Raw genomic sequence first — 43,283 nt, 5'->3', positions numbered from 1 at the left:
GATGCCGCCCTTGGTCTCGATACCGAGGGACAGCGGGGTCACGTCGAGGAGCAGGACGTCCTTGACCTCACCCTTGAGCACACCGGCCTGGAGGGTGGCGCCGATGGCGACGACCTCGTCCGGGTTGACGCCCTTGTTGGCGTCCTGACCGCCGGTGAGCTCCTTGACGAGCTCGGCGACGGCCGGCATGCGGGTGGAGCCGCCGACCAGGACCACGTGGTCGATCTCGGACAGCGCGATGCCGGCGTCCTTGATGACGTTGTGGAACGGGGTCTTGCAGCGGTCGAGCAGGTCCGCGGTCAGCTGCTGGAACTGGGCGCGCGTGAGCTTCTCGTCCAGGTGCAGCGGGCCCTCGGCGGAAGCCGTGATGTAGGGCAGGTTGATCGTGGTCTCCGTGGAGGAGGACAGCTCGATCTTCGCCTTCTCGGCGGCCTCGCGCAGACGCTGGAGCGCCATCTTGTCCTTGGACAGGTCGACGCCGTGGCCGTTGGCGAACTGCTTCACGAGGTAGTCGACGACGCGCTGGTCCCAGTCGTCGCCACCGAGGTGGTTGTCACCGTTGGTGGCCTTGACCTCGACGACGCCGTCACCGATCTCCAGGAGCGACACGTCGAAGGTGCCGCCACCGAGGTCGAAGACGAGAATGGTCTGGTCGTCCTTGTCGAGGCCGTAGGCCAGGGCGGCGGCGGTCGGCTCGTTGACGATGCGCAGGACGTTCAGGCCCGCGATCTCACCGGCCTCCTTCGTCGCCTGGCGCTCGGAGTCGTTGAAGTAGGCCGGGACGGTGATGACCGCGTCCGTGACCTTCTCGCCCAGGTACGCCTCGGCGTCGCGCTTCAGCTTCTGCAGGATGAAGGCGCTCATCTGCTGCGGGTTGAAGTCCTTGCCATCCAGGTTGATCTTCCAGTCAGTGCCCATGTGGCGCTTGACGGAGCGGATGGTCCGGTCCACGTTCGTGACCGCCTGGCGCTTGGCCACCTCGCCGACGAGGACCTCGCCGTTCTTGGCGAAGGCGACGACGGACGGCGTGGTCCTGGCGCCCTCGGCGTTGGTGATGACGGTGGGCTCGCCGCCTTCCAGAACGCTGACGACGGAGTTAGTGGTGCCCAGGTCGATGCCGACCGCACGTGCCATTTCAATTCCTCCAGCTGACTTGAGTGGAACAGGCTCAACCATGCCGCATCGCTGCGCCGGCGTCAACAGAGCTGAGTCGAGTCGACTCAACCTTTAGCTGCCGCTTACGCGCAACCCTGGGGGCGGCGGGGCCATTTCTCAGCCCCGCCGGGGTTTGAGGCGCAGGGGGTCGGGGCGCAGAACCCGGCAGCGAAGCGCGGCCGAACGGGTCACCGCGGCGCGCGCCACCGCAAGACCGCCGGAGGCATGCGGCAACGTGCTGGCATGCCGCTCACACTCACCGCCCCCCGGCCACGGGTCCGCGTACCCGCGGCCCCGCCGGCGAAAAGGGTGATCGACCTCGTCGGAGCGACGATCCTGCTGGCCCTGCTCGCGCCGGCCCTGGTCCCGGCAGTCGCACTGCTGTACGCGACCCAGGGCGGCCGCCCCTTCGTGCGGGAGCCCGCCGCCGGCCTGGCCGGGAGGCCGTTCCGCACGTGGCGGCTCCGCACCGCCGACACGGGCCGGCTCGGCGCGGCCCTGGACCGCTGCGCCCTCGACGGGCTCCCCCAGCTGATCAACGTGCTCCGCGGCGAGATGTCATTGGTCGGGCCGCGCCCGGAAGCCCGCACGGACCGCTCCGACCGGCTGCTCGTACGCCCCGGAATGACCGGATTGTGGCAGGTGAGCGCGCGCTCGGACCTCCCCTGGGAGGAGATGGCCCTGCTGGACCGGCATTATGTGGAGAACCACTGGCTCGGGATGGACCTCGCGATCCTTGCGCAGACCCCGCGGGCGGCCTACAGACAAAGGCTCGCCTGAGCGACACAGATCACCGCACGCTCGGCTACATTGCGGCGTCGGGAATGGGTAACCTCAAGCCTTGACTTCATAAGTTACCGCTTAGTAAGTGCCGCCCGAGGAGCCCTCCCATGCAACTCGCCGCGATCATCGTGTCGCTGGTCCTGACCGTGGTCGGCGTCGCGCTGCTCGCCCGAGCCGTGGCGCAGATCTACCGTTTCGTGAAGCTCGGCCAGCCCGTGCCGGCCGGCAGCCGCACGGACGCCCCGAAGGCCCGAACCCTCACCCTCGTCCGGGAGTTCCTCGGCCACAGCCGGATGAACCGCTGGGGCATCGTCGGCTTCGCGCACTGGTTCGTCGCGATCGGCTTCCTGACGCTGCCGCCCACCCTCGCGCAGGCGTACGGCCAGCTGTTCCAGGCCGACTGGACGCTGCCGATCGTCGGCGGCTTCCTGCCGTTCGAGCTCTACATCGAGTTCATCGGCCTGATGACGGTCCTCGGCATCGTCGTCCTGATGGCGATCCGCCTGCTCAGCCTGCCCTCGCGGGCCGGCCGCAAGTCGCGCTTCACCGGCTCCAAGGCCTGGCAGGCGTACTTCGTCGAGTACATCATCCTCACCATCGGCCTCGCGATCCTGTGCCTGCGCGGCCTCGAGGGCGCGATCCACCACGTGGACTCGTACGAGCCGGCGTACTTCGTCTCGTACCCGCTGGTCCTGGCCTTCAAGGGGCTCTCGGCGAGCGCGCTGCAGAACGCCATCTACTTCACCGCGATGATCAAGATCGGCACCTCGCTGATCTGGATGATCGTCGTCTCGCTCAACACCAACATGGGTGTCGCCTGGCACCGCTTCCTCGGCTTCCCGAACATCTGGTTCAAGCGGAACGCGGACGGCGCGGTCGCCCTCGGCGCACTCCAGCCGATGACCAGCGGTGGCAAGGTCATCGACTTCGAGGACCCGGGCGAGGACGACGTCTTCGGCGTCTCCCAGGTCGAGCAGTTCTCCTGGAAGGGCATCCTCGACTTCTCCACGTGTACGGAATGCGGTCGCTGCCAGTCGCAGTGCCCGGCCTGGAACACGGGCAAGCCGCTGTCCCCGAAGCTCCTCATCATGTCGCTGCGCGACCACGCGCACGCCAAGGCCCCGTACCTGCTCGCCGGCGGCGGCAAGGACATGGAGGGCAACGAGAAGGCCACGGCGGAGCAGCTGAAGGACGTCCCGGCCGCCGCCCTCGCGGAGGCCGAGCGCCCGCTGATCGGCACCGTCGAGGAGAACGGCGTCATCGACCCGGACGTGCTGTGGTCCTGCACGACCTGCGGTGCGTGCGTGGAGCAGTGCCCGGTCGACATCGAGCACATCGACCACATCGTCGACATGCGCCGCTACCAGGTGATGATCGAGAGCGCGTTCCCGTCGGAGGCGGGCACGATGCTCAAGAACCTGGAGAAGAAGGGCAACCCCTGGGGCCTGGCGAAGAAGCAGCGCGTCGAGTGGACCAAGGAGGTGGACTTCGAGGTCCCGATCATCGGCAAGGACGCGGAGGACCTCTCCGAGTTCGACTACCTCTACTGGGTCGGCTGCGCCGGCGCGCTGGAGGACCGGGCCAAGAAGACCACGAAGGCCTTCGCGGAGCTGCTGAACATCGCGGGCGTCAAGTTCGCGATCATGGGCGGCGACGAGAAGTGCACGGGTGACTCGCCGCGCCGCCTGGGCAACGAGCCGCTGTTCCAGCAGCTGGGCCAGGAGAACGTCGCCATGCTGAACATGGCGTTCGGTGAGGACGATGAAGATCCGTCGACCCGGAAGCCGAAGTCGGCGAAGCGGATCGTCTCGACCTGCCCGCACTGCTTCAACACCATCGCGAACGAGTACCCGCAGCTCGGCGGCGAGTACGAGGTCATCCACCACACGCAGCTGCTGCAGCACCTGATCGACGAGGGCCGGCTGACGCCGGTCACGCCGGTGGACGGCCTGATCACGTACCACGACCCGTGCTACCTGGGCCGGCACAACAAGGTCTACACGCCGCCGCGCGAGATCATGTCGGCCGTGCCGGGGCTGCGCCAGCAGGAGATGCACCGCCACAAGGAGCGGGGCTTCTGCTGTGGCGCCGGTGGCGCGCGCATGTGGATGGAGGAGCGGATCGGCAAGCGCATCAACAACGAGCGTGTCGACGAGGCCCTGTCCCTGAACCCCGACATCGTCTCCACCGCCTGCCCGTTCTGCCTGGTCATGCTGACCGACTCGGTCAACGGCAAGAAGAACGACGGCAAGGCGAAGGAGTCCGTGCAGGTCGTCGACGTGGCGCAGCTTCTGCTGGAGTCGGTCAAGGCTCCCGGCCCCACGGAGGCGGAGCTCGCGGCCGCGGCCGCGGAGGCCGAAGCCGAGGCTGCTGCCGCGGCGGAGGCCGAGGCCGCTGCCGCCGCCGCGAAGGCGGAGGCGGAGGCGAAGGCCAAGGCGGAGGCTGCTGCGAAGGCGGAGGCGGAAGCCGCGGCGAAGGCCAAGGCCGAGGCGGACGCGAAGGCTGAGGCGGACGCCAAGGCGAGGGCCGAGGCTGGGGCCGAGGCTGAGGCTGAGGCTGAGGCTGAGGCGGTCGCGGCCGGGGCCGAGGCGAAGGCTGAGGCGGACGCCGAGGCGGAGGCCGAGCCCGAGGGTGAGGCGGACGCCGAGGCCGAGCCGGAGGCCGACGCCAAGGCCGAGGCGGAGCCCGCTGCGGAGCCCGAGGCAGAGGCAGCCGCAGAGGCCAAGCCCGAGGACGCCAAGTAGCGCCGGCCCGCACCAGCGGAACGGAACGGCCGGTCCCCCACGCGGGGGGCCGGCCGTTCCGGCGTTCGGGGAAGCGGAGCGGTGGGGCTCAGCCCTCGCCCCCCGCACGGCGCCGCCGCAGCAGCGCGAAGCCGAGCCCGGCAGCGCCCGCCGAAGCCATGCTGCCGCCCGCGGCGGCCAGCACCGGCGCCCCGTCCTCCGCCGGGACGACCCCTTCCGCTCCGGCCTTCACGCCGCCCCTCGGAACGACCTTCACGTCCTTCTTCACCGGGTCGACCGTGTACTTCTCGATCAGCCGGCCGCTGAAGTCGTACACCCGGCTGTTCCCGCCGCCCTTGCCGTCGATGACGACGAACTTCACGCGCTCGCCGTCCTGGACGAGCTCGTACGTCCAGCCGTCGTTCTGCGTGCTCGGACGCTTCAGGTCGATCGTATGTGCGTATTCCGTCGGCAACGTAACGAAGAGCCGCAAACTGCGGCGCAGCCGGGTAAACCGTCCACTCGGTCAGGCCCTCGGGGTACCCCTAGGGGATGTCACAGGTCAGCCGCAAAGGGTGCCTTATCCGGGCGACCGTCCACCGGAGTCCGCGGGACCAGGTACGTTCGATCACGTGGCTGGATTCAGGATCGGACGCGGCCGGGACAACAACCGCACTCCGCAACAACCCCCGCAGCAGCAGCAGTCGTACGGCCGGCAGCAACCGCCGCCCTACGGCCAGCAGCCCTACCCTCCCGCCGGAGGCCCACCTCCGCAGCAGCAGTGGCCGCAGCCCGGCGGCGGGGGTCACGGCGAGCCGGAGTACTTCGACCCGTACGGACAGCAGCCGCCGCACCCGCAGCAGCAGCCCCCGTACGGCCACGGGGGCCCCGGCGGCGGTCAGGGTGGCGGCGGGGGCTACACGAACGACAACCCGGGTCACACCCAGGTCTTCGCGGTCGGCGAGGACCCGTACGGCCAGGGCGCGACCTACCAGGCGGGTGTGGGCGCGGCCGCGCCGGCCGGGCCGAGGCTGCCGTGGAAGGAGCTCCTGCGCGGCATCGTGACGCGGCCGGGCCAGACCTTCCTGCAGATGCGCGACTACTCCGTCTGGGGTCCCGCGCTGATCGTGACCTTCCTCTACGGTCTCCTCGCGGTCTTCGGCCTCGACGACGCCCGCGAGGACGTGATCAAGGCGACCCTGTCGAAGGCCGTCCCGATCGTCCTCTCCGCCGGCGTGGCCTTCGTCATCTGCGGTCTGATCCTGGGCGCGGTCACGCACACGCTGGCCCGCCAGCTGGGCGGCGACGGCACGTGGCAGCCGACGGTGGGCCTGTCCATGCTGATCATGTCCATCACGGACGCGCCGCGCCTGCTGTTCGCGGTGTTCCTCGGCGGCGACAACATGGTCGTGCAGGTCCTCGGCTGGGCCACCTGGGTGGCGGCAGGAGCGCTCTTCACCTCGCTGGTCAGCAAGTCGCACGACCTGCCGTGGCCGAAGGCGCTGGGCGCTTCCGCGATCCAGCTGATCGCACTCCTGTCGATCATCAAGCTGGGCACCATCTAGCCCGCGCACACGAAAAGGGCCCGCCGCGCAGCCTCTGCGCGGCGGGCCTTCGCGTACCCCGTACCCGGGACGACGTCTAGGCGTCGAGGACCTGACCCTCACGCTTCACGACGGGCGGTTCGACCGACCAGGGGAAATTGATCCACTCGTCGGTCTTCTTCCACACGTACTCGCACTTCACGAGCGAGTGGGACTTCTCGTAGATCACGGCGGAGCGCACCTCGGCGACGTGGCCCAGGCAGAAGTCGTGGACGAGCTTCAGCGTCTTGCCCGTGTCGGCCACGTCATCGGCGATGAGGACCTTCTTGTCGGTGAAGTCGATCGCCTCGGGCACGGGTGCCAGCATGACCGGCATCTCCAGGGTGGTGCCCACGCCCGTGTAGAACTCGACGTTCACCAGGTGGATGTTCTTGCAGTCGAGCGCGTAGGCCAGCCCACCGGCGACGAACACGCCGCCACGGGCGATGCTGAGAATGATGTCGGGCTCGTACCCGTCGTCGGCGATGGTCTGCGCGAGCTCCCGCACGGCCCGCCCGAAGCCCTCGTAGTCGAGGTTCTCGCGTACTGCGTCACTCATGCCTCGTGCCTCACCTGGGTGCGGTGGAAGTTCTGGAAGGAGCGCGAGGCGGTCGGACCGCGCTGCCCCTGGTACCTGGACCCGTACCGCTCGCTGCCGTACGGGAACTCCGCGGGCGAGCTGAGCCGGAACATGCACAGCTGCCCGATCTTCATGCCCGGCCAGAGCTTGATCGGCAGCGTGGCGAGGTTCGACAGCTCCAGGGTCACGTGGCCCGAGAACCCGGGGTCGATGAACCCGGCGGTCGAATGCGTCACCAGACCGAGGCGGCCCAGACTGGACTTCCCCTCCAGTCTGGAGGCGATGTCGTCGGGCAGCGAGACGACCTCGTAGGTGGAGGCGAGCACGAACTCACCGGGGTGGAGGATGAAGGCCTCGTCACCCTCCGGCTCGACCATCCGGGTCAGGTCCGCCTGCTCGATCGCCGGATCGATGTGGGCGTACCGGTGGTTCTCGAACACCCGGAAGAACCGGTCGAGACGTACATCGATGCTGGAGGGCTGCACCATCGATTCCTCGAACGGGTCGATGCGAACCCGTCCGCTGTCGATCTCGGCCCGGATGTCTTTGTCAGAGAGAAGCACGTCCCGAGGATACGCAGAGCGCGCGGGCCACCCCCAATCGAGAGCGGCACCCGCGCGCCCGTCCCCTACCGCTTGACCGCCCCGACGGGCACGGCGTGCCGCAACCGGGCGCACCGCGGACACCGCAGCAGCCGCCCGGGCCCGATCCGGCCGGCACCGAGGTGCTGCAGCGGGAAGGAGGCGGTACTGAAAACGTGCCCTTCGGCACAACGGACGACGGTGTGCTCCATCGAGTCCCTTTCCCCAACGAGCCGTACTGCGACGAATCGCCACATTAGGGGATGATCGGCACCCACTCCAGCCGCCGCTCCGCACCCACACCGTACGCCCCAACTCCCGCACGCACACGCCTCGGTGCACACCACACACGACAACGACCCCGCGGCAAATTCACCGGGGGTCGATCATGAGGTAGAGTGGGCGACGATGGAGCTCCAGGCAACTGGCCCACCGTGCGGATGTAGTTTAATGGTAGAACATGAGCTTCCCAAGCTTATAGCGCGGGTTCGATTCCCGTCATCCGCTCTTGAACGAAGGCCCAGGTCAGCGACCTGGGCCTTCGTCGTTGTCTAGGCCTCTCGGCCCTCACCGTGCCCTCCGCGTGCCCCAACTCGCAGGAACTCCCTGGCCGGAGGGCTCTTCGCGCACCACTTGCACCACACGGGCCCACGCCGGTCTCGCGTCGCGAGACGCGCTCTCGATGCCCTGCGTCACACCGCTACCTCCGTCGCGTGAATTCGCTTTCAAAAAGGGGCGGTTGGCCGGAGGGGTGGCTCAGGCCCTCGACGGGACCACCTGGTCCTTTTCCCCGCCCGCCAACACGCGATCGGCGACGTAGTGCGGGCAGGAAGGGAGGTGCCACGTCACCGTCACCCCGCGCCGGTCGGCGGCAATGGTACGGGCCTGCCCAGTGGCCGGACAGACGCTGCGGAACAGACGTGTAGCGAGTGCGGGGCTGGCCGCGCCGCCTTGCCGTGGACGCCCCCGAGACCGCCATGGAGCACCTGCGAGCTGCCGATCCCTTCGGGAGGGCGCTGCGGACCCACCCCGCAGGCTCACGTCCCGATGGACTGCACGTCGCAGCTGGCGGACGCCCTTGCTCACGAAACGCTGCACTCGGAGGGAATCAATATCTATCCCCGCGGTCAGAGAGTTCAATGGACCCCGCAGGGAGAGTTTTTCCGCACCGCACACGATGGAGATATTTAGCGCACACAAGCCACTGCAGCGTGCTACTGTCGATCTCGGTTGCAGTTTTGGTACCCAAAAACTTCAAGCGCTCCAGCCGGCCTCCGCGCCACATTCGAGTGCTTCATATTTCCGGGTCATTTTCCGGCGGGGCATCATCGCGGCGATACGGTGTCCGTACGGTGCGGATGCTGGTGTACTGCCCCAAGGAGATATGACATGGCATCTGGCGTCGTGAAGTGGTTCAACGCGGCTAAGGGTTTCGGCTTCATCGAGCAGGACGGTGGCGGCGACGACGTCTTCGCCCACTTCTCGAACATCGCCGCCCAGGGCTTCCGCGAGCTGCTGGAAGGCCAGAAGGTCACCTTCGACATCGCGCAGGGCCAGAAGGGCCCGACGGCCGAGAACATCCTTCCTGCCTGACGCTGACGCGCATTTCGTAGCTGGGGCCCGCATCCCTCGGGGTGCGGGCCCCAGCTGCACGCATTTCCCGCAGTGGTGTCACCTGCGTGACGAAGTATTCAGGGTTACAGCTTGCCTGGGGTTTCACCCCCTCGATTTTTCGTGGTTTCGCGTCCGCATGACGCCACCCCATCTCAGCGCATGCGCCCGTACAGAATTCCTGTAGGCCAGAGTCGCTTTCGCATTCCATTCGGCCCGTTCTTGTGATTCCCCGCGCTGCGTTTCTGCTGCGGGAATTCCTTGATATGTGCCGCATCAAGGAAGGTTCTGAATGAACCGCACACGTACGAACGACCGTTCCTCTCGCACCCGCAGCCGCACCGGCGGCCCCGCTTTCGGCGCTGCCGCCGGTTCGGAGCGGGGCAGCCGCTTCGGCTCGTCGGCCCCGAGCCGTTCCGGAGGTCCGAGCCGCTCCGGCGGCTACGGCCGCCGGCCCGCCGCAATCCAAGGCGAGTTCGCCCTGCCGAAGACGATCACTCCGGCGCTGCCCGCCGTCGAGGCCTTCGCCGACCTCGCCATGCCGGCCGAGCTGTTGGCCGCTCTCGGCGCGCAGGGCGTGACCGTGCCCTTCCCGATCCAGGGCGCCACCCTGCCCAACACCCTTGCGGGCCGTGACGTGCTCGGCCGCGGTCGCACCGGCTCCGGCAAGACGCTCGCCTTCGGCCTCGCCCTGCTGGCCCGCACCGCCGGACAGCGTGCCGAGCCCCGCCAGCCGCTGGCCCTCGTCCTCGTCCCCACCCGCGAGCTGGCCCAGCAGGTGACCGACGCCCTCGCCCCCTACGCCCGCGCCGTGAAGCTGCGCCTGACCACGGTCGTCGGCGGCATGTCGATCGGCAAGCAGGCCGGAGCGCTGCGCGGAGGCGCGGAGGTCGTCGTGGCCACGCCCGGCCGGTTGAAGGACCTGATCGACCGCGGCGACTGCCGACTGAACCAGGTTGCGATCACCGTCCTGGACGAGGCCGACCAGATGGCCGACATGGGCTTCATGCCGCAGGTCACCGCCCTCCTGGACCAGGTGCGTCCCGAGGGGCAGCGGATGCTGTTCTCCGCCACCCTGGACCGCAACGTCGACCTGCTGGTCCGCCGCTACCTCACCGACCCGGTCGTCCACTCGGTGGACCCCTCGGCCGGTGCGGTGACGACGATGGAGCACCACGTGTTGCACGTGCACGGCGCGGACAAGCACCGGACGACGACGGAGATCGCGGCGCGCGAGGGCCGGGTGATGATGTTCCTGGACACGAAGCACGCCGTCGACCGGCTGACCCAGGACCTGCTGAACAGCGGTGTCCGGGCCGCGGCCCTGCACGGCGGGAAGTCGCAGCCCCAGCGCACCCGCACCCTCGCCCAGTTCAAGAGCGGACACGTGACCGTGCTGGTCGCGACGAACGTGGCGGCGCGCGGCATCCACGTCGACAACCTCGACCTCGTCGTCAACGTCGACCCGCCCACCGACCCCAAGGACTACCTCCACCGCGGAGGCCGCACCGCGCGCGCCGGCGAGTCCGGCAGCGTCGTCACCCTCGTCACCCCCAACCAGCGCCGCGAGATGAGCCGCCTCATGCAGGCCGCCGGCATCGTCCCGCAGACCACCCAGGTCCGCTCCGGCGAAGAGGCCCTGAACCGCATCACCGGCTCCCAGGCCCCCTCCGGTATCCCCGTCGTCATCACCGCACCGGTCGTCGAACGCGCCAAGCGCAGCGCGGCCTCCCGGGGGAGGCGTCGGACCGCTTCGACCGTCCGGCGCGTGAGCGTGCGGCAGTCCGCCTTCGATGCGGCGGCCTGAGAAGCACGTGATCAGGAAACTGACCCATCTCTGCAGGAGGCACGTTTTGACGCTGGTCCAGATGGAGCCCCGCTCGGCGAACACCCACCCTGTGCACCGGACGGTGGACGACGCGATGGAGGCGGCCGGTCCACAGGTCTGTGACGACATGACGGTCGAGGTGGCCCTGGCCGTCATGGCCGGCGCCCGCGCGGGTCATCTGCTCGTCTGCGACGAGGACGGCCTGTGCACCGGGCTGGTCACCCAGGGCCGGCTCGCCACCGTCCGCGACAGCGCGGCTTACACCGACCGGGTCCGTCTCCGCGACCTGCTGGGGGACCGCGGGCCGGTCGCCTCACCCGTGACCTCGATGGCCGAAGCCGAACACGCGATGCCCTACCGCCGGCTCGATGCCCTGCCGGTCGTCAATGACCAGGGCAGTGCTCTGGGCGTCCTCGCCCTTGCCCGCTGAACCGCCTCACCACGGCACGACGGTCCCCCTTTCTTCTTCCTGTGAGGCAACATGCGCTGTGTCATCGCCCGTTTCCCGTTCGACCTGACCAAGAGCGGTGTCCTGGAGTCGATGAAGGGCATCAAGCCCGAGCAGGTCGTCGGCGAGTCAGTGATCATCGGGCGCCGTACCTACCCCGCCAAGCAGGTCGGCCAGGTCATCACTCGGCAGGACCGCCGTGACTTCAGCGCCGGTGAAGTCCTCCGGGCCATGAACCAGCTCGGGTTCACCTGCCGCGGCCTCCCCCGGGCCGCCGTGCCCACGCGCGTCCTCAGCCCGCTCCAGCAGGCTTCCGCGATGCTCGGCATCCCGGTGACCGTCTGACGGACAGGACCGGCGCAAGCCGACACCCGAACAACGAGGAGGGCCCGACCGGCACGTGCCGGTCGGGCCCTCCCGCATACCGGGGGTTACGCGAATCCGGGTCAGTGGTCGGAGTAGCTGAAGTCGCCCATGGTCCAGGCGCTGACGTCCGCGATCGAGACGCGGTACATCCCGCCCGTCTCCGGGATCCCCACCGTGCCCTGAAGGATGCGGGCCACATGGAAGTGCAGATGGGTGGGCGGCCCCTCTTGGGGTGTCGTGGTGGTGAAGATGGCGGCGAACTCGCCCAGGCGGGCGGAGTCCGTCAGGACCTCCGACACCCGCTGCCTCCACACGGCTTCGGGTGCCAGCCGACCGGTGATGACAGCGCCAGCGGTGACCACGGTCAGGGACATCTGATTGCTCTGCCCGGACTCCACCAGGGTGGCAACGTCAACGAGCAGCTCGTCAGGCTTCGACATGGGAGCCGATTTTATGCACCGGTCGTCCCGTTCTCTCGACCGGGAGGACGTACCGGTCGAGAAGAGCACTCACCGTCTTCCCGCCGGAGGCCCGACGGGTGACAGCGGTCGCTCGGGCAAGGCGGTTGACCATGGGCCAGCCGAATCCACCGGTACCGCCGTACAGGTCAGGGGTGCGCATACGCGGCGCGTGCGGGCTGGAGTCGTGGACGGCCCCCTCGAGGCTCTCCGCGTGGGCCGTCAGTCGACGAGACGTGGGGGACCCCACCCGCTCGGCTGCGACCCTCCCGAGCCCCTGACCTGCTGCGCATCCTGGACCGACCGTGAAGGTCTAGCTCCCCTCGGCGGGCACGAAAATCTATGACGGCCAGAGTAGACATTGCGCGGTGGCGTGGTTATGGTTTCTCTCGTAGCCCAGAGAGACCGCAGGGCCTGGCAGAGACGAACTGCCAGGCAGCAGTACCCGCAGTTCGCAGGACGGTGCGGTGGTGGAGTTCCGAAGCCAGGGTTGTTGCAGGACGGCGACGGGGCTGACGACCGGACCGGGTGGCCCGCAGTGATCAGGGGCCGCCGAGAGCAGTACCGCAGTTAACGCAGTGCAGTACCCGTAAGTGCAGTTCGCAGTACCCAGCAGTGAAGAGTGCAGTGCGCAGTACCCAGCAGTGAAGTCAGTGAGCAGCACCTCGGTGAAGGCGTCGGCTGCGGGCGCGCGCACCGGGAAGTTCGGCAGTGGGGTTCTAAGCCAGAGCAGACGCAGGACGGGCAACGGGGCTGGCTGCCGAAGAGTGGCGCTGGATCAGGCCACCAGCAGTACGCAGTATCAGCAGTACCGCAGTGAATGCAGTTCCCGCAGTACAGCAGTAAGCGCAGTAACCCGCAGTTCGCAGTCTCTCCCGTTTGGTAAGCAGTTGATCACCGAGGGAAGAACGGAGGAGTTGAGGCGCCATCAGGATCGTCCGGGCGGAAGTTTTGAGTCCGGGTACCGCAGGACATCGATAGTGAGGTGGTCTCCGGTCGAGCAACCGCGATCCCCGCACAGCCTGTCCCCGTTCGGACGGGTCCGCGGAAACAGTAGGCCGGCGCAGGACTAGGGCCGGCAGATGGTGTAGCAGTTCCTTCGGGGCCCTGGTGTCGTACGCACCAGGGCCCCTCCCCGCGTTCCGACCCCTTTCCCTACCTGTTTCGCAGTGAGGTGCGATGACAGCAGACGATTCGTTCGGCCGTCTCGACGACGACGGTTACCCCGCCTACACGATGGGCCGGGCCGCCGAGATGCTCGGCACCACCCAGAGCTTCCTCCGCGCCATCGGCGAAGCCCGCCTCATCACCCCACTCCGCTCCGAGGGCGGCCACCGCCGCTACTCCCGCTCCCAACTGCGGATCGCCGCCCGCGCCCGCGAACTCGTCGACCACGGCACCCCCATCGAGGCGGCCTGCCGGATCGTGATGCTCGAAGTCCGACTCGAAGAAGCGCAGCGCGTCAACGCCGAGTACCGTCGCGCAGCGGCCGAGGTGCATCCACGGACAGCGGCCTGAGGTGGGCGTGCCCGCCGGTCTCGGCGGGCACGCCCACCCGTGCATGTCGGGTCGCGACGCGTGCTCGTTTCCCTCTGGTGACAGCCCGTTGTCGGCGTGTAGCGTCTGCGTCAGCTGTCGTGGTTCGGAAGTTCCCCCCTGCCCACGCGTTCGGCGTGGGCGTTTTGCTGTGCTGTGCCGCAGGAACCAGGGCGATCACCTCCGCCTTCCGCATGAAGCGGGAGGCGTCCATCGACTGGAAGGCACGAGACATGGCTACGGGAACTGTGAAGTGGTTCAACGCGGAGAAGGGCTTCGGCTTCATCGCCCAGGACGGCGGCGGCCCGGACGTATTCGCCCACTACTCCGCGATCAACTCCTCGGGCTTCCGTGAGCTCCAGGAGGGCCAGGTCGTGACGTTCGACGTCACCCAGGGCCAGAAGGGCCCCCAGGCCGAGAACATCAACCCGGCCTGACCTTCACCACCCGCGGGGCACCGAGACGGGCACGTAAGGCTGCCCCTGCAGCCCGTACCACTCGACCCGAACAGCGGATGCCTGCGATATCGGCGGGATCCGACGCGTACCGGATCAGGGCCGCGCAGCTGTTGCTGCACGGCCCTGATCTGTGTCCATGCCGTGGCCCGACCAGGTGCCCCGCACGCGCGAACAACTGCGCGGCGTCGGCACGGTGCGTTTCGAATTCCGGGTCAGGTGCCGCGCCGGTCGTGGCTGTCCTGGCGGAGGTGGGCGGTGTGTCGGGTCATCGCGTCGAGGTGATCGACGAGAGCCGAGTCCTCGGGGCGCAGGTGAGGCCGGGTGTCGGTCAGGGGCCGGACGAGGCGGGCTGCGTCGTTGTCGGCCAGGGCCCGGTTCAGTTCGCCGACGGCCGCCGCGGCGGCGTCGGGGAGGTCGGTGAGGGCGGTTATCTGGCCGGCGAGCCGGCGCAGGTCGGCCGCGTTGTCACGGGCCCAGGCCGTGACGGCGCGGTCTGCGGCACGTGTGTCGCGGGTGGCCTGGACGCGTTCCTCGCCGGTGCTTCCGGCCCTGCCGGGGCGCAGGCGCAGGTAGCGGCGTTCGGCGGCCTGACGGCTCGCGACCCCGAGGGGTCCGGCGAGGTCGGCCCAGCTCGCGCCCTGGCCCCGGGCTGTTTCGATCAGGCCGCTCTCCCAGCCGGCGAGCTGTTCACGGACCTCCCGCAGCATCAGCAGCGCGGCCAGAGCCGGGTGCGGGCCCGCGCCTATCGGCTCGGTCGGGGGCGTTCCGGAAGAGGAACGCTGCGCGTGCCTCACGGCCTGGTCGATGGCCCGCAAAGCCGTCGCCGCAGCGGGAAAAGGGACCGGCGCGGCCGGCCGGCTGGCTTCATTCATGACACTCTCCGAGCTTGTCATCCTCCAGATGACCTCTTGCTTGTCATCGTTTCGATGACATGTTACAACGGATGCACGTTGAAGCGCATTGGCAGTTTCTGCCTGACCCAACTGGAGGTGTTTCGCGATGTTGATGCGCACCGACCCGTTCCGCGAGATGGACCGGATCGTCCAGCAGCTGTCGGGTGCGTCGGGGACGTGGTCGAAGCCGTCCGTGATGCCGATGGACGCCTACCGTCAGGGCGACGTGTACGTGATCGCCTTCGACCTCCCCGGCGTGAGCACCGAGGCGATCGACATCGACGTCGAGCGGAACATGCTGACGGTGAAGGCCGAGCGCCGGCCCACGGAGAAGTCCGACGGAGTGCAGATGGAGCTCTCCGAGCGGCCCCTGGGCGTCTTCTCCCGCCAGATCATGCTGGCCGACACCCTCGACACCGAGCACATCGAGGCCGACCACGACGCGGGTGTCCTGACCCTGCGCATCCCGATCGCCGAGCGCGCCAAGCCCCGCAAGATCGCCATCAGCGGCCAGCCCGGCCGCAAGCAGATCTCCGGCTGACCAGCCCCACCGCGGCGGAGGACGGGGAACCGATCCCCCTCCGACACTCCGCCCTCCGCACCCCTCGCTCCTTCACCCCTCCCCGGAGGTGACGTGATGTCGATACGCAGGGAGGCGTTCCTGGCCCACGTCCAGGAACGCGGCGAGTACACGACCCTGCCGGAAGCCGAACGGGCGGCCCGCGTCGTCCTGGCCCTACTGGGCGCGCACCTGGTCGGCACCGTGCGGGCCGAGCTCGCCGCCCGGCTCCCCGAGACGTACGCCCTGATCCTCCTCAATCCCCTGCAGGCTGCCGAACCGCTCTCACCCGAACGCTTCGTCCGCGCGACCGCGGCCTGGATCGAAGGCGCCACCGAGAAGACAGCCCTGTGGGACATCGGCGCGGTTTTGTCCACCGTGGCCGCCGCGGCGGGTGACGTCCTCATGCGCGAGGTCCTGCTCCAGCTCCCGCCCGGCTACGACCTCCTCTTCGGCCACCCCCAGCCCACCTGACCGGCGCCGACGGCCGGAACTCGAACCTTCGAAGAGAAAGGCAACCGCAGCACCATGTACGACCAGCCTCGACCGGACCGTCCCACCCCCGCCATGACGTTCGACCAGATGCTGGAACGCGTCCGCTACGAGGGCGCCTACCCCACCCGCGAACGCGCGGAAGAAGTCGTCCGCACCGTTCTTACCGCGCTCGGCCGGCAGGTCACCGGTGACGAGCGCGTCGACCTCGCCCAGTGCCTGCCCGTCGAAGCCGCCCTCACCCTGACCGCCCAGATCCCCGATACCGAGCAGCTCACCGGCTGGGGCTTCGTCAAGGACCTGGCCGAACGAACCGGCGTGAGCCCGGCCATCGCCCGCTGGGACACCGGCGCCGTACTCGCCGCCGTCACCGTGCTCGCCGGACCCGACCTCCTTGCCCGCGTCCTCCAGCGACTCCCCGACGACTACGCACTCCTCTTCGGACAGGCGCAACTGCGCCGGCCTCAGCACGCCGCCGCCTGACCGGAGCCGGCTGCGCGCGGACATGCAACGGGGCCGGGACCGCTCCTGCGGTCCCGGCCCCGTGCACCCGAGGGGTCAGTGCTTGAAGGTGTCCTTGATCTTTTCCTTGGCCTCGCGGGCATCGCCCTTGGCTTGCTCCGCGCGACCCTCGGCGGTCATCCGCTCATTGCCCGTCAGGCTGCCAGCGGTCTCCTTGAGCTTGCCCTTGGCCTGCTCGCCCTTCGCCTCGGCCTTCTGCTCACCAGACACAGCTGATCACTCCCTGTTCGATGGAAAAGTCTTACAGCACCCCGTATGACCGGTGGGATCCCTCCGAAACAGACGGGCTGGCAAGGGTGACGCTCGGGGCGAAGCATTCGGCCATGGGCCAGCCGGCCCGGATGCTGTAGCGGTCCGCGCGGCGCCTCATGGAGGTGACCGTGCCAGCGAGCCGGAGCGCGGTGGTGACGAGCCGGGATCGTGTCAGGCCGGCTCGGTCAGGACGCAGCCCATTCCTCGGCAAGCTGCGTGTACAGGGGTGTGCCCTGGTCCGGGGTTCCTCCGGGAATGCGGCCACGGGCGTGTGCCGGGCTACGGGAAGGCCTTCGGCGCGCTTGTTCCGGAAGACGGTCAACCGCTCTGCGCCTGCCGCTGCCGGCCTGTGCACCGCGGCTGGAGTCCGTCCAATGATCGTCCGTCACGTTCGTCAGAACGAATCTTCCATCCTCCAGGACACCGTTCCCGGTGCGCCGCGAGGGTCTCGACCATTGTCCTGGCCCTCGATGAGGCCCTCACAGTTGACCGCCCCAGCTGCTCCCTGTGCTGCGCTTCGACAGCTTCGGGGAGCCCGCGCGTTCGGGACCGATTACCTCCTCACCCGCCACGCGAAAATCTATGACGGCCGGAGTAGACATTGCGCGGTGGCGTGGTTATGGTTTCTCTCGTAGCCCAGAGAGACCGCAGGGCCTGGCAGAGACGAACTGCCGGGCAGCAGTACCCGTAGTTGCAGTGCGCAGGACGGTTCGGTGGTGGAGTTCCGAAGCCAGGGTTGTTGCAGGACGGCGACGGGGCTGACGACCGGACCGGGTGGCCCGCAGTGATCAGGGGCCGCCGAGAGCAGTACCGCAGTTAACGCAGTGGCAGTACCCAGCAGTGAAGTCAGTGAGCAGCACCTCGGTGAAGGCGTCGGCTGCGGGCGCGCGCACCGGGAAGTTCGGCAGTGGGGTTCTAAGCCAGAGCAGACGCAGGACGGGCAACGGGGCTGGCTGCCGAAGAGTGGCGCTGGATCAGGCCACCAGCAGTACGCAGTACCAGCAGTACCAGCAGTACCAGCAGTACCAGCAGTACCAGCAGTTGATCACCGAGGGACGAACGGAGGAGCCGAGCACCATCAGGATCGCCCGGGCGGAAGTCTGAGCCCGGGTACCGCAGGACATCGATAGTGAGGTGGTCTCCGGTCAAGCAACCGCGATCCCCGCACTCCCGGCAGCATCTCGGTCGGGACGGCGGAAACACAGGGTCGGCGCAGTATCAGGGCCGACAGATGGTGTAGTAGTTCCTTCGGGGCCCTGGTGCCGTACGGCACCAGGGCCCCTCCATGTGTTCCATGAGAGAGGTTCAATGACAGCAGACGACTCGTTCGGCCGTCTCGACGACGACGATTACCCCGCCTACACCATGGGCCGGGCGGCAGACATGCTCGGCACCACCCAGGGCTTCCTCCGCGCCCTCGGAGAGGCCCGCCTGATCACCCCGCTCCGCTCCGAGGGCGGCCACCGCCGCTACTCCCGCTACCAGCTGCGCATCGCAGCCCGCGCCCGGGAACTCGTCGACCAGGGCACCCCCATCGAGGCCGCTTGCCGCATCATCATCCTCGAGGACCAGCTCGAGGAAGCCCAGCGCATCAACGCCGAGTACCGCCGCGCCGCCGAATCATCCGCGCCGCCGCCCTCGGCGTGAACCGAGCGTGCCCGTCGGGATCAGCGGGCCTCGGTCGTCGAAAGAGTGCTATTCGGGCGCGGACGCCTCCGCCAGGTCCGCCCCGGCGTCAGCGCTGCGTGTGACCTGGTGGGTACCGTGCCAGTCCAGGCACATGACCGTCGCGTCGTCCTGGAGACGGCCGCCGTGGGCGTGAAGAATCTCCGCGACCAGAGCGCGGGAGGCCTCGCGGGGGTGGAGATCGCCCGTGCGCACGATCAGGGAGGGCAGGTCGACCTCCACGGCGCGGCGCTCAAGCATGCCGTCGGTGAGCATCACGAGGCGGTCACCCGCTTGCAAGTCCAGCCGCTGCACCCGGTAGGGGCTACGCAGCTGGATACCGAAGGGGAGATCCACCTCGGGAACCACCTCCTCAACCCTCTCCTGTCTCAGGAGCAGCGGCCAAGGATGCCCCGCGTTGACGAACTGAGTGGTCCCGTCGAGCAGGCTGACGCGCAGCAGCTGCCCGGTGACGAAGCCCCGCCTGCCGTGGTCGATGACGGCCCGGTTGGCCTCCAAGGCCTGTACTTCGAGCTCGGCGCCGGCACGCCTGGCCCTGCGAAGGGCGCCCACTGCGAGGGTGGCGAGCAGCGCGGCTTCCACGTCGTGGCCCATGGCATCGGTGACGGAGAGCTGCATGGTGTCGCGGTCTACGACGTAGTCGAAGGTGTCACCGCCGACGTGCGTCGCCGGTTCCAGCGCTCCGGCGACCGTGAACTGGGCCGCCTCACATGCCAGTGAGGCGGGAAGGAGCCGGTGCTGGATCTCGGCCGCCAGGTTCAGCGGGCGCGTACGACGGCCCCACTGGTAGACATCGGTGAAGGCCCGGTTCGCGATGACGATGTAGGCCAAGGCATGCGCGGTCGCACCGATCTGACTCATCGCGTCTTCGTCGGGGCGATCCGGTAGAAAGAGTTCGAGCAGGCCGATGGCGTCGCCGCGGTTGGTGACGGGCGCCACGACCCTGACCAAACTGTTGCCCTCTCGCTGGAGGGCCAGCCGCTGTGTGCGCAACACGTCCGCGTAGAGGGTGCCGGGCAGAGCGACGCGCTCAGGGGGCTCGTCGGACTCGACGTTCGCTGCCCCGAGCCGCACCACTGACGACCCGGTGAAGTCGACGATCAGGAACGAAACCGCAGCAGCGTTCAGGCGGTCCCTGAGCATCCGTGCGACGACGTCCAGTGACTGGACGGGGGAGGCGGATTCCGCTGCCGCGAGCACGCCCGCAAGGTCCATTCCCACCAACTCCTCGCCGCCGGCGCGCCGCTGCTGGGCGCCTGGATCTCGCTCCTCGGTTGGGGGCATGACCGCTCCTCTCCTCCTCCGACACCGTGGGACCGGCCCCTCCACGAGAACTGCTCCCCGACGCTCTGTCCGAGCGCCCGAGGCCTTACGGTCGGCCCCCACTGCCTCGTCGAAGCCATCCCATCTGCGGTCGCAGCCTGTGACCACGGCCGGCACAGATCCGAGAAACCCGCGGGGCCGACCGTCCTCAACCCTGCCCGAGGACCCGCACACCAGGTGGCCGCTGCTGCCCGTGCAGGCCGCGCTGCCTGACTGGTTCACCCGAACAGCAGACATCGGCCCCACTCGGGGACGCCGCCCGGCCACCGGCATAGCGCGCACGCCCGGAATCCTCTGAGGACCCGGTTGCGAGGCACGCACCGGGGCATGGGGATGGACGAGTCAAGCCGGCGGTGTGGCCGTGGCCGCCGCCTTAGAGCCGAGAATGAGGAGACGGGGTTGTGAGCGGTGTGTGGATGTACGCGCAGGACAGCGGCTACACCTCCCGGCAGTCACTGGTGGGGTTCACGGTTGAAGCGGCTGACGGAACCATCGGGCACGTGGACCGACAGCAGGACCATCCCGGCATGCAACACCTGGTCGTCGACACCGGCGTGTGGGTGTTCGGCAAGAGCATCCTGATCCCGGCCGGCGCCGTCGCCGGCATCGACACCGAAACACGGACGGTAAAGGTGTCAGGGACCCGGGAAGAGATCAAAGCCGCTCCCCAGTTCACCACCGACAGCGAAACGGATGACCCCCGCTATCTGTCCGCCGTCGGCAACTACTACCTCTCCCTCCGCCGTCCCCTCGCACCCTGACCCGAAGCCAGCCGGCCACGCACCCGCCCCAGGGCGACAGCAGCCCCCGGGCAGAACATCGCCGTGCTCAGTAGACGGTGAAGGAGATGGCGATGTAGTGCGCGGTGAAGGCTGCCACGGTCAGGGCGTGGAAGACCTCGTGGAAGCCGAACCAGCGGGGCGAGGGGTCGGGGCGCTGAAGGGCGTAGACAACCGCGCCCGCACTGTAGAGAAGCCCGCCGGTCACGATCAAGGCGAGTACGGACGCCCCACCCCTGTCCAGGAAGTCGGGCAGGTATCGCACCGGTGCCCAGCCCAGGGCCAGGTAGCAGGGGGTGTACAGCCAGCGGGGAGCTCTGACCCACAGGCCACGGAAGGCGATGCCGGCCAGAGCGCCCGTCCACACGATCCACAGCAGGACGGACCGCTGGTCAGGGGGGAGAAGGAGCACGGCAAGCGGGGTACAGGTGCCGGCGATGATCAGGAAGATGTTGGCGTGGTCGAGGCGACGCAGAACGGCCTCACCGAGTGGTCCCCATGTGCCGAGGTGGTAGACGGCGCTCGTCCCGAACAGCATCCACGCGGTGACGGAGTACACGGTGCAGGCCAGGGTGGCGTGCGGTGTCCCCGCCAGGCAGATGAGGACGATGCCCGCGGCCAGCGATGCGGGGACCATTCCGGCGTGAAGCCAGCCTCGTAGCTTCGGCTTGATCGGCTCCACCAGATCGGCCGCTCGCTCGACCAGGTCGGCAACCGGGTGGGAGTCCTCGGCGGCCTTGTCACGGTGCGATCCGGAGGGAGGACCACTTGCCTCGCATCCTCCGGCCGTCGGTGCGGAAGACGCACCGCCGGTTTCGACGTCGTCGCGGGACACTGCTTCCCTTCCTGCTTCGGGCTGCTGGGCGTCAGTGGCAACCACGTGCTCATGTTAGGAGCCTGCCCGCAGGAGCATTGCCCGAGGCCTGCCTCGGACCACCGGGCCGGCACCGTCGGACACGGTCTGTTCAGCCGTCCATGGTTCCGGTCCTGGAGGCCTGCCGCCAACTGGGGCCGTGGAAGTCGTGTAAGTCGGCGGGCCATGGGAACGATCAGGGCTTCCGAACGGGCCTCTCCGCTCTCCTACGTTCAAGGACCGCCGATGCTTCCCGAGTTCCGCTCCCACGCATCCGCCCCCCTTTCCCACCAGCTGGTACAGCGACTGGGACTGGACCCACGCCTCGAAGCGGGCCGAATCGACGTGGAGCGCGTCGCCGACATCGCCGTCGTCGCATCCGCCCACTCCGATGGGTACGCGGCCACCGCGCACCTCCTCGGACTGCTGGCCGCGCTCCCCGCTCCCACCGAGGCCGGAGAACGCTTCTGGTCGGACCTGTGGAGGACCTCAGGCTCCCTCTACCTGCTGCCCGCCAACATCAAAACGTTCGTGCTGAGTTCGCTGGCCGGAGAAGGCACCGGTCTGGCCGGTCAGATCCTCTCGGCTGTCGACGAGATGACCCCGCCCCAGCGCGTCGCAGCCGGAGAGGTAATCGGCCAGGCGCTCGCCGAATCCGACCACCTCCCCGACCTCAAGACGCAGGTCATCGGCGAGCTGTGGCTCCGCGACCTCGAACTCACCGCCTGGCGGGTCCTGCACGCGGACCACAAATCAGCTGATCCGGCTGAGCGGAAAGCCTTCCTCGACGCATGGAGGTGTGTCTGAGCGCCAGGTTCCTCTCGACACAGCACGGCGCCGCTTGACCTCCATGTAGAGGAAGGCCGGCAGGTGGATGGTGCGGACGCCCGCCGCCGACTTGGTGTCGCCCCCGACGCGGCGGCCGGTGTTCAGTTCCGGGGCGGCCTCGGTGATCCGTACGACGAGGGGATCGAGGGTGACCGAGGTCCGCCGCAGGGCCGCCTGCTCCTCCGGGCGCATCGGGCCGTGGGCGCACAAGTAGACCATCAGCCGCCAGCGCGGGCCCATGGCTTCGGCGAGGGCGCCGACCTGGGCGACGGTCGCGGTCGAGCGCTCCTTGGCCTGCTCGCTTCCCGCGCCCCTGATGCGGCACGGGTTGCGGCGGATCAGCTCGTCGTCGGTCGCCGTCTCCATGATGGCCTTCAGCAGCCGGTAGGACTTGGCGACCGTCGTGGCCCGAGGGGCGGCCAGGCGCTCGGCCCGCCAGGTCCGCACGATCGGCGGGGTGATCGCGTCAAGGTCGAGGTCACCGGAGCCGGGGAGGACGTGCAGGCGCAGGAGCCGGCGGTACAGCTCGTCCGTGGTGGCGGCGAGGCCCTGCTCGTCCACCCACTTGAGCGCGTAATCCTCGAAATTGACCTTGCCCACGTCGGGGTCGGTCCAGTGGTTGCGCTGGATGTCCGCCTTGGTGAGGGTGAGCCAATCCTGCGCGTCGTCTTTGTCGCGAAGGTCTCCGGGGCCGTTCGACGACTGCTGTCGGGCGCCCAGTAGCGCGCCTGCCAAGGGCCGGACGGGAGCTGGCTGGTGGTACCGAATTCGCGCCGCCGCCGCGGCTTGCGTGCCGCCATCAGGCCGCCTTCCCGAAGCGGGAACGCGCTTCACGGAGGGTGGGGACGGTGCTCGCGTCGATGTACGCGGCCAGCACGCTGTCAGCGATGCGGACGTGCTTGCCGAACTTGGCGTAGCCGATGCGGCGTTCCTGGATGAGCGCCGGATGAAGCGCACGCCGGTGCCTAAGCGTTCGACCGTCTGCTCCACGGTGAGGAACGTGTCGGGAAGGGTCACCTCCTTCTCGGTGCGCGGGCGCTGGGTGGAGGTGTGGGGCATCGCCTGGTGGCGCAAGCAGTGCTCCAGCTTCCGGCCGGGCTGGGCGGGGGCGGCAACCCCCAGAGCCGGGCCGGTGTGTCGTTCAGGGATGGGATGGGCGGCATGGTTGCGACCTGGGGGTTTGCGGGCCCAGGTCAGCGGCATCGGGGCTAAGGGCTGTGCCGGGGGCGGTCCTGAGGGCTCAGCCCGTCCTCCCGCACCCGCAGGGCCAGGTCGATCTTCGTGTACGTCGGGCGACCGGCCCGCTGGTACTTCTCCTTGACCCGGTCCAGGTAGTACTTGGCGGTGTTAGGACTGACGCCCGCCCGCCTCGCGGTGGCCTTCAGGGTGAGCCCGGAAGCGTAGTCGAGCAGGACCTGGAGCTCGCGCGGCGCCAGCTGCGGCCGGGCCGGGCCGGTGTCGTGCGCCCAGGCGAAGGCCAGCTCGACGGAGTGCGCCGTACCGCCCCCGGCCACCGCCTCCACGGCGCCCACCAGCGTCTCCAGGGAATGGTCCTTGGTGAGGTAGCCGTCCGCCCCGGCCGCCACCGTCCCGACGATCCGGGCGCGGTCCGCGACCGTACTGATCACCAGCACCCGGCTGCCCGCCGCACACAGCCGCCGAACGTTCTCCTCGGGGACGGAGCCGTCGCGCAGCACCAGGTCGAGCAGCACCACGTCGGCGGGCCGGCCGCCCACCGCGAGCAGCTCGTCCACCGTCTCCACCGCGGCCAGCAGCCGTAACCGCTCCACCCCGGCCAGCCAGGAGCGCAGGCCCTCGCGCAGCATCCGGTCGTCGTCCACCACGGCCACGGTGATCACGCGGGCCACCGCAGCTGCACGCTGGTGCCCTCGCCGGGGGCGCTGTCGACCTCTGACTGTCCGCCTATCTCGGCCAGCCGGGCGTGGATGGAGCGCCGCAGCCCGGTCCCGGACCCGGACCCGTCCGGCGTGCCGCCCCCCGGGGCTCTCGGGTCGAAGCCGGCGCCCCGGTCCACCACCGTGACGGACACGCCCTCGCCCACCCCGACGGCCGTCAGGAAGGCCTGTCCGGTCGCGGCGTGGCACCGTACGTTGTTCAGGGCCTCGGACACGGCGGCCGCGAGGGCGGTGGCCACGGGGCCGGGCACCGCCGGCAGTTCGTGGTACTGGGCGGTGACCTTCAGGCCCAGGCACTCGGCCGAGTGCACCGCCTCCTCCAGCGCGGTCCCGACGGCCACCTCGGCGGCCTCCGCACCGGCCGCCTCCGGGTCGTCCTCGCGCTGGATCAGCCGCCGCAGGTACGCGGCCTCGCGGGCGCACCGCTCGCGCACCAGGGGCGCGTTGGCGTCCAGCCGGCCGGCGGCGATGGTGGTCAGCGTGGCCAGCACGGTGTCGTGCAGGGCCCGGTGGTGCGCGATCCGCTCCGCCTGCCGGGCCCGCGCGGCCTCGGCGGTCAGTGCCCGCGCCTTGGCCTCGTCCAGCTGGGTGCCCTGGCGGCGCAGGTACCACCAGAAAACCCTGGCCATCACGGCCGAAGAGACCACCGAGTTGAGGTGCCCGACGAGCGCGGACCCCGGAGCCGCCTCCGGCCCGATCACCCACAGGTACGCGGCCAGCGTGGTGCCGAGCAGGAGCAGTACGGCCCCCACGGCCGGTCGCGGCGCCAGAGCGACGCCCGCCGCCGCGCTCACCGACCCGCCCAGCAGGAACAGCCATCCGTACAAGGCCACTTCGGCGCCCCCGGGCACCCAGCCGCCGCCCGACCGCGCACCGGTCGCCAGGCACACCAGCAGCGGCCCCGAGCACCCGGTCACCAGCACGTCGGCCCACACCCAGCGCCGGTCGAACCAGCCCCGTGCGTACGCGTTCCCGTACAGCCACGCACTGAACGCGAGGATTCCGCCCAACACCGCCCAGGGGAGGACCTCGCCCGGCGCCTTCCGCAGCACGGCCGCGAAGCCCGCCGTCAGGTGGCTGGCCCGGTACAGGACGGTCGCCAGCATCATGAACCGCTGGGCACGCTGCAGACCCGAGCCCACCCTCACCACAGCCTCCGCAGTGAACACACCCCCCTGAAAGGGTGGGTACCGGAGGCTCAGTGGATCTCGGTAGCTTCTCCGGCGTCAAGCTCGTCCCCGGTCACTTGTTTCCAGTCAGGAGGGAACGTGGCGCAAAAATTCCGCCGGTTCGGCAGCGGGGTCATAGCCGCTCTCACGGCGTTGTTCGTCATGCTGCTGCCCGCGTCCGCGCAGGCCGCGGAGAACCCGACCATCCGCTACAGCACCACCCCGTACAACGCGCCCATCTACGAAGTGCGGGCCGGGTACAGCTGGCAGTGCCTCGACATCCGGGGCGAGTCCACCAGCGCCGGTGCCATCATCCAGCGGTACGACTGCAAGGGCGCGCTGCACCAGCGCTTCACCTTCCACAGCGTGGGCAACGGCAACTTCATGATCGGCACCTGGGGCGGCGCGTACTGCCTCGGCGCACAGGGCGGATCGGTCTACAACGGCGCTTCCCTCATCCAGGCCAACGGCTGGGGCTGCGCCACCTTCACGTGGATCTTCCAGGGCGGTGAGAAGGGCGACCACTGGGAGATCAAGGAGGTGGGCACCGGGCTCTGCCTGAACGACACCGGCCGCCGCTCGCCCGTGGTGTTCGGCGCCTGCAACGTCTCCGGTGTGCCCTGGCCCACCATCTGGGTGCCGCGCTTCGACGGGTACCACAACTACGCCCAGATCGGCTAGCAGCTCCCCGCGAAGCCGCTACACCGCGGTGCGGAGGCCGTCGAAGGCAAGTCCTACGACGGCCTCCGCCAGCCGTTCGGCGTCCCCGCGGGACTCCGGGTGCGGGCTGTACCACTCCACCTTGACCTCACCCTCCAGGAGCCGGCCGACCACGGGCCAGGGAAGCGGGACCACACAGCGCTCGGCGAGGGTGAGGCGGGCGGCGCGCAGGTGCGTGGGTGGCTTCGACCCGGCTACGGGCACGGCCTCATCGTGTCGGGGTGAAGCCGCCCCAGACCGAGAGGGCGCCGCGGGGACCGTTGGCGTCGACGCGGTAGCCGTCGTGCCCGGCCTCGCGCTCGCCGGCGGCGTGGTTGTACTGGCCGGCGAAGACATGCTGTCCGGCCGGGACCGTGCGGCCCGGCTTGAGAGTCCAGCGGTAGACCACTGCTCCGCCCTCGTGCTGCACGGTGACGGTGAAGTCGTCGGCGGGCAGCGTCCGCCAGCTGCCGGTGCTCTGCACTCCGCCGGTCTGGGTGATGCGTAGTTCCATGGTGAGTGCGGTGAGCGGCTGGGTGGTCTTGAGGGTGATGTTGCTCTGCGCCCAGTAGGTGTTGCTGCCCGCGTCCAAGGAGCCGGCCGACCACAGGGGCCCGTCCTGGACGTGCGCGCTGCCGGGCCGGGCCGGGCCCGCGCTGCCTGACGTCGCAGGGCTGGGGCTCGTCGAGGACGGGCGCTCCCGCGCGGTCGGGCTACCGGTGGTGGGCGCCGACGGCGTCGGGTGGGGAGTCCCGGGCGCGGACGGCGCGGACGGCGCGGCGGGGGTGGCCGGGATGTCCGGCCGGGCCGGCGGGGACTGGACGATGGCTGCGACGGCGAAACCACCGACCGCCAGAATGCCGACCGCGGCGAGGGAGGCGAGCGCGACCCCGGGCCAGGGCCTCGTGCCTGATGACTCGCGGGGGCCGGCGGGGGCGCCGGACATGCCGCGTTCCACGCGTGCCAGGATCCGGGCGCGGTCGGGCCGGTGGGCCTCGGCGGCTGCGCGCAGCCGCCCGGTGAGCTCCTCGTTCAACGGCTCCTCCTCCCCGCCAACAGTTCCCCGGCTGCTCCTGTGCTGCCCAGCATCCGTTCCAGTTCGGCCATCCCCTTCGAGGTCTGGCTCTTCACCGTACCGACCGATATTCCGAGCGCCACAGCGGTGTCCTTCTCCGACAGGTCGAAGGCGTGCCGCAGGACCACGCATGCCCGCTTCCGGAACGGCAACCGGGCGAGAGCAGTGCGCACGTCCACCACGGCGGCCGCGTCCGGACCGTCCAACGGCTCCGCGCCGCGGGACCAGAACAGGGCGATCCGGCGGCGCTCGCGAACCGCGCTGCGGATCCGTGACCGTGCCAGGTTGGCGACCACTCCACGCGCGTAGGCGAGTGGGTACTCGGCCTGGCGCAGCCGGTCCCAGCGCTGCCACAGTGCGATCAGGGCGTCCGCGGCCAGATCGTCGGCACCGTCCGCCTCGCCCGTCAGGAGATGGGCGAACCGGGCGAGTTCGGCGTAGTGGCGTTCGAAGAAGTCGTGGAACTCCGCGGACGCGTCATCGAGGACCATGTCCCTCGGTCGCCCCCTCCGCAAATGTGTGCGTCAACATCCGGCGCGCAGCGTAACAGTGGCCGGTACACCCAGGGCGCTCCGATGCGGCGGTATCCCGGCCGCCACCCGGCCGCGGTGCGGTGTCAGTGCGGGGCGAACTGGACCCGGGTCGGTTGTGCGACGTTCGGCAGCAACGCGGTCCCGTCGACCGTCAGCTGCTCCCCGTAGATGTCGGTGATCCTCATCGCGCCGCCGCACCCGCTGCCGTCGGCGGAGAGGAAGTGGTTGTAGTCGGTACGAGGCAGTCTCCGCCAGCCCTTGGTGGTCCGTACCTCCAGCCCTGCGACCGGGTTCCGGTGGTCGATCACCTGGATGCCGCACCAGTGGGGACTGGATCCGGTCTTGTATCGGACGGAGATCGTGCCGGACGTCTGGGGGCTCAGCAGGCTCCAGGTGATCGGGATACGGCCGAGCTTGGGATCGGCCAGTTTCGCGAAGGCCTGTTCGCTGAGGTCCAGTTGCCCGGGTGCGCAGGGCAGCGGGCACTCGTTGGTGATCCGGACCGTGATCGAGGCGCCGCTCGCGGCGCGGACGCGCACGTAAGCTCCGCACGCCCTGGACGACTCGTAGTCGGTGGTGTTCATCGCCGCGATCATGAGGTCGTCGCTCGGGCCGAACAGGCAGGCGCCGTTGCCGTCGCCGGCGGCGTAGGCGGTGGCAACGCCCTTATAGGTGGTCCCGGGCTGGATGCGGCCTGCCGACGGTGCCGTGCTGGACGCCGCCTGCGGAGTCGCCTTCGCCGAAGGCGGTGGCGCCGCCGTGGTCGTACCGACGGCCGCGGTCGCCGTTGCCGCGGCATGCGAGCTGTCCGTCGGGGGCGCGGGGCTCGTCGAGGTGGAGGGGCTCGTCGGGGTCGAGGGCATGGTTCCCGCCTGGGTGGCGGCAGGGGCCGCCACGTCGGCCCCCGCCTCGGCCTTGGGGCCGGGGCCGGGAAGCATGGCCGTCACCAGGCAGACGAGGATGCCCGCGGCGGTCAGCGCCGTCGTTCCCACCATCAGCCTGTGTCTACGCCTGCGCTGCCGCGCGGCCTGCCGTGCAGTCTGCATGTCCGTCCGTTCGAAGATTCGAGTCGAGGTCCACTGCTTGGTTGCCGCAGGATGCGAAAAGGTTGCCGACGGTTCCCACCGGGGATGACGAGGAAGCGGGCGCGCGGCGGGTCCTCCGGGGCGGCCGGGCAGCTGCGTCCCGTACCGGCCCGCTCACTGGACGGGGATCGGGAACGGACTGCGCGTCGTGGGCGGAGAGCCGTTCCATTGCGCCGCGCGCCGCTGGACCGACCAACAGCTCGACGCCGCACGGTGGCGTCGTAGCGCTTCGGTCCGTACCCGCGATGAAAGTCCACAAGAGAGAGGAACCCCAGCCGACGCACGGCTGGGGTTCCTCGAGGCGGTGAGTATCGGTCAGCAGGTGGAGCTGCCCGTGCCCTAAACCGCTCGTCTCCGCGCTGGCAGGCCGCCCCGAATCGCGATCACAGGGGGCCGGGCAGGTCAGCGCTGCAGGGTGAGGACACCCGGCCGGTAGGGCAGTTGGTCGTAGGGGCCGCCCGCGGTGGGGGACTTGCCCTGGTAGAGGAACTGCAGGTTGCAGGGGTCGATGGTCATGGTCTGGTCGGGGTTGTTGCGGACCAGGTCACCGTGGCTGATGTCGTTGGTCCAGGTGGCACCGCTGTTGGCCTTGCCCGCGAAGGGGTTGCTTTCGCCGGCGGCCTGCGGGGTCCACGAACCGCTCAGGCTGGAGGCCGTGAACGAGCGGAAGTAGCGCCCCTTCGCGCCCATCGCCTCAACGATCATGAGGTACTGGTTCTGGCCCTGCACCTTGTAGACCTGCGGAGCCTCGAACAGGTTGTCCTTGGAGTCGCTCATGACCGTCGTGTACGACGAGCCGAAGTTGCCGGGGAAGTTCCCGATCGGCATGCTCGCCCGGTAGATGTTGCCGTTGTCACCGGCGAAGAACAGGTACATGTTCTGGCCGTCAGCGATCAGGGTCTGGTCGATCGGGCCGGTGCTGGAGTTGGGGATGCTGCCGGTGAACAGCGGCTGCGGCGAGGACCAGCCGTTGGGGTTGGTGGGGTCGCTCGACGTGCGGTAGATGAAGGGCCACGCACCCCACTGGTAGGCCAGCACCCAGATGTTCTTGGGCGCGAAGTAGAACAGCGTGGGCGCCACCGCGGCCTGGCTCATCCCGGTCTGGCCGGCCGACGCCATGTCCGGCCAGTTCGTGAAGGGGCTGAACATCATCGAGCCGTACGACGATCCCGCCCCGTTCGACCCGTAGACCAGGTGCTTGCCGTTGTGCACCACGTTGGTGAAGTCCTTCAGCGAGGCCCACCCGTTCGCCGGCTGCGCCAACGCCCCCGTGGACGTCCACCGGTACGTCGACGGAAGAGCGCACGTGCCGCCCGTCGGCGCGGGCGTTGTCGGGGTCGACGTCCCGGACAGGCCGGTCCACTGCTGGTTGCTGCCGGACCAGCAGGAGTACAGCTGGATCTTGGTGCCGTTGGCGGTGGCCGCGCCGACGGCGTCGAGGCACAGCCCGGACTGGACGCCGGCGATCGTGCCGTTGGTGTTGATGTCCCACTGCTGGTTGGCGCCGCCGTTGCAGTCCCAGATGACCACCGCGGTGCCGTTGCTGGTGCCCTTGGCCCTAGCGTCCAGGCACTTGTTGCCGTAGATCTTCAGCTGCTTGCTGGAGGTATAGGTCCAGCGCTGGTTGGTCTGTCCGTTGCAGTCCCACAGCTGCGCCTGGGTGCCGTTGACGGTGGTGGAGCCGTTGATGTCGATACAACGACCGGAGGTCGCGCCCTTGATCTCCCCGGTACGGGTCCCGCCGGTCGTCCCGCCCGTGGCCTTGAGGGCGTTCACGACGGCGGTGTAGGCGGCCTTGGGTTTGCCGTTGTTGTCGAACAGCAGGGGGCTGTCGCCGCTGCGCCAGGAGTCGCTGTCACGGATGCCCCATACCGTGATGCCGGTGCACCGGGCCACGGACAGGCAGGCTTTGACCGTGTTGGCGTAGTGGCTGGACGACGCCTGGGCGATGTCCAGCTCGGTGATCTGGACGTCGACGCCCAGGGCGGCGAAGTTGGACAAGGTGGTCTGGAAGCTGGACGGCGGGCCGCTGGTGCCGAAGTGGCTCTGGAAACCGACGCAGTCGATCGGCACGCCGCGGGACTTGAAGTCCTTGACCATGCTGTAGACGCCCTGGGTCTTGGCGTCCGACCAGTTCTCGATGTTGTAGTCGTTGTAGCAGAGCTTGGCCGAGGAGTCGGCCGCCCGGGCTGTGCGGAACGCTTCCTCGATGAAGCCGTTGCCCAGCACGTTCTGGAACACCGAGCTGCGGTGCTGGGTGGAGCCGTCGGCGAACGCCTCGTTGACCACGTCCCAGGCGTAGATCTTGCCCTTGTAGTGGGTCATCTGGGTGGTGATGTGGTTGTTCATCACGCTGCGCAGCGTGGCGGCGTCGGTGATGCCGCTGACCCAGGGGGGCAACTGGGAGTGCCACACCAGAGTGTGCCCGCGCATCCGCTGCCCGTGGGAGGTCGCGTGGCTGACGATCCGGTCGGCGGGGCCGAAGTCGAAATGGCCGCGGGACGGTTCGATGGCGTCCCACTTCATCTCGTTCTCCGGGGTGATCATGTTGAACTCCCGGTCCAGGATGTTGGCGTACGTCGAGTCGCCGAGCCTGCCGGCGGCCACAGCGGTGCCGAAGTACCTGCCCGAGGGGGCCGCCTGCGTACCCAGGTTCGCGGCTCCGGCGGAGCTGGGGAGGAGCGTCACGACACCGGCCACCATCGCCGCGGCCGACAGTCCTACCGTCAGTGTTCGGCGACGCCGGCGGAGCCGGTGCAGGCCCTTCATGATTCTCCTCGGGGGTCGCGGGTCGCCCTGGGTGCCGTGATCGTGCGCGCATCGGCCGGTACGGCCTGATCCGCCGCGGGGTGGGTGCGGTGCAGGACGTGGCGCCGTTCCTGCGTACCGGTCGCCCGGGGGTCGTGGGTGTGTCGCGTCATGGGAGGGGCTTTCTTCAGGGGATACGTCAACGGGGGAAGTCGGGGAACCTCCCACGCCGACACGTCATGGTGAGCGGCGGGAAGGCACCCCACGAAAGTGGAGGCCTCCGAACTCGCGGTCTCGTAACAGAAAAGTCGCGCCGTCCGGACGATTGCTCAGTGCTGCATCTCGCAGGCAAAAAGCGTTATGCCAAGCCCCGCGGTCTGGTCGTCGCTGGGGAAGGGGCGCGCCGCCCAGCGGTGATCAGCCTTCAGGCCGGTCACGGCGAGGCAGCCGTCGATGCATGCGGATCGAAGCTGGATTCGGCGCAGCACTCGGCTCACTGCCGGGTTGGGAACGGCGTGGTGCAGGATCGTGGTGCAGGATCACCAGCTGTCACTGCGCGACTCGGTCCAACATGCTCAGGGAGCGGTGGCCCAGGCCCTGCGCATGATGAAGGAAGCCTGGCCGGCGAAGGCCTGAGTGCCGTCGGAGCCATCGAGCCAGATGCCACCGTCGCGGTGGCGGAGGGCCGATCCGGGGTAGTTGTGCGCGTGCAGGGTTACCGACCCGGCGACCGACCCGGGGTGCGGACAGAAGGTGGCGTCTTCACGGAACAGTTCGCTGCCGTCGTTGGTGCTCAGCCGTAGCCGCAGGTCACGATGGCGCAGATAGCGGCCGTCGGCGGCGCGGAAGGTGACGCACCGTGTGTCGGCCAGCCCCCCGATGACCGTGAAGGTGACCCGCTGCCGTGTCTGCGCGCTGCTGGACGCGAAGACTCGGCCGAGCGTCGCGAAGTCGTCGGCATACGTGAGGTACAGGGCGGGCTCGTCCACGGACTCCAGCGACTGTGCGCCCAGCGGAACAGTGCCTGCGACGGGGGACGGACTCACCGGGGACGGTCCGGCCGACGTGGTGGTGCTCGACGGGATCGGCGTGGGGTTGCCGACCGTAGGAGCGGCGATGACGCCGGGCACCCGGTGCGCCGGTTCGGGCCAGGTCGCGTAGGTGGCGGTCCCGGCGATGAGCACAGCGCCGGTGGCGAGGCTCGCCACCGGATGAGCGGTGACCGCGAAGAGCTTGCCGATCAGCGAGCTGTGCAGACCGCCTCCCACCGTCGCCGTGCCGACGGCGACGGGTGCCGTGGCCAGCCCGGCGGCACTCGCGGCCGTACCCGACAACAGACCCTTGGCGGCCAGCGCGGCGACGAGGCCGGCCGGGACGGCCAGCGACGCGAGGCTGAGGAGCAGCAGTTCGGCCGGAACCCGTTCTGTCGTCGTCGCCATGCAGACCGGGCAGCCGCGGGTGTGCCGCGCGATCCGCTTGCGCCACACGGACGTACGCAGACCGTCCCAGCCGACGACGGTCTCGTCCAACTGCGGACAGCGCGGATCGGCCTCCAGCGCGGCGACGATCGTCCGGCTCAGTTCCAGCTGCTCGCGCATGCGTTGCAGGCGTACTCCGACGTGGGCGACAGTGAGCCCCGTCGCGGCGGCGATGTCGTCACGGCTCAGCGAGCCGGCGCGTTCCTGCCACCACAGCGACAGCAGCACCCGATGGTCCGGGTCGAGCCACCGGCCGGCTTCGACAACCTGACGGCGCTCGTCCGACACATGCAGACGCAGGATCGTCAGGTCCTCAGGTTCGGCGTCGGCGTCCGGTATCTGGAGTGCCTCGTCGATGACCGTGGTCCGGCCGGCGAAGGCGCGTTGCCGGTGCCAGTGGGTATTGATCTGGCGGAGCGTGATCGACACCAGCCAGGACCGGAAGCTCTCCGGGGCACGCAGGGCAGGCAGGTCGCGCACCACGCGCAGCAGGGTTTCCTGGACGACGTCGTCGACGTCGGCATGTCCGCTCAGCGCCCGCCCGACGATGTTGTAGAGCAACGGCAGGTACGCGGCGATCAGCTCCTCGCGCGCCCGCTCGTCACCGGCCTGCGCCGCGACAACCAGCCCCGCGTGGTCCGCATCCATGAGCCCCATTCCAACCTCCTCAGGGGAGCGATCCGCCGCGTACGGCGCCGCACCTTGGCGTCGGCAAGGGTATGCGGCCGAAGCCTGTGCCTTGGATCAATGGACCGGGGCCCGGGCCGACTTGTAGGGCCCGGTACCGCACGTTGTGGGCTTGTCGGTGGTGTTCCATGGCCGACTCCCACAGATCATCCGGGCGCGTTCGGGTAGCCGGCGGCGAACTCGCGGACGGCCCATAGGTGACTTGAAAGAAGTTCCCGGCTCAAGGCAACCCTTTGCGGGGCCTGTTACCACAAGGAGTCGGATCCGGCCGTTCCGGTAGCTGGATCCACTTCCTCTGGTGGCATGCAAGGAGAACACCCCCCATGAAGAACCCCACGAACGGCGGGCGCCGCGGGCGTCACCGTCGTCGCTGGACCGCGACCAGCCTGCTGCTCGGCGTCCCCGCCATCGTCGTGCCGTATCTCCTGTTCGTGCAGGAGGACTCACAAGCCGCGACGGTCGACGGCGATGCCTACTACCGGCTGGTTTCCGTGCGCAGCGGCAAGGTGCTGGACGTCAACGGCTTCTCCACCGCCGACGGCACCCGTGTCCAGCAGTGGACCGACCAGAACACCGCCAATCAGCAGTGGAAGCTGAGACCCACCGGGGACGGTTACTACGAGCTGGTGAACCGCAACAGCGGCAAAGTGCTGGGCATAGCGGGCGATTCGACCGCCCAGGCGACCGCCGCAGAGCAGCAGACCGACAGCTCTTCCACGTCCCAGGAGTGGCGGATCGACGATGTGAGCGGGTCCGACGCCGTCACCTTCACCTCCCGCAGGAGCGGCCGGGTCCTGGACGTCTTCGGAGAGTCCACGGCCGACGGCGCGGCGGTCATCCAGTACCACGGCAAGCGCAGCACCAACCAGCAGTGGAAGCTGGTGAAAACGGCCAAGACCCAGACGACCGCGACCGGACCGTATGTGTGGAACAACGCCCAGGTGGTGGGCGGCGGTTACGTCACCGGGCTGGTGTTCAACCCCCGCGAGAAGGGCCTGCTGTACGCGCGCACCGACATGGGCGGCGCCTACCGCTGGGACGCCGCGGCCGAGCAGTGGATCCCGCTCACCGACTGGGTCGGCGAGAAGGACTGGAACCTGCTGGGCATCGATTCGCTGGCCACCGACCCCGTCGACCCCGACCGGCTCTACCTCGGGGCGGGCACCTACACCAACAGCTGGGCGGGCAACGGCGCGATCCTGCGCTCCACCGACCGGGGCCGCACCTTCCAGCGCACCGATCTGCCCTTCAAGCTGGGCGCCAACGAGGACGGCCGCGGGGCGGGCGAACGCCTGGTGATCGACCCCGCGAACAACGGCACCCTGCTCCTCGGCACCCGCAAGAACGGCCTGTGGCGGAGCAGCGACCACGGCGCGACATGGAGTCAGGTCTCCTCGTTCCCCGTCAAGGACGGGGCGGGGAGCGGCGCGGGCATCTCCTTCGTGACGTACGGCCCGGCCGGAAGCAAGACGATCTACGTCGGCGTCGCTGACAGGTCCACCTCCCTCTACCGCTCCACCGACGGCGGCAGCACCTGGCAGGCCGTCGCCGGGCAGCCCACCGGCCAGATGCCGCAGCACGGCGTGCTCTCCGGTGACGGCTCGCTGTACCTGACGTACACCAACAACCTCGGGCCCAACGGCGTGACGGGGGGTTCGGTGTGGAAGTACACGCCGGCCGGCGGGGCGTGGAAGAACATCTCCCCGTCCCAGGGCTCTTACGGGTTCTCCGGTCTGGCCGTCGACCCGCAGAAGCCGTCCACGGTGATGGTCACCACCCTCGACCGCTGGTGGCCCGAGGACGAGATCTACCGCACCACCGACGGCGGTACCACCTGGAAGGCACTGGCCGACAAGTCGGCACGGGACGCCTCCACCGCTCCGTACATCGGCACCCACACCGGGCACTGGATGACCGCCCTGGCCATCGACCCCTTCAACTCCGGGCACGTGCTGTACGGCACCGGCAACGGCATCTGGCGCAGCAAGGACGCCACCGCCACCGACAACGGCGGCACCAGCCACTGGACCGTGGGTGCACGCGGACTGGAGGAGACCGCGCTGATGGACGCGATCGCCCCTCCCGGCGGCGCCACCGTCATCTCCGCCATGGGTGACCAAGGCGGTTTCCGCCACGACGACCTGACCAAGGTGCCCGCCGGGCGGGTGAGCAACCCGATGATGACCAACAGCACCGACATCGATTTCGCCCAGTCCAACCCCTCGGTGATGGTGCGTGTCGGCCGTGGCGGCGCGCAGGACGGTGCCTACTCCACCGACGGCGGCATCAGCTGGAACGGCTTCAAGGCGGAGCCGGTGGCCGGCGCCCAGGACGGTCGCGCCGCGCTCGCGGCGGACGGCTCGACCATCGTCTGGACCCAGGCCGGCCAGGTCCCGTACCGCTCGACCGACAAGGGAGCGAGCTGGTCGAAGGTCAGCGGCCTGGGCACCGACGCCGTGGTCGTCGCCGACCGGTCCTCGGGCAGGACCTTCTACTCACTGTCCGGCGGCACGCTCCACGCCAGCACCGACGGCGGCGCGACCTTCACCGCCCGCGCCACCAACCTGCCCGCCGGCCGGCTCACTGCCGTCCCCGGCATCGCCGGGGACCTGTGGATCGCCGGCCATGACAAGGGGCTGCTGCACTCCACCGACGGCGGCCGCACCTTCACCACGCTCAGCACGTTGAAGTCCGCCTCCGCCCTCGGCTTCGGCAAGGCCGCGCCGGGCGCCGACTACCAGGCCCTGTACCTGATCGGTACCGTCAAGGACGTCCCCGGAGTCTTCCGCTCCACCGACAAGGGCGCCACCTGGCTCCGCGTCAACGACGACGCCCACCAGTGGGGCAACATCAGCGGCGGCGTCGTCACCGGCGACCCCGACACCTTCGGGCGCGTCTACATCGGCACCAACGGACGCGGCCTCCAGTACGGCGACCCGTCCTGACCCCGACGCCCGAGCGGTGCCGCAGGCACAACGGCCTGCGGCACCGCCATGGCTGAGGGACCTCGTCTCGTCCTGCACGAGCTCCTGGGGCTGTCCGGACGATGCGCGACGAGCCGACCCCGCATCGTCAAGGCGTGGAGCAGCAGAACCAAGACGACTAGTCACCGAAGTCGGTCATGGCGGAGCCTTCCTCGCTTCGATGGACTGTCAGGTCGTTGGGGAGTGCGCCACCACGCGAGCGCCCGGCCGGCCCGGATCGGCCGCCACGGCGTCCCGGGAACGGCCGGCGGGCCGGTCCGGGGACGCCTCGAAGCGCTGCTCGGCTACCGGTTGTCGTAGTAGCCGAATACGTCGACGATCAGGTCGGCGCGGTCCCAGCCCTGGTTCCAGAAGTCGACGATGCCGTTGTCACCGCCGCTCGCCTGAACCAGGTTGGCGACGGTCTTGCCCGCCGTCCAGTTCAGGGTGGAGGACACCGGACGCTCCGGGGTGACGGCGGTCCTGTCGGCGTAGTTGCCGGTGGAGTTGGGGTCCGGTGCGACCGAGAGGAAGCCCGCGCCGCGCGTGTGGGTGACCGTGGTGTTCAGCACCCAGGCCTGCTCCCGCGAGAAGGCCTGCCAGAGGTACCCGCGCGTGGGCCACGGCCCCTTGGACCAGCTCTCGCGGGTGTCGATCTGCCGGACGGGCGCGACCGGCACATAGGCACTGGCGCTCGCGGTGCTGTACGTGCCGACCAGATCGACGATGACGTCGGACGGGGCCCAGGCGCCGTTGCGGACGGTGATCTCGCCGTCCTTGCCGACCGGCACGATCACCGAGTTGGCGACCGTCTGCCCGGCGGTGAAGTTCACGTTCGACGTGCTCGGCGCCGCCTGCCCGGCCGGGTGGACGGTCAGGTGACCGGCCTCCTGCGGGTTGGTGACCGTCACGTTCAGCGCGACGGCGGTGGCACCCGGTTGGGCCACCTTGACGGTGAAGGACCCCTGGCCGGCGACCGGACCTCGCTGCGTGCCGGTCCCGTCGCGGGTGTCGACGACCCGGGCCGGCGCCTGCGGGGCGTACCCGCTGGCTTCCTGCCGGCCGAAGTGGCCCGTGACGTCCGCGATCAGATCGACCGGTTCCCAGCCGCCGTTGTACAGCTCGACGTAGCCGTCCGCGCCGACCTGCGCGATCACCAGGTTCGGGACGGTCTGGACGGCCTCGAAGTTGATGTTCGATGCGGTCGGCCGCGTGGCACCGGAGGCGAAGACGCTGACGTGCCCGCCACTGGTGGTGTTGGTGGCGGTCACGTTGAGCGCGACGGCGGTGAACCCGGCGGGGATGCCGCCGTTCCCCGCGACCTTGAGGCGGGTCGAGGAGTACCCCGGGACCTTGCCCTTGACGGCGCCCGTGCCGCTGCGGGTGTCCAGCAGGCGGGTGGGACCGTACGGGGTGAACTCCGAGCCCAGGGTCTTGACCCGGACCTCCTCGGTGTCGCTCGTCCCGAGTGCCGGATCGACGACGGTGGCCTTGATCGTGTACTCGCCGAGCTCCTTGTAGGTGTGCATGGTCCGCGTCTCCCAGGCACCGGCGGCCGTCACCGTCTCCGTGGTGCCGTCACCCCAGTCGATGGTGGTGTCCAGCGGCGGGGCAGCCCTGTTGAGCGAGGTCGTCAGCTCGAAGCCGTGCGCGGACGACGTCCGGGCGCTCAGAAAGAGACTCAGCTGCGCGCTGCCGGTGGCGGCGCTGGTGAAGGTCGCGAGCCCTGCCGCCACCCCCTGTGCGGGGTCGACGGCAGGTGCTCCCGCCGCCTGCGCGGCGGGCTTGATCGGATCAGCGGCCTGAGCCGTGCCGGGTAGGAAACCGATGCCGGCCGCCACGATGGCGGCAGCGGACCTTACGAGTCGGCGATTGCGCACCGAACCCCCCGTTTTTCTAGCTTTTGAACGCGCTCAGCGTGAGCTCGCGCATAGCCTACAGAGCAGCGCGCGGGCGATCGCCGGGGGATCGGGCCGGGCACCGGGGAAGGGAATTGGCCCGGCTCCGCGTGACCCAAATCGCGGGAATTCCATGCCCGGACGATTTGGCGCACCACTTGCACCACCTGGGCGCAGGTCGCCCCACGCCACGAGACGCATTCCCTGCGACGCGCACGAAAGGTCTGCGCCGTCTGGTGAATTCGCGCTCACAAAGGGGGTTTTGACCCGTGAATCGCGCACAGAAAGCACCGGGCGCCAGCGCTATGCCTCTACCGGAAGGCGCGCGCCGATGAAGATGATGCCTACGCCGATCGGACCGGCGAGCACGTGGGCGACGTTCGTAAGCACGGGGTGCTTCCCCTCCCGGTGGCGTCCCGGCGGCGGCTGCCCATCCCCCACGCGAGACGGCGTCGTCCTCGTCGGCCTCGGGGGCGTGCGCCTGACCGACGGCCTCCTCAACGCAACCTCCTCAGGCATCGCCTTCTGGCCGTCCTTTCACGGTACTCGCGCCGCCCCGTTCCACCATGCCCCGGAAAATACCTGGTCAGACCGGCCGTGGCCCGCCGAACAGGCGTACAGTTGAGGCACCGGGAGTACTTCGCACACCGGCTTTCAGGCGGGTGTCGTTTCCGGCGATCGCCTAAGAACCGGGCCGCCGACGGGCAGCCCGGGGGCAGGTCCGAACCATGACCACGACCCTCGACCGGACCGCGCCCCGCGACCTCCCCGTAGAGCTCCCGGCACGCTTGTCCCTCACCCCGAAGACCACCTTCGCAGGTCAGCTGGACGGTGCCTGGTGGCCCCGCTCCCGTGACCTCGAATCCGAGCTCCCGGCATTGGCCGCCGCTCTGGACGAACCCTGGGGACGCGTCACCCGCGTGAGCGTGAACCCCACCCGCTGGTCGGCCGTACCGCGCACGGTGCCCGTGGGCGGGCGCGTACTGCACGTGGGCTGGTTCACCGAACAGGATCCCGACAAGCTGATCCTGCTCTCCTACACCGTCGGCCGCTGGGACCTCCTGGTGATCCCGCCCGAGACCGAGCCCGCAGCCGCGGCCCGGCTGATGGCCGCCGCAGCGATCCCGGGCAGCGTCCTCACGGCAGGCGTACTCATGGCCAACGAGACCGTCATCGGGCGCGGCATCGGCGACGCCCGCCGCAGGGAAGCCACCTGGGAGGGCGAAGGCGGGGCCTGCTCGTCCCCCTTCGGGGACCCGACGGGCCGAACCGCCCTGCCGCTGCCCGGAAACGGCTGGAGGTGAGCTCCGTGGAGACCGTCGTCCTCATCGCGGTGATCATCCTCATGATCGGCATCGGAATGCGCTGGATCCACCTGCTGAACGCCCAGCACGAGGCGCGGATCGAGGCCTACCACTTCAGCGACCCCCTGCCGAGGCCTCCCGGCCTGCCGGACGACGCCGGTCGTCGAGCCCACCACACGGATGCCGTCCGGTGAGGAACAGACCTTCCTCCGACCGGGGGCAGGGGTCGGGGCGCCACGGCGCCCCGACCCGCCGGCCTCTCGCCCACCCCGAAGGGAACCACGCCCACGTGCAGAAGGCCCGCCTCCACCTCACCGTGGACACGGCAACACCCGCCGGCCCCGTCCGCTCCTGGCCGGCAGCCAGCAGGACCCCCGCCGGCAACGGCCCGCACTCCGACGAGACCTGAGAGACCCCGACCGGCCCCGGAGCCCGCCCCACACGTGAAAGGACGCGGTCATGGCCACACTGCGCGAACGCAAGACGTACCGCGATCAGGTGCTCCGGGTCCTGTACGAAGCCGTCGAGGGCAACCGCCTCCTCGGCATCACCGGAGCACAGCTGCGGCGCGACCTCCACGTGCCGGAACAGGACCTGGCCGCCGCCTGCACCTACCTGGCGGGCGAGGGACTGATCACCGTCGACTGGGAACCCGGCAACACCCCCGCGATGGTGACCCTCACCCACGAGGGAATCCGGCGCATGGAGGCGGAGGAGGAAGGGACGGCCACGGGCCCGGCCTGATCCGGGGGAGCGGCCTAGATGCGGGCGAACTTCTCGGTCTGGTGGGCGAACTCCTGGGCCATGGCCGCGCTGACCGTGGGCCTGGTGTCGCCGATGGTGCCCAGGTAGTCCTCGGTGGTGGGGCGGGCCCGGGTTCCCGTGTCGAAGGTGCGCTCGAACTGGACCTGGGAGACGGTACGGGCCACATGGGCGATGTCGGCAGGGGTGAAGCCCTCGCTGGCGGTCGCCAGCACCGCGCTGTCGGCCTCCGCGCCGGCCCGGGCCAGGTAGCTCTCCCACAGCGCGGTCCTCGCGCAGTCGTCGGGCGGGCCGATCGGCAGGACGTAGTCGAAGCGGCCGTGCCGCAGGAACGCGGAATCGAGCGTGGTCACGTCGTTCGTGGCGCAGACGAGCAGCCGCCCGTCCTGGCCCCGGAACCGGACGATCGCCTTGAGCAGTTCGTTGACGACGCCGACCGCCGTCGCGTCCGCGCCGCTGCGGGTCCCCGCGATCTCCTCGACCTCGTCGATAAAAACCAGGACGTGGTCGAGCCGGGCGATCTCGTCGAAGCGCCGGTTCAGCCCGTTCGCCAGCCCGTACTCGGCGGCCAGCCGGGCGGGGAACAGTTCGAGGAACGGCCATCCAAGACGGCTGGCCACCGCGTGCGCGAACGTGCTCTTGCCGGTCCCGGGCGGACCGAACAGCATCACCGCCCGCGGCAGCTCCACTCCGTGCTGGGTGGCCAGTCCGGGATGGGCCAGGGGCAGGACCAGGCGCCGCTCGATGAGCTGCTTCTCCCTCTGCATGCCCACGACCTTCTGCCACAGTCCCCCGGGCGGCAGCTCCGCTCCGAGCGACGAGAGCATGCTGACCGCCTGGGGGGTCACTCGCCCGCGCTTCTCGAAGAAGACCAGGCCCGGACGGGCGCCGAAGCCGCAGTTGTGCAGGGCGGTGGCACCCGTCCCACCGTCGGGCAGGACCGCGTGCACCGTTCGGACGCCACCGGCGAACAGCCGGTGCTCCAGGGCCGTGATCAGGTCGCTGCCCAGCCCCTGGTGCCGCCAGGCGGGCGCCATGCCGATGCGCAGGATCCACGCCCGGTCCCCCTCCACCCTGCTCACCGCGGCGCCGATCACCACCTCGTCCGCGGTGGCCACCACCGCCGGGTGGAGAGCCTGGAGGGCCGCCACGGCATCGGAGAGCGGGAAGAGAGGTGGCTCTTCGGCCCTGCTGCTCTCCGCATCGACGCGGATCACCGCTTCGAGATCGTCCTGGGTGTAGTCCCTGACACGCCAACCCGCCATGATCAGCTCCGCGTGTTCGGCTGTACTCCCATCATCGGCCGATTGTGCGCGGGGAGCGCGCGGCGGAGGCCGCGTGCCCCAGCCGTACGCCCGGGGCCCGGCGCAGCATGACCCCGCGCAAGCCCTGTCGCACGAGCGAATGACCCGCCTGGGCTCCCGGGTTCAGCATCGTCTTCTGCCCGCCTCGGCGACTGCGGTGGGCCCCTCGGTGCGCTCAGTCCAGGCCGAGGGTCTCGAGGTGGGCGAGGAAGGCCGCGACGAGACGGGGACGCGTGACCTCGGGGTCCGGGGCGTCCGGGATCTGCCCTTCGATCCCCCACTCCGTAGTGAAGGTGATGGTCTTGCCCTGCGGCACCACGGCGTCCCGGTGCCAGACGACGAAATCGGCCGCCGCGTGGGCAGTGCAGTCCCTGATGGCCATCCCGTCGACATGCGGCTGTCGTTCCACGCCGAGCTGATGAAGATGAACGGCATCACCATGCAGGCCGCCATGGCCGTGTCGACGCTGAGCTCCCTCACCCTCGCGGCGCTGACACGCGGCCGCGCCCGGCTGATCGCGGGTACGGCAGCGCTGCTGACCCTCGCGTCCTTCCTGACCACCCGGCTCGGCAACGTGCCGATCAACGGCCGGATCAAGGAGTGGGCGCTCACTTCGGCCCCGGCAGATCACGCGGAGATCCTGCGGCGCTGGGAACTCTTCAACAACCTGCGCACGCTCACCGCCGTCACCGCGTTCGCCCTGCTGATCATCCTCGCCCTGCGGCAGCCGCCGGCCGGCCGGAAGCAGCCGCAGACCACCCCGGCCTGAAGACGGTCATGGCGCACCGGGTCTCACTCGGTGATGGTGAACGGCGTGTCCGCGGTCCGCTTGCTGTCCAGCCCCTTGGCCTCGACTGACCTCTGCTGGTTGTCGGCGCCCTCCGCGGGAACCTTGATCTCCGCGACGAAGCCGCCCTCGGCCGAGGCCGTGACGTCCCGGAGCTGCCACTCCTTGCCGTAGCTGCCGTTGAAGACGAGGCGTACCCGCTCGCCCGCCGCGAAGCCCGAGCCGGTGAGGGTGACCACCATGCCGTGGGAACCGCTGTCCGGGCTCGCCTCGATACGGGCGTTCTTCGTCGCCTTGGGTGCCGGGCTCTGGGCCGGCAGGGACTGGACCGTCCTCGAGGTCGCCGTGGAGGGGGTGGGTGCGGCGGTGGGCGGCTGGGCGGTAGTGACGGCCGCGGGGCCCGGCTGCACGCCGGGCTTGCCGTCGTTGCTGCCCATCGCGACGGCGGCGATGACCGCGGCGGCGATGGTGGCCGCGGCCGTGATCAGCGCGGCGATCACGGGACCCCGGTTCGGCCCGGGGCTCGGCGCCTGGGCCGGCGGCGGTGGAAACGCGGGGCGGGGCGCGTGGGCCGGGGG

At 69.6% G+C, this 43,283-nt stretch carries 42 protein-coding genes, 1 tRNA gene and 4 pseudogenes; 24 read left to right on the top strand and 23 right to left on the bottom strand.

The window, feature by feature from the left end; genetic code table 11:
- Positions 1-1,134, bottom strand: a 1,134-nt coding sequence (gene dnaK / locus PV721_RS10845; RefSeq protein ID WP_319722757.1) for a molecular chaperone DnaK, incomplete at its 3' end; no start/stop codon positions are given.
- A gap of 264 nt (positions 1,135-1,398) precedes the next feature.
- On the opposite strand from dnaK, the gene PV721_RS10840 reads away from it, so the two are divergent.
- Together PV721_RS10840 and PV721_RS10835 are read left to right on the top strand one after the other, a co-directional pair.
- Complete coding sequence (locus tag PV721_RS10840; protein ID WP_319722755.1) at positions 1,399-1,935, top strand: sugar transferase; 537 nt, start codon at positions 1,399-1,401, stop codon at positions 1,933-1,935.
- Positions 1,936-2,045: 110 nt separating this feature from the next.
- A pseudogene (locus PV721_RS10835) lies at positions 2,046-4,253 on the top strand ((Fe-S)-binding protein); the annotation flags it as partial.
- Between the two features lie 517 nt (positions 4,254-4,770).
- Here PV721_RS10835 and PV721_RS10830 read toward each other — a convergent pair.
- Positions 4,771-5,136, bottom strand: coding sequence for a hypothetical protein (locus PV721_RS10830; protein WP_319722753.1), 366 nt, complete (start codon positions 5,134-5,136; stop codon positions 4,771-4,773).
- Positions 5,137-5,293: 157 nt separating this feature from the next.
- Between PV721_RS10830 and PV721_RS10825 the strand changes: the two genes are divergently transcribed.
- Positions 5,294-6,226, top strand: a complete 933-nt coding sequence (locus tag PV721_RS10825; RefSeq protein ID WP_319722752.1) for a Yip1 family protein — start codon at positions 5,294-5,296, stop codon at positions 6,224-6,226.
- 76 nt (positions 6,227-6,302) lie between these two features.
- Here PV721_RS10825 and PV721_RS10820 read toward each other — a convergent pair whose 3' ends face one another.
- Together PV721_RS10820 and dcd are read right to left on the bottom strand one after the other, a co-directional pair.
- Positions 6,303-6,803, bottom strand: coding sequence for a phosphoribosyltransferase (locus PV721_RS10820; RefSeq protein ID WP_280916638.1), 501 nt, complete (start codon positions 6,801-6,803; stop codon positions 6,303-6,305).
- Positions 6,800-7,387 (bottom strand): dCTP deaminase, encoded by a 588-nt coding sequence (dcd, locus tag PV721_RS10815; RefSeq protein WP_319722747.1) that lies wholly within the window; start codon positions 7,385-7,387, stop codon positions 6,800-6,802. The genes PV721_RS10820 and dcd overlap by 4 nt, the downstream gene beginning before the upstream one ends.
- A gap of 454 nt (positions 7,388-7,841) precedes the next feature.
- On the opposite strand from dcd, the gene PV721_RS10810 reads away from it, so the two are divergent.
- The 5 genes from PV721_RS10810 to PV721_RS10790 all read left to right on the top strand — a co-directional run bounded on the left by PV721_RS10810 (position 7,842) and on the right by PV721_RS10790 (position 11,637).
- Positions 7,842-7,912: transfer RNA gene (locus tag PV721_RS10810), tRNA-Gly, on the top strand.
- Between the two features lie 882 nt (positions 7,913-8,794).
- Entirely contained in the window at positions 8,795-8,998 is a 204-nt protein-coding gene (locus tag PV721_RS10805) for a cold-shock protein (protein WP_319722745.1), read from the top strand.
- Positions 8,999-9,308: 310 nt separating this feature from the next.
- Positions 9,309-10,823, top strand: coding sequence for a DEAD/DEAH box helicase (locus PV721_RS10800; protein WP_319722743.1), 1,515 nt, complete (start codon positions 9,309-9,311; stop codon positions 10,821-10,823).
- 46 nt (positions 10,824-10,869) lie between these two features.
- Entirely contained in the window at positions 10,870-11,274 is a 405-nt protein-coding gene (locus PV721_RS10795) for a CBS domain-containing protein (protein ID WP_319722741.1), read from the top strand.
- 51 nt (positions 11,275-11,325) lie between these two features.
- Complete coding sequence (locus PV721_RS10790) at positions 11,326-11,637, top strand: SCO5918 family protein (protein WP_319722739.1); 312 nt, start codon at positions 11,326-11,328, stop codon at positions 11,635-11,637.
- Between the two features lie 101 nt (positions 11,638-11,738).
- On the opposite strand, the gene PV721_RS10785 is transcribed toward PV721_RS10790, so the two are convergent.
- The gene (locus tag PV721_RS10785; protein WP_319722737.1) at positions 11,739-12,098 is read right to left on the bottom strand and encodes a hypothetical protein; all 360 of its coding nucleotides are present in this window, start codon (positions 12,096-12,098) and stop codon (positions 11,739-11,741) included.
- 52 nt (positions 12,099-12,150) lie between these two features.
- Positions 12,151-12,345 (bottom strand): annotated as a pseudogene (locus PV721_RS10780) (ATP-binding protein); the annotation flags it as partial.
- A 950-nt stretch (positions 12,346-13,295) separates the two neighbouring features.
- Here PV721_RS10780 and PV721_RS10775 point away from each other — a divergent pair.
- Both PV721_RS10775 and PV721_RS10770 read left to right on the top strand, forming a co-directional pair.
- Positions 13,296-13,634 carry a MerR family transcriptional regulator gene (locus PV721_RS10775; RefSeq protein ID WP_319722735.1) on the top strand — a complete coding sequence of 113 codons (339 nt, stop codon included), beginning with the start codon at positions 13,296-13,298 and terminating at the stop codon, positions 13,632-13,634.
- Positions 13,635-13,885: 251 nt separating this feature from the next.
- Entirely contained in the window at positions 13,886-14,089 is a 204-nt protein-coding gene (locus PV721_RS10770; protein ID WP_008735947.1) for a cold-shock protein, read from the top strand.
- Between the two features lie 233 nt (positions 14,090-14,322).
- Here PV721_RS10770 and PV721_RS10765 read toward each other — a convergent pair whose 3' ends face one another.
- Positions 14,323-14,982 carry an HSP18 transcriptional regulator gene (locus tag PV721_RS10765; RefSeq protein WP_319722729.1) on the bottom strand — a complete coding sequence of 220 codons (660 nt, stop codon included), beginning with the start codon at positions 14,980-14,982 and terminating at the stop codon, positions 14,323-14,325.
- 127 nt (positions 14,983-15,109) lie between these two features.
- Between PV721_RS10765 and PV721_RS10760 the strand changes: the two genes are divergently transcribed.
- From PV721_RS10760 to PV721_RS10750, 3 genes are all read left to right on the top strand, one after another.
- Positions 15,110-15,544, top strand: coding sequence for an Hsp20/alpha crystallin family protein (locus PV721_RS10760; RefSeq protein WP_319722727.1), 435 nt, complete (start codon positions 15,110-15,112; stop codon positions 15,542-15,544).
- 96 nt (positions 15,545-15,640) lie between these two features.
- Positions 15,641-16,036, top strand: coding sequence for a DUF2267 domain-containing protein (locus PV721_RS10755; RefSeq protein WP_319722726.1), 396 nt, complete (start codon positions 15,641-15,643; stop codon positions 16,034-16,036).
- 54 nt (positions 16,037-16,090) lie between these two features.
- Positions 16,091-16,537, top strand: a complete 447-nt coding sequence (locus PV721_RS10750; protein ID WP_319722724.1) for a DUF2267 domain-containing protein — start codon at positions 16,091-16,093, stop codon at positions 16,535-16,537.
- A 75-nt stretch (positions 16,538-16,612) separates the two neighbouring features.
- On the opposite strand, the gene PV721_RS10745 is transcribed toward PV721_RS10750, so the two are convergent.
- Positions 16,613-16,786, bottom strand: coding sequence for a CsbD family protein (locus PV721_RS10745; RefSeq protein WP_319722722.1), 174 nt, complete (start codon positions 16,784-16,786; stop codon positions 16,613-16,615).
- Positions 16,787-17,791: 1,005 nt separating this feature from the next.
- Between PV721_RS10745 and PV721_RS10740 the strand changes: the two genes are divergently transcribed.
- Entirely contained in the window at positions 17,792-17,932 is a 141-nt protein-coding gene (locus PV721_RS10740; protein WP_319722720.1) for a hypothetical protein, read from the top strand.
- A 204-nt stretch (positions 17,933-18,136) separates the two neighbouring features.
- Positions 18,137-18,475 (top strand): MerR family transcriptional regulator, encoded by a 339-nt coding sequence (locus PV721_RS10735; protein WP_319722718.1) that lies wholly within the window; start codon positions 18,137-18,139, stop codon positions 18,473-18,475.
- Between the two features lie 48 nt (positions 18,476-18,523).
- Here the strand turns inward: PV721_RS10735 and PV721_RS10730 are convergent, their stop codons facing one another.
- Positions 18,524-19,729 (bottom strand): PP2C family protein-serine/threonine phosphatase, encoded by a 1,206-nt coding sequence (locus tag PV721_RS10730; RefSeq protein WP_319722758.1) that lies wholly within the window; start codon positions 19,727-19,729, stop codon positions 18,524-18,526.
- Positions 19,730-20,253: 524 nt separating this feature from the next.
- Between PV721_RS10730 and PV721_RS10725 the strand changes: the two genes are divergently transcribed.
- Positions 20,254-20,598, top strand: coding sequence for a PRC-barrel domain containing protein (locus PV721_RS10725; protein ID WP_319722716.1), 345 nt, complete (start codon positions 20,254-20,256; stop codon positions 20,596-20,598).
- Between the two features lie 67 nt (positions 20,599-20,665).
- Here the strand turns inward: PV721_RS10725 and trhA are convergent, their stop codons facing one another.
- The gene (gene trhA, locus PV721_RS10720; protein WP_319722714.1) at positions 20,666-21,496 is read right to left on the bottom strand and encodes a PAQR family membrane homeostasis protein TrhA; all 831 of its coding nucleotides are present in this window, start codon (positions 21,494-21,496) and stop codon (positions 20,666-20,668) included.
- A gap of 219 nt (positions 21,497-21,715) precedes the next feature.
- On the opposite strand from trhA, the gene PV721_RS10715 reads away from it, so the two are divergent.
- On the top strand, positions 21,716-22,276 hold the full coding sequence (locus PV721_RS10715) for a hypothetical protein (protein ID WP_319722712.1): 561 nt from the start codon (positions 21,716-21,718) through the stop codon (positions 22,274-22,276).
- 30 nt (positions 22,277-22,306) lie between these two features.
- Here the strand turns inward: PV721_RS10715 and PV721_RS10710 are convergent.
- The 3 genes and pseudogenes from PV721_RS10710 to PV721_RS10700 form a co-directional block, all read right to left on the bottom strand.
- Positions 22,307-23,097: pseudogene (locus tag PV721_RS10710) on the bottom strand (site-specific integrase); the annotation flags it as partial.
- Positions 23,098-23,505: 408 nt separating this feature from the next.
- Positions 23,506-24,156, bottom strand: a complete 651-nt coding sequence (locus tag PV721_RS10705; protein WP_319722710.1) for a response regulator transcription factor — start codon at positions 24,154-24,156, stop codon at positions 23,506-23,508.
- Positions 24,153-25,361, bottom strand: coding sequence for a sensor histidine kinase (locus PV721_RS10700; protein ID WP_319722708.1), 1,209 nt, complete (start codon positions 25,359-25,361; stop codon positions 24,153-24,155). Before PV721_RS10700 ends, PV721_RS10705 begins: the two co-directional genes overlap by 4 nt.
- A 120-nt stretch (positions 25,362-25,481) precedes the next feature.
- Here PV721_RS10700 and PV721_RS10695 point away from each other — a divergent pair, with 120 nt between their 5' ends.
- Entirely contained in the window at positions 25,482-26,063 is a 582-nt protein-coding gene (locus PV721_RS10695) for an RICIN domain-containing protein (RefSeq protein ID WP_319722707.1), read from the top strand.
- 18 nt (positions 26,064-26,081) lie between these two features.
- Here the strand turns inward: PV721_RS10695 and PV721_RS10690 are convergent, their stop codons facing one another.
- The 6 genes from PV721_RS10690 to PV721_RS10665 all read right to left on the bottom strand — a co-directional run bounded on the left by PV721_RS10690 (position 26,082) and on the right by PV721_RS10665 (position 33,657).
- Positions 26,082-26,306 (bottom strand): hypothetical protein, encoded by a 225-nt coding sequence (locus PV721_RS10690; protein ID WP_319722706.1) that lies wholly within the window; start codon positions 26,304-26,306, stop codon positions 26,082-26,084.
- Between the two features lie 4 nt (positions 26,307-26,310).
- The gene (locus tag PV721_RS10685) at positions 26,311-27,117 is read right to left on the bottom strand and encodes a hypothetical protein (protein ID WP_319722704.1); all 807 of its coding nucleotides are present in this window, start codon (positions 27,115-27,117) and stop codon (positions 26,311-26,313) included.
- Positions 27,114-27,647, bottom strand: a complete 534-nt coding sequence (locus PV721_RS10680; protein WP_319722702.1) for a SigE family RNA polymerase sigma factor — start codon at positions 27,645-27,647, stop codon at positions 27,114-27,116. The genes PV721_RS10685 and PV721_RS10680 overlap by 4 nt, the downstream gene beginning before the upstream one ends.
- 125 nt (positions 27,648-27,772) lie before the next feature.
- Positions 27,773-28,684, bottom strand: a complete 912-nt coding sequence (locus tag PV721_RS10675) for an expansin EXLX1 family cellulose-binding protein (RefSeq protein ID WP_319722699.1) — start codon at positions 28,682-28,684, stop codon at positions 27,773-27,775.
- Between the two features lie 492 nt (positions 28,685-29,176).
- A complete protein-coding gene (locus PV721_RS10670; protein WP_319722698.1) occupies positions 29,177-31,543 on the bottom strand; it encodes a non-reducing end alpha-L-arabinofuranosidase family hydrolase in 2,367 nt (788 codons plus the stop codon).
- Between the two features lie 554 nt (positions 31,544-32,097).
- Positions 32,098-33,657 (bottom strand): sigma-70 family RNA polymerase sigma factor, encoded by a 1,560-nt coding sequence (locus tag PV721_RS10665; RefSeq protein WP_319722696.1) that lies wholly within the window; start codon positions 33,655-33,657, stop codon positions 32,098-32,100.
- A 353-nt stretch (positions 33,658-34,010) separates the two neighbouring features.
- Here PV721_RS10665 and PV721_RS10660 point away from each other — a divergent pair, with 353 nt between their 5' ends.
- Complete coding sequence (locus tag PV721_RS10660; protein WP_319722695.1) at positions 34,011-36,632, top strand: RICIN domain-containing protein; 2,622 nt, start codon at positions 34,011-34,013, stop codon at positions 36,630-36,632.
- Between the two features lie 323 nt (positions 36,633-36,955).
- Here PV721_RS10660 and PV721_RS10655 read toward each other — a convergent pair whose 3' ends face one another.
- The gene (locus PV721_RS10655; RefSeq protein WP_319722693.1) at positions 36,956-38,530 is read right to left on the bottom strand and encodes a hypothetical protein; all 1,575 of its coding nucleotides are present in this window, start codon (positions 38,528-38,530) and stop codon (positions 36,956-36,958) included.
- Between the two features lie 746 nt (positions 38,531-39,276).
- On the opposite strand from PV721_RS10655, the gene PV721_RS10650 reads away from it, so the two are divergent.
- Genes PV721_RS10650 through PV721_RS10635 form a run of 4 tightly spaced genes read left to right on the top strand, consistent with a single transcriptional unit; the run spans position 39,277 to position 40,596 of the window.
- Positions 39,277-39,852, top strand: coding sequence for a DUF5994 family protein (locus PV721_RS10650; RefSeq protein WP_319722690.1), 576 nt, complete (start codon positions 39,277-39,279; stop codon positions 39,850-39,852).
- Positions 39,853-39,857: 5 nt separating this feature from the next.
- Positions 39,858-40,046 carry a hypothetical protein gene (locus PV721_RS10645; RefSeq protein ID WP_319722688.1) on the top strand — a complete coding sequence of 63 codons (189 nt, stop codon included), beginning with the start codon at positions 39,858-39,860 and terminating at the stop codon, positions 40,044-40,046.
- The gene (locus PV721_RS10640; protein ID WP_319722686.1) at positions 40,043-40,261 is read left to right on the top strand and encodes a hypothetical protein; all 219 of its coding nucleotides are present in this window, start codon (positions 40,043-40,045) and stop codon (positions 40,259-40,261) included. The genes PV721_RS10645 and PV721_RS10640 overlap by 4 nt, the downstream gene beginning before the upstream one ends.
- Before the next feature lie 50 nt (positions 40,262-40,311).
- Positions 40,312-40,596, top strand: coding sequence for a hypothetical protein (locus PV721_RS10635; RefSeq protein WP_319722684.1), 285 nt, complete (start codon positions 40,312-40,314; stop codon positions 40,594-40,596).
- Positions 40,597-40,610: 14 nt separating this feature from the next.
- Here PV721_RS10635 and PV721_RS10630 read toward each other — a convergent pair whose 3' ends face one another.
- Together PV721_RS10630 and PV721_RS10625 are read right to left on the bottom strand one after the other, a co-directional pair.
- Positions 40,611-41,879: a bifunctional GNAT family N-acetyltransferase/ATP-binding protein gene (locus PV721_RS10630; protein ID WP_319722682.1), complete on the bottom strand. Its 1,269-nt coding sequence runs from the start codon at positions 41,877-41,879 to the stop codon at positions 40,611-40,613.
- A 214-nt stretch (positions 41,880-42,093) separates the two neighbouring features.
- Positions 42,094-42,300 (bottom strand): hypothetical protein, encoded by a 207-nt coding sequence (locus PV721_RS10625; RefSeq protein ID WP_319722680.1) that lies wholly within the window; start codon positions 42,298-42,300, stop codon positions 42,094-42,096.
- 9 nt (positions 42,301-42,309) lie between these two features.
- Between PV721_RS10625 and PV721_RS10620 the strand changes: the two genes are divergently transcribed.
- Complete coding sequence (locus tag PV721_RS10620) at positions 42,310-42,687, top strand: DUF1772 domain-containing protein (RefSeq protein ID WP_319722678.1); 378 nt, start codon at positions 42,310-42,312, stop codon at positions 42,685-42,687.
- 23 nt (positions 42,688-42,710) lie between these two features.
- On the opposite strand, the pseudogene PV721_RS10615 reads toward PV721_RS10620, so the two are convergent.
- Positions 42,711-43,283: pseudogene (locus tag PV721_RS10615) on the bottom strand (hypothetical protein); the annotation flags it as partial.

Origin of the sequence: Streptomyces sp. MB09-01, from assembly GCF_033794505.1 — a bacterium.
In the GTDB taxonomy this organism is placed as follows: Bacteria; Actinomycetota; Actinomycetes; order Streptomycetales; family Streptomycetaceae; genus Streptomyces.
The sequence above is the reverse complement of the archived record's forward strand: the minus strand, read 5'-3'. Positions and strand labels throughout refer to the sequence as shown.

What these genes read in the sequence shown, in the direction of transcription:
- PV721_RS10755 (WP_319722726.1), top strand. Translation starts at nt 15,641, where the DNA reads ATGTCGATACGCAGGGAGGCGTTCCTGGCCCACGTCCAGGAACGCGGC.
- PV721_RS10670 (WP_319722698.1), bottom strand. Translation starts at nt 31,543, where the DNA reads ATGAAGGGCCTGCACCGGCTCCGCCGGCGTCGCCGAACACTGACGGTA.
- PV721_RS10630 (WP_319722682.1), bottom strand. Translation starts at nt 41,879, where the DNA reads ATGGCGGGTTGGCGTGTCAGGGACTACACCCAGGACGATCTCGAAGCG.
- PV721_RS10820 (WP_280916638.1), bottom strand. Translation starts at nt 6,803, where the DNA reads ATGAGTGACGCAGTACGCGAGAACCTCGACTACGAGGGCTTCGGGCGG.
- PV721_RS10660 (WP_319722695.1), top strand. Translation starts at nt 34,011, where the DNA reads ATGAAGAACCCCACGAACGGCGGGCGCCGCGGGCGTCACCGTCGTCGC.
- PV721_RS10840 (WP_319722755.1), top strand. Translation starts at nt 1,399, where the DNA reads ATGCCGCTCACACTCACCGCCCCCCGGCCACGGGTCCGCGTACCCGCG.
- PV721_RS10625 (WP_319722680.1), bottom strand. Translation starts at nt 42,300, where the DNA reads ATGGCCATCAGGGACTGCACTGCCCACGCGGCGGCCGATTTCGTCGTC.
- PV721_RS10635 (WP_319722684.1), top strand. Translation starts at nt 40,312, where the DNA reads ATGGCCACACTGCGCGAACGCAAGACGTACCGCGATCAGGTGCTCCGG.
- PV721_RS10750 (WP_319722724.1), top strand. Translation starts at nt 16,091, where the DNA reads ATGTACGACCAGCCTCGACCGGACCGTCCCACCCCCGCCATGACGTTC.
- PV721_RS10785 (WP_319722737.1), bottom strand. Translation starts at nt 12,098, where the DNA reads ATGTCGAAGCCTGACGAGCTGCTCGTTGACGTTGCCACCCTGGTGGAG.
- PV721_RS10765 (WP_319722729.1), bottom strand. Translation starts at nt 14,982, where the DNA reads ATGAATGAAGCCAGCCGGCCGGCCGCGCCGGTCCCTTTTCCCGCTGCG.
- PV721_RS10730 (WP_319722758.1), bottom strand. Translation starts at nt 19,729, where the DNA reads ATGGACCTTGCGGGCGTGCTCGCGGCAGCGGAATCCGCCTCCCCCGTC.
- PV721_RS10735 (WP_319722718.1), top strand. Translation starts at nt 18,137, where the DNA reads ATGACAGCAGACGACTCGTTCGGCCGTCTCGACGACGACGATTACCCC.
- PV721_RS10790 (WP_319722739.1), top strand. Translation starts at nt 11,326, where the DNA reads ATGCGCTGTGTCATCGCCCGTTTCCCGTTCGACCTGACCAAGAGCGGT.
- PV721_RS10770 (WP_008735947.1), top strand. Translation starts at nt 13,886, where the DNA reads ATGGCTACGGGAACTGTGAAGTGGTTCAACGCGGAGAAGGGCTTCGGC.
- PV721_RS10650 (WP_319722690.1), top strand. Translation starts at nt 39,277, where the DNA reads ATGACCACGACCCTCGACCGGACCGCGCCCCGCGACCTCCCCGTAGAG.
- PV721_RS10760 (WP_319722727.1), top strand. Translation starts at nt 15,110, where the DNA reads ATGTTGATGCGCACCGACCCGTTCCGCGAGATGGACCGGATCGTCCAG.
- PV721_RS10675 (WP_319722699.1), bottom strand. Translation starts at nt 28,684, where the DNA reads ATGGTGGGAACGACGGCGCTGACCGCCGCGGGCATCCTCGTCTGCCTG.
- PV721_RS10805 (WP_319722745.1), top strand. Translation starts at nt 8,795, where the DNA reads ATGGCATCTGGCGTCGTGAAGTGGTTCAACGCGGCTAAGGGTTTCGGC.
- PV721_RS10680 (WP_319722702.1), bottom strand. Translation starts at nt 27,647, where the DNA reads ATGGTCCTCGATGACGCGTCCGCGGAGTTCCACGACTTCTTCGAACGC.
- PV721_RS10620 (WP_319722678.1), top strand. Translation starts at nt 42,310, where the DNA reads ATGCGGCTGTCGTTCCACGCCGAGCTGATGAAGATGAACGGCATCACC.
- PV721_RS10665 (WP_319722696.1), bottom strand. Translation starts at nt 33,657, where the DNA reads ATGGGGCTCATGGATGCGGACCACGCGGGGCTGGTTGTCGCGGCGCAG.
- PV721_RS10715 (WP_319722712.1), top strand. Translation starts at nt 21,716, where the DNA reads ATGCTTCCCGAGTTCCGCTCCCACGCATCCGCCCCCCTTTCCCACCAG.
- PV721_RS10775 (WP_319722735.1), top strand. Translation starts at nt 13,296, where the DNA reads ATGACAGCAGACGATTCGTTCGGCCGTCTCGACGACGACGGTTACCCC.
- PV721_RS10725 (WP_319722716.1), top strand. Translation starts at nt 20,254, where the DNA reads ATGTACGCGCAGGACAGCGGCTACACCTCCCGGCAGTCACTGGTGGGG.
- PV721_RS10800 (WP_319722743.1), top strand. Translation starts at nt 9,309, where the DNA reads ATGAACCGCACACGTACGAACGACCGTTCCTCTCGCACCCGCAGCCGC.